Source organism: Aequorivita flava, assembly GCF_038742595.1.
Taxonomy (GTDB): domain Bacteria; phylum Bacteroidota; class Bacteroidia; order Flavobacteriales; family Flavobacteriaceae; genus Aequorivita; species Aequorivita marisscotiae.
In genome coordinates this window covers 288,358-346,028 of the sequence record NZ_JBANCF010000003.1, presented here as the reverse complement: position 1 = coordinate 346,028, position 57,671 = coordinate 288,358, and the positions used below count along the sequence as shown (strand labels likewise).

General features: G+C 37.3%; 55 protein-coding genes and 1 pseudogene (2 of these 56 only partly in view). 32 read left to right on the top strand and 24 right to left on the bottom strand.

What is annotated here, in order from left to right; all coding sequences use genetic code 11:
- Window positions 1-1,320, top strand: partial view of an acyl-CoA dehydrogenase family protein gene (locus tag VZD24_RS06425; protein ID WP_279449348.1) — the 3' portion only. The gene continues 45 nt to the left of window position 1, outside the view; the window shows 1,320 of its 1,365 coding nt (coding positions 46-1,365); its start codon lies beyond the left edge, outside the window; the stop codon is at window positions 1,318-1,320.
- 27 nt (window positions 1,321-1,347) lie between these two features.
- Here VZD24_RS06425 and VZD24_RS06420 read toward each other — a convergent pair whose 3' ends face one another.
- Window positions 1,348-2,385, bottom strand: coding sequence for an NADP(H)-dependent aldo-keto reductase (locus tag VZD24_RS06420; RefSeq protein WP_342687016.1), 1,038 nt, complete (start codon window positions 2,383-2,385; stop codon window positions 1,348-1,350).
- A 2-nt stretch (window positions 2,386-2,387) separates the two neighbouring features.
- On the bottom strand, window positions 2,388-3,152 hold the full coding sequence (locus VZD24_RS06415; protein WP_342687017.1) for an exodeoxyribonuclease III: 765 nt from the start codon (window positions 3,150-3,152) through the stop codon (window positions 2,388-2,390).
- A 285-nt stretch (window positions 3,153-3,437) separates the two neighbouring features.
- Here VZD24_RS06415 and VZD24_RS15295 point away from each other — a divergent pair.
- A pseudogene (locus VZD24_RS15295) lies at window positions 3,438-4,454 on the top strand (DUF8818 domain-containing protein); the annotation flags it as partial.
- Between the two features lie 2,547 nt (window positions 4,455-7,001).
- Complete coding sequence (locus tag VZD24_RS06405; protein WP_279449344.1) at window positions 7,002-7,373, top strand: hypothetical protein; 372 nt, start codon at window positions 7,002-7,004, stop codon at window positions 7,371-7,373.
- 47 nt (window positions 7,374-7,420) lie between these two features.
- On the opposite strand, the gene VZD24_RS06400 is transcribed toward VZD24_RS06405, so the two are convergent.
- Complete coding sequence (locus tag VZD24_RS06400; RefSeq protein ID WP_342687019.1) at window positions 7,421-8,959, bottom strand: glycine--tRNA ligase; 1,539 nt, start codon at window positions 8,957-8,959, stop codon at window positions 7,421-7,423.
- 129 nt (window positions 8,960-9,088) lie between these two features.
- Window positions 9,089-9,973 (bottom strand): DUF8428 domain-containing protein, encoded by an 885-nt coding sequence (locus VZD24_RS06395; RefSeq protein WP_342687020.1) that lies wholly within the window; start codon window positions 9,971-9,973, stop codon window positions 9,089-9,091.
- Between the two features lie 83 nt (window positions 9,974-10,056).
- Between VZD24_RS06395 and VZD24_RS06390 the strand changes: the two genes are divergently transcribed.
- Entirely contained in the window at window positions 10,057-10,719 is a 663-nt protein-coding gene (locus VZD24_RS06390; RefSeq protein ID WP_342687021.1) for a ComF family protein, read from the top strand.
- An 81-nt stretch (window positions 10,720-10,800) separates the two neighbouring features.
- Window positions 10,801-12,405, top strand: coding sequence for an Ig-like domain-containing domain (locus VZD24_RS06385; protein WP_342687022.1), 1,605 nt, complete (start codon window positions 10,801-10,803; stop codon window positions 12,403-12,405).
- Here the strand turns inward: VZD24_RS06385 and VZD24_RS06380 are convergent.
- The 4 genes from VZD24_RS06380 to ahcY form a co-directional block, all read right to left on the bottom strand.
- Window positions 12,392-13,168 (bottom strand): amidohydrolase, encoded by a 777-nt coding sequence (locus VZD24_RS06380; RefSeq protein ID WP_279449339.1) that lies wholly within the window; start codon window positions 13,166-13,168, stop codon window positions 12,392-12,394. The genes VZD24_RS06385 and VZD24_RS06380 overlap by 14 nt on opposite strands.
- A gap of 44 nt (window positions 13,169-13,212) precedes the next feature.
- Window positions 13,213-14,358, bottom strand: a complete 1,146-nt coding sequence (locus VZD24_RS06375; RefSeq protein WP_279449338.1) for a methionine aminotransferase — start codon at window positions 14,356-14,358, stop codon at window positions 13,213-13,215.
- On the bottom strand, window positions 14,351-14,821 hold the full coding sequence (locus VZD24_RS06370; RefSeq protein ID WP_342687023.1) for a very short patch repair endonuclease: 471 nt from the start codon (window positions 14,819-14,821) through the stop codon (window positions 14,351-14,353). Before VZD24_RS06370 ends, VZD24_RS06375 begins: the two co-directional genes overlap by 8 nt.
- Window positions 14,822-14,947: 126 nt before the next feature.
- Window positions 14,948-16,264 (bottom strand): adenosylhomocysteinase, encoded by a 1,317-nt coding sequence (gene ahcY, locus VZD24_RS06365; protein ID WP_342687024.1) that lies wholly within the window; start codon window positions 16,262-16,264, stop codon window positions 14,948-14,950.
- 93 nt (window positions 16,265-16,357) lie between these two features.
- Here ahcY and VZD24_RS06360 point away from each other — a divergent pair, with 93 nt between their 5' ends.
- The 9 genes from VZD24_RS06360 (at window position 16,358) to VZD24_RS06320 (ending at window position 23,266) form a co-directional block, all read left to right on the top strand.
- A complete protein-coding gene (locus VZD24_RS06360) occupies window positions 16,358-16,996 on the top strand; it encodes a 4'-phosphopantetheinyl transferase superfamily protein (RefSeq protein ID WP_342687025.1) in 639 nt (212 codons plus the stop codon).
- Window positions 16,997-17,689 carry a phosphoglycerol geranylgeranyltransferase gene (locus VZD24_RS06355; protein WP_342687026.1) on the top strand — a complete coding sequence of 231 codons (693 nt, stop codon included), beginning with the start codon at window positions 16,997-16,999 and terminating at the stop codon, window positions 17,687-17,689. It begins immediately after the preceding gene.
- An 87-nt stretch (window positions 17,690-17,776) separates the two neighbouring features.
- The gene (locus VZD24_RS06350) at window positions 17,777-18,037 is read left to right on the top strand and encodes a thiamine-binding protein (protein WP_279449333.1); all 261 of its coding nucleotides are present in this window, start codon (window positions 17,777-17,779) and stop codon (window positions 18,035-18,037) included.
- Window positions 18,021-18,656, top strand: coding sequence for a nicotinamide riboside transporter PnuC (gene pnuC / locus VZD24_RS06345; protein ID WP_279449332.1), 636 nt, complete (start codon window positions 18,021-18,023; stop codon window positions 18,654-18,656). The genes VZD24_RS06350 and pnuC overlap by 17 nt, the downstream gene beginning before the upstream one ends.
- A complete protein-coding gene (locus VZD24_RS06340; RefSeq protein WP_279449331.1) occupies window positions 18,656-19,186 on the top strand; it encodes an AAA family ATPase in 531 nt (176 codons plus the stop codon). The genes pnuC and VZD24_RS06340 overlap by 1 nt, the downstream gene beginning before the upstream one ends.
- 76 nt (window positions 19,187-19,262) lie before the next feature.
- A complete protein-coding gene (locus VZD24_RS06335; RefSeq protein ID WP_279449330.1) occupies window positions 19,263-20,786 on the top strand; it encodes a DUF4301 family protein in 1,524 nt (507 codons plus the stop codon).
- Window positions 20,783-21,187 carry an alternative ribosome rescue aminoacyl-tRNA hydrolase ArfB gene (gene arfB / locus VZD24_RS06330; RefSeq protein WP_342687027.1) on the top strand — a complete coding sequence of 135 codons (405 nt, stop codon included), beginning with the start codon at window positions 20,783-20,785 and terminating at the stop codon, window positions 21,185-21,187. The genes VZD24_RS06335 and arfB overlap by 4 nt, the downstream gene beginning before the upstream one ends.
- 211 nt (window positions 21,188-21,398) lie before the next feature.
- Window positions 21,399-21,794 (top strand): hypothetical protein, encoded by a 396-nt coding sequence (locus VZD24_RS06325; protein WP_279449328.1) that lies wholly within the window; start codon window positions 21,399-21,401, stop codon window positions 21,792-21,794.
- A 125-nt stretch (window positions 21,795-21,919) separates the two neighbouring features.
- On the top strand, window positions 21,920-23,266 hold the full coding sequence (locus VZD24_RS06320; protein WP_279449327.1) for a sigma-54-dependent transcriptional regulator: 1,347 nt from the start codon (window positions 21,920-21,922) through the stop codon (window positions 23,264-23,266).
- On the opposite strand, the gene VZD24_RS06315 is transcribed toward VZD24_RS06320, so the two are convergent.
- Window positions 23,263-25,731, bottom strand: a complete 2,469-nt coding sequence (locus VZD24_RS06315) for a hybrid sensor histidine kinase/response regulator (RefSeq protein WP_342687028.1) — start codon at window positions 25,729-25,731, stop codon at window positions 23,263-23,265. The genes VZD24_RS06320 and VZD24_RS06315 overlap by 4 nt on opposite strands.
- A gap of 374 nt (window positions 25,732-26,105) precedes the next feature.
- On the opposite strand from VZD24_RS06315, the gene VZD24_RS06310 reads away from it, so the two are divergent.
- On the top strand, window positions 26,106-28,493 hold the full coding sequence (locus tag VZD24_RS06310) for a TonB-dependent receptor (protein WP_342687029.1): 2,388 nt from the start codon (window positions 26,106-26,108) through the stop codon (window positions 28,491-28,493).
- A 39-nt stretch (window positions 28,494-28,532) separates the two neighbouring features.
- On the opposite strand, the gene VZD24_RS06305 is transcribed toward VZD24_RS06310, so the two are convergent.
- Window positions 28,533-28,967, bottom strand: a complete 435-nt coding sequence (locus tag VZD24_RS06305; protein ID WP_279449323.1) for a hypothetical protein — start codon at window positions 28,965-28,967, stop codon at window positions 28,533-28,535.
- A 265-nt stretch (window positions 28,968-29,232) separates the two neighbouring features.
- Here VZD24_RS06305 and greA point away from each other — a divergent pair, with 265 nt between their 5' ends.
- Both greA and VZD24_RS06295 read left to right on the top strand, forming a co-directional pair.
- Complete coding sequence (greA, locus tag VZD24_RS06300; protein WP_279449322.1) at window positions 29,233-29,709, top strand: transcription elongation factor GreA; 477 nt, start codon at window positions 29,233-29,235, stop codon at window positions 29,707-29,709.
- A 2-nt stretch (window positions 29,710-29,711) separates the two neighbouring features.
- Window positions 29,712-30,107, top strand: coding sequence for an HIT family protein (locus tag VZD24_RS06295; protein WP_279449321.1), 396 nt, complete (start codon window positions 29,712-29,714; stop codon window positions 30,105-30,107).
- On the opposite strand, the gene VZD24_RS06290 is transcribed toward VZD24_RS06295, so the two are convergent.
- Entirely contained in the window at window positions 30,104-30,448 is a 345-nt protein-coding gene (locus VZD24_RS06290; RefSeq protein ID WP_279449320.1) for a hypothetical protein, read from the bottom strand. The two genes, VZD24_RS06295 and VZD24_RS06290, sit on opposite strands and share 4 nt — an antisense overlap.
- 2 nt (window positions 30,449-30,450) lie before the next feature.
- Window positions 30,451-31,605 (bottom strand): sensor histidine kinase, encoded by a 1,155-nt coding sequence (locus VZD24_RS06285; RefSeq protein WP_279449319.1) that lies wholly within the window; start codon window positions 31,603-31,605, stop codon window positions 30,451-30,453.
- A 117-nt stretch (window positions 31,606-31,722) separates the two neighbouring features.
- Here VZD24_RS06285 and VZD24_RS06280 point away from each other — a divergent pair, with 117 nt between their 5' ends.
- From VZD24_RS06280 to VZD24_RS06255, 6 genes are all read left to right on the top strand, one after another.
- Window positions 31,723-32,598, top strand: a complete 876-nt coding sequence (locus VZD24_RS06280; RefSeq protein WP_279449318.1) for a flavin reductase family protein — start codon at window positions 31,723-31,725, stop codon at window positions 32,596-32,598.
- Between the two features lie 46 nt (window positions 32,599-32,644).
- The gene (locus tag VZD24_RS06275; RefSeq protein WP_279449317.1) at window positions 32,645-33,022 is read left to right on the top strand and encodes a DUF3127 domain-containing protein; all 378 of its coding nucleotides are present in this window, start codon (window positions 32,645-32,647) and stop codon (window positions 33,020-33,022) included.
- Window positions 33,023-33,117: 95 nt separating this feature from the next.
- Window positions 33,118-33,759: a leucyl/phenylalanyl-tRNA--protein transferase gene (gene aat, locus VZD24_RS06270; RefSeq protein WP_342687030.1), complete on the top strand. Its 642-nt coding sequence runs from the start codon at window positions 33,118-33,120 to the stop codon at window positions 33,757-33,759.
- A 286-nt stretch (window positions 33,760-34,045) separates the two neighbouring features.
- Window positions 34,046-34,198, top strand: a complete 153-nt coding sequence (locus tag VZD24_RS06265) for a hypothetical protein (protein ID WP_279449315.1) — start codon at window positions 34,046-34,048, stop codon at window positions 34,196-34,198.
- 99 nt (window positions 34,199-34,297) lie between these two features.
- Entirely contained in the window at window positions 34,298-36,046 is a 1,749-nt protein-coding gene (locus VZD24_RS06260; RefSeq protein ID WP_342687031.1) for an agmatine deiminase family protein, read from the top strand.
- Window positions 36,047-36,240: 194 nt separating this feature from the next.
- Entirely contained in the window at window positions 36,241-36,579 is a 339-nt protein-coding gene (locus VZD24_RS06255) for a hypothetical protein (protein WP_279449313.1), read from the top strand.
- Here the strand turns inward: VZD24_RS06255 and VZD24_RS06250 are convergent, their stop codons facing one another.
- The 6 genes from VZD24_RS06250 to VZD24_RS06225 form a co-directional block, all read right to left on the bottom strand.
- A complete protein-coding gene (locus tag VZD24_RS06250) occupies window positions 36,580-37,149 on the bottom strand; it encodes a DNA-3-methyladenine glycosylase I (RefSeq protein ID WP_279449312.1) in 570 nt (189 codons plus the stop codon).
- Window positions 37,150-37,188: 39 nt separating this feature from the next.
- Window positions 37,189-37,911 carry a hypothetical protein gene (locus VZD24_RS06245; protein ID WP_279449311.1) on the bottom strand — a complete coding sequence of 241 codons (723 nt, stop codon included), beginning with the start codon at window positions 37,909-37,911 and terminating at the stop codon, window positions 37,189-37,191.
- 71 nt (window positions 37,912-37,982) lie between these two features.
- On the bottom strand, window positions 37,983-38,672 hold the full coding sequence (gene truB / locus VZD24_RS06240; protein WP_279449310.1) for a tRNA pseudouridine(55) synthase TruB: 690 nt from the start codon (window positions 38,670-38,672) through the stop codon (window positions 37,983-37,985).
- The gene (locus tag VZD24_RS06235; protein ID WP_279449309.1) at window positions 38,673-39,467 is read right to left on the bottom strand and encodes an undecaprenyl-diphosphate phosphatase; all 795 of its coding nucleotides are present in this window, start codon (window positions 39,465-39,467) and stop codon (window positions 38,673-38,675) included.
- On the bottom strand, window positions 39,468-39,731 hold the full coding sequence (locus tag VZD24_RS06230) for a DUF3098 domain-containing protein (protein ID WP_279449308.1): 264 nt from the start codon (window positions 39,729-39,731) through the stop codon (window positions 39,468-39,470).
- A 65-nt stretch (window positions 39,732-39,796) separates the two neighbouring features.
- Window positions 39,797-40,675: a cell division protein FtsX gene (locus tag VZD24_RS06225; RefSeq protein ID WP_279449307.1), complete on the bottom strand. Its 879-nt coding sequence runs from the start codon at window positions 40,673-40,675 to the stop codon at window positions 39,797-39,799.
- 47 nt (window positions 40,676-40,722) lie between these two features.
- On the opposite strand from VZD24_RS06225, the gene VZD24_RS06220 reads away from it, so the two are divergent.
- The 3 genes from VZD24_RS06220 (at window position 40,723) to VZD24_RS06210 (ending at window position 45,872) form a co-directional block, all read left to right on the top strand.
- Window positions 40,723-41,667 carry a UbiA family prenyltransferase gene (locus VZD24_RS06220; protein ID WP_279449306.1) on the top strand — a complete coding sequence of 315 codons (945 nt, stop codon included), beginning with the start codon at window positions 40,723-40,725 and terminating at the stop codon, window positions 41,665-41,667.
- An 88-nt stretch (window positions 41,668-41,755) separates the two neighbouring features.
- Window positions 41,756-45,130, top strand: coding sequence for a leucine--tRNA ligase (locus VZD24_RS06215; RefSeq protein ID WP_342687033.1), 3,375 nt, complete (start codon window positions 41,756-41,758; stop codon window positions 45,128-45,130).
- 52 nt (window positions 45,131-45,182) lie between these two features.
- Complete coding sequence (locus VZD24_RS06210) at window positions 45,183-45,872, top strand: zinc metallopeptidase (protein WP_279449304.1); 690 nt, start codon at window positions 45,183-45,185, stop codon at window positions 45,870-45,872.
- A gap of 88 nt (window positions 45,873-45,960) precedes the next feature.
- On the opposite strand, the gene VZD24_RS06205 is transcribed toward VZD24_RS06210, so the two are convergent.
- Entirely contained in the window at window positions 45,961-47,328 is a 1,368-nt protein-coding gene (locus VZD24_RS06205) for a saccharopine dehydrogenase family protein (protein ID WP_342687034.1), read from the bottom strand.
- 72 nt (window positions 47,329-47,400) lie between these two features.
- On the opposite strand from VZD24_RS06205, the gene VZD24_RS06200 reads away from it, so the two are divergent.
- Together VZD24_RS06200 and pckA are read left to right on the top strand one after the other, a co-directional pair.
- A complete protein-coding gene (locus VZD24_RS06200) occupies window positions 47,401-47,796 on the top strand; it encodes a DUF423 domain-containing protein (protein ID WP_279449302.1) in 396 nt (131 codons plus the stop codon).
- A gap of 73 nt (window positions 47,797-47,869) precedes the next feature.
- The gene (gene pckA, locus VZD24_RS06195) at window positions 47,870-49,471 is read left to right on the top strand and encodes a phosphoenolpyruvate carboxykinase (ATP) (protein ID WP_279449301.1); all 1,602 of its coding nucleotides are present in this window, start codon (window positions 47,870-47,872) and stop codon (window positions 49,469-49,471) included.
- 72 nt (window positions 49,472-49,543) lie between these two features.
- On the opposite strand, the gene VZD24_RS06190 is transcribed toward pckA, so the two are convergent.
- Both VZD24_RS06190 and VZD24_RS06185 read right to left on the bottom strand, forming a co-directional pair.
- Window positions 49,544-50,293 carry a uroporphyrinogen-III synthase gene (locus VZD24_RS06190; RefSeq protein ID WP_279449300.1) on the bottom strand — a complete coding sequence of 250 codons (750 nt, stop codon included), beginning with the start codon at window positions 50,291-50,293 and terminating at the stop codon, window positions 49,544-49,546.
- A 32-nt stretch (window positions 50,294-50,325) separates the two neighbouring features.
- Window positions 50,326-50,985 (bottom strand): DUF4271 domain-containing protein, encoded by a 660-nt coding sequence (locus tag VZD24_RS06185; protein ID WP_342687035.1) that lies wholly within the window; start codon window positions 50,983-50,985, stop codon window positions 50,326-50,328.
- Between the two features lie 109 nt (window positions 50,986-51,094).
- On the opposite strand from VZD24_RS06185, the gene VZD24_RS06180 reads away from it, so the two are divergent.
- From VZD24_RS06180 to VZD24_RS06170, 3 genes are all read left to right on the top strand, one after another.
- The gene (locus VZD24_RS06180; RefSeq protein ID WP_279449298.1) at window positions 51,095-51,844 is read left to right on the top strand and encodes a polyprenol monophosphomannose synthase; all 750 of its coding nucleotides are present in this window, start codon (window positions 51,095-51,097) and stop codon (window positions 51,842-51,844) included.
- A 69-nt stretch (window positions 51,845-51,913) separates the two neighbouring features.
- Window positions 51,914-53,254, top strand: a complete 1,341-nt coding sequence (locus tag VZD24_RS06175) for a dihydroorotase (RefSeq protein WP_342687036.1) — start codon at window positions 51,914-51,916, stop codon at window positions 53,252-53,254.
- A 56-nt stretch (window positions 53,255-53,310) separates the two neighbouring features.
- On the top strand, window positions 53,311-53,685 hold the full coding sequence (locus tag VZD24_RS06170; protein ID WP_279449296.1) for a DUF4296 domain-containing protein: 375 nt from the start codon (window positions 53,311-53,313) through the stop codon (window positions 53,683-53,685).
- Between the two features lie 3 nt (window positions 53,686-53,688).
- On the opposite strand, the gene VZD24_RS06165 is transcribed toward VZD24_RS06170, so the two are convergent.
- Window positions 53,689-54,687, bottom strand: coding sequence for an NAD-dependent epimerase/dehydratase family protein (locus tag VZD24_RS06165; protein ID WP_342687037.1), 999 nt, complete (start codon window positions 54,685-54,687; stop codon window positions 53,689-53,691).
- A gap of 166 nt (window positions 54,688-54,853) precedes the next feature.
- Between VZD24_RS06165 and tyrS the strand changes: the two genes are divergently transcribed.
- Window positions 54,854-56,152 carry a tyrosine--tRNA ligase gene (gene tyrS, locus VZD24_RS06160; protein ID WP_342687038.1) on the top strand — a complete coding sequence of 433 codons (1,299 nt, stop codon included), beginning with the start codon at window positions 54,854-54,856 and terminating at the stop codon, window positions 56,150-56,152.
- A gap of 258 nt (window positions 56,153-56,410) precedes the next feature.
- On the opposite strand, the gene VZD24_RS06155 is transcribed toward tyrS, so the two are convergent.
- Complete coding sequence (locus VZD24_RS06155; RefSeq protein ID WP_342687039.1) at window positions 56,411-57,385, bottom strand: LuxE/PaaK family acyltransferase; 975 nt, start codon at window positions 57,383-57,385, stop codon at window positions 56,411-56,413.
- A 92-nt stretch (window positions 57,386-57,477) separates the two neighbouring features.
- On the bottom strand, window positions 57,478-57,671 hold the 3' portion of the coding sequence (locus VZD24_RS06150) for a T9SS type A sorting domain-containing protein (RefSeq protein WP_342687040.1). 784 nt of this gene lie beyond the right edge of the window; the window shows 194 of its 978 coding nt (coding positions 785-978); the start codon falls outside the window, past its right edge — the gene reads right to left on this strand; its stop codon occupies window positions 57,478-57,480.

The window sequence follows — 57,671 nt, the reverse complement described above, 5'->3', positions numbered from 1 at the left end:
GACATCGATCTGGACGCGCTGGGGAAACTTTCGCAAAAAGTAGATCTTTCCGAAATTATGAAAACTGTTGGCGAGCTTGACGATAGGCAACTTGCAGGATTAATGCGAATGCTGAAACATAAAGGTGGAAAAAAAGGACAACACAAATTGCCGCCCATTGATGGCGATTTTTACGATTTGGCGTTAAAACTCACTCCCCAACAGCGAGAATTACAAATAAAAGTGCGCAATTTTATGGAAGACGAAATAAAGCCGATAGCCAACGAATATTGGAACAAGGCCGAATTTCCGTTTCAAATTATTCCGAAAATGGCAGAATTAAACATCTGCGGACTTACCTATGAAGGTTACGGAACGCCTTATGAAACCTACGTTATGGAGGGAATTATTGCGATGGAATTGGCGCGGGTGGATGTTTCAATTTCAACATTCTTTGGCGTTCATAGCGGCTTGGCAATGGGATCTATTTATATCTGCGGAAGCGAAGAACAAAAGCAGGAATGGCTCCCAAAAATGGCTAAAATGGAACTTATTGGCGCCTTTGGCCTAACGGAACCCGAAGTTGGTTCGGCTGTTGCCGGAGGTTTGGGAACTACCTGCAGACAGGAAGGCGATGAATGGGTTTTAAACGGACAAAAAAAATGGATTGGGAATGCTACTTTCGCTGATGTTACTGTAATTTGGGCACGCGACGAAGCTTCCGATCAAGTGAAGGGATTTTTGGTTAGAAAGGGAAATCCGGGTTTTAAGGCTGAAAAAATTGAAAACAAAATGGCACTTCGAACCGTGCAAAACGCACTGATAACTATGACCGATTGTCGTATTCCCGAAAGCGACCGACTTCAAAAATGCGATTCGTTTAAAGACACTGCCAAAGTATTGCGAATGACGCGCGCAGGAGTGGCTTGGCAAGCAGTGGGTTGCGCTCGAGGCGCTTATGAAGCAGCTCTAAAATACACCAAAAAACGCGAACAGTTTGGAAAACCGATTGCTTCTTTTCAATTGGTGCAAAATCATTTAGTTGAAATGGTTGCCAATCTTACGGCAATGCAAACTATGTGTTTCCGTCTATCCGAATTGCAGGATGAAGGTTTACTTACCGATGAACACGCTTCGTTGGCAAAAGTATTTTGCAGTATGCGAACCCGCGACGTAGTGAGCCAAGCCCGCGAAGTGATGGGCGGCAACGGAATTTTACTGGAGTACGACGTTGCCCGTTTCGTAGCAGATGCCGAAGCAATTTACAGTTACGAAGGCACCAAAGAAATCAATTCGTTAATTGTGGGTCGAGCCATTACCGGTTATAGTGCGTTTGTGTAAAAAAGCTCTCTTTGAGGGTGAGGGGGACTAAGGAGCTGGATTCGGAATTTGACTGTGTACCGCATTAATTTCCTTTAAAATTTCTTTGGAAAGCGAAACATTAATACTTTCAATATTTTCCGAAAGTTGCGTGATAGCCGTCGCGCCAATAATTGGGGCGGTTACAAATTTTTTCTGAAGAATAAAAGCCAAAGCCATTTGTGCAAAGCTGAGGTTGTTATTTTTGGCAATTTCGAAATATTTTTCAGTTGCTTGAACAGCATTTGCATTGCTATAGCGACTGTATTGTTTAAATTGATTAATTCGAGAATTTTTGTCGGCGGTTCCGTTTAAATATTTTCCGGTGAGCGTACCAAACCCTAAGGGCGAATAAGGCAAATACCCAATATTTTCACGGTGAAGAATTTCACTTAAACCAATTTCATCTTTTCGGTTAACCAAGTTAAACGGATTTTGAACGGAAACCACTTTTAATTTTCCCTTTCGCGTTTCTTCCAAACAACGCATTACGCCAAAAGGAGTTTCGTTGGAGAGCCCGAAATAGCGAATTTTTCCCGCTTTTACGAATTCTTCCAAATTACTTAAAATTTCGGCAAAATTATCTCGCCATTCTTCATTCGGCTTATGGCTGTAATCCCGCTGGCCAAAGTAATTGGTGTTTCGCTCCGGCCAATGGAGTTGGTATAAATCTATATACTCTGTCTGCAGCCGTTTTAAACTATTATGCAGCGCATTTTCCAAAGAATTTTTACTGAAATCCAATGGTTGGCGAATATGGTCCATATTTCGGCTCGGGCCAGCAATCTTGGTGGCTAAAACCAAGTTTTCGCGATTCTTTTTTTTCGCAAACCAATTGCCAATATAGGTTTCGGTTCTTCCCTGCGTTTTAGGATTGGCGGGCACGGGATACATTTCGGCGCAATCAATAAAATTGATGCCTTTTTCAATGGCAAAATCCAGCTGATCGTGGGCTTCGGCTTCAATGTTTTGCTGGCCCCAGGTCATGGTGCCGAGGCAGAGTTTGCTGATTTTTAAATTTGTATTTGGGAGGATTGTGTATTTCATTTTTAAAATTCAAGTTCCACTAAATGCGGACAATGGTCGCTGTGCATTGCATCGGGCAGGATTACGGCGCGTTTTAAATTATCCAGCAACGGTTTTGAAACCAAATTGTAATCTATACGCCAACCTTTGTTATTGTTTCGGGCATTGGCGCGGTAGCTCCACCAGGTGTAATTATGCGGCTCTTTGTTAAAATGGCGAAAACTATCAATAAACCCACTTTTCATAAACCTATCTAACCATTCCCTTTCTACTGGTAAAAAGCCAGAAACGTTTTTATTGCGAACGGGATCGTGAATATCAATGGCTTCGTGACAAATATTGTAATCGCCACAAATAACCAAATTTGGTATTTCTTTTTTCAGCTTATCAACATATTTTTGAAAATCGGCCATAAATTTAAATTTATGTTCCAAACGGGCAATATTTGTTCCGCTTGGCAAATACAAACTCATCACGGAAACATCGTTAAAATCTACACGGATGTTTCTTCCTTCATAATCCATATATTCTATACCGGTGCCGTATTCAACGTGGTTTGGTTTTATTTTTGAAAAAATGGCCACCCCGCTGTAGCCTTTTTTTACCGCGCTGTGCCAATAGTGATACGGGTAACCAGCGTTTTCAATTTGTTCAATTTCAACTTGATCAAAATTTGCTTTAGTTTCCTGAAGGCAAACAACATCGGGGTTTGCGGCTTTAAGCCAATCAATAAATCCTTTGCGCATTGCGGCGCGAATTCCGTTTACGTTGTATGAGATTATTTTCATAACATTTCCCGCGGAGGCGGGAATCTCTTTTAGGTTTATTTTTTTTGTAATCGCAATATAAAAATCTAAATTTCGATTACCAACTTGTTGAGTATTTCTTTACTGGTTTGTCTATTTTTGATGAAATTCCCGCCAAAGTTTATCCCTAGCAACAGCCGAAGGATTGGAATACACAAAATAAAATCTTGTGAAATAAGTTTAACTAGAAAAGTTTGTTGTAATACCAAAAGATTCCCGGATGCGCGGAAAAGGAAATAAAAACCCAAGTGTTTAGTTTAATAGTCAATGAAGTTATTCCTGTCTGTTTTATTCTTTTTTATTGTGGCTGCTGGCTATGCGCAGGATAATTCTTCAAATTATAAAGAAAAAAAAGTTGCTTTACGGGACACTGTTGTTTTGGACAGCGCGGGTATCAATCCAAAGCGATTTGTAATTCTCGATAAAAACGGAAATTCGCCAAATCCGTTCAGTTACCGAATAGATTTTAAAAAGGGAACTATTATTTTTTCCGAAGAATTACAGCAACAGCAGGACTCGTTAACCATCCAATATTTACAGTATCCCGAATTTTTAACACGCGAATATTTCACCTTCGATTCAAAAATTATAGTTGAAAATACTGGTAAAATTGACAAGCTTTATTCGTTGGACGAAAGCACTACAAAAAATGTTTTTACGCCTTTTGACGGTCTAAATACCTCCGGTAGTATTACGCGCGGAATTACCATAGGAAATAATCAAAATGCAGTGGTTAACAGCGAGCTGGACCTTCAAATTACCGGAAAGCTGAGCGATAAAGTTTCAATTAGAGCTTCTATTCAGGATGCAAATATACCCACGCAGGAAGGTGGATATTCGCAAAGTTTAAATGAATTTGACCAAATTTTTATCGAGCTATTTGGTGAAAATTGGAACATCCGCGCCGGCGATATCGACCTTCAAAATAGCAATAGCTATTTTGGGAAATTTACGAAAAAGGTACAGGGAATTTCACTTGGTGGCATTTTCAATAATGAAGATGGCTCTAAAATTTCGGCTTATGCATCGGGTGCTTTGGTACGTGGCGTTTTTTCAAAAAGCGAATTTATTGGGCAGGAAGGAAACCAAGGACCGTATAAATTGGTGGGGCCCAATGGCGAACTTTATATTTTGGTGGTTTCAGGTAGTGAGCGGGTTTACGTTAATGGATTGCTTTTGCAACGAGGGGAAAACGAAGATTATATAATAGATTACAACGCTGGTGAAATTAAGTTTAACCCAACTTTTCCGATAACGAGTAATATGCGAATTATGGTGGAATATCAATATACCGATAGAAGTTATACGCGGTTTATTGGTTATGGTGGCGGGAATTATACAAGTGAAAATTTAGATTTGGGGGTTTATGTTTATTCAGAAAATGATGCTAAAAACCAACCTTTGCAACAAAGTCTTTCGGAAGAACAGGTAGCTATTTTACAGGCGGCAGGAGATAATCGGGAGCTGATGAACGCACCATCTGCGGTGCCCGATACATATTCGGAGAACAAAATTCTCTATAAAAAGGAAATTATTAATGGCGAAGAAATTTTTGTCTTTTCAAGCAATCCCGAAGATGAACTTTTTAGTGTGCGGTTTTCACTTGTGGGCCCCAATAATGGAAATTATGTAATAAGTGAAACCAATGCCATAAGCCGTATTTTTGAATACGTAGCTCCAGTTAATAACGTGCCTCAGGGAAATTATGCGCCGGTTATTCGGTTAAATGCACCAATAAAATTGCAGGTTGGCGGCCTAAACGGAAGTTTTCATCCTTCCGAAAAAACACAAGTAGATTTTGAAGTTGCAGGGAGTAAAAACGACCTCAATCTTTTTAGCGATATAGACGACAATAATAATGATGGTTTTGCGGGGAGACTGGCTTTTAAGCAGCGGTTAGTAACAACGGCAGATACATTGAAAATAGACGGATTTGGCTCTTTGGATTTTGTACAGAGAGATTTTAGGACCATTGAAAGGCTATATAATATTGAATTCAACAGAGATTGGAACCTGATAAACCCGATGGGAAACCAAAGCTTTGTGATTTCAGGAGTAGAGGTTTCGCATCCAAAAATTGGCGGGGGGCGGTATGAATTCCAAAACTTGAATTATTCTGAAAATTTCAACGGCACTCGGCACGTAATTGGATCCGAATTAAGGCTAAAGAAATTTCAGGTTCATACCCACGGAAGCTATTTAAACAGCAAAGCCGATTCTATAGCATCTAAATTTTTTAGGTTTAATAACCGTACAACTTATTCGTTAGAAAAAGCTTGGGTGGGTGCAAAAGTTGCCTTGGAAGACAACCAGATAAAAGATGTGGTTCGCGATAGTATTTCGCCCATAAGTCAAAAGTTTAGTGCTTTTGAGGCCTTTACCGGTATTGGCGATAGTACCAAAGTTTTTGTGGAAGCCGGCTATCAATACAGAGTAACCGATAGTGTTCGCAATAATTTACTTCAAAAGGTGAATTCTTCAAATACGTACTATTTAAAATCACGGCTCATAAATACCGAAAACACCCAACTTTCGGCTTTTGCAAATTATCGGACATTAAAATACGAGCCCAAAACAGGCACCGGTTTTAACCCGAATGATTCGCTGCCCGTAACTATTGATAATCGTGAAACTGAACGTTCGCTCAATTCGCGAATATTGTATAATCAATCGCTTTTTGATGGCGGTATTCGCTTAAATACAGCTTTGGAATCTAACAACGGAGTTATTGCGCAACAGGAATTTACCTATGTAAAAACGGAGCCGGGACAGGGCGTTTATGTTTGGATAGATTATAATAACAATGGTATTCAGGAATTGGAAGAATTTGAAGTGGCACAGTTTCAAGATCAGGCGGAATACGTTAGAGTTTTACTTCCTAACCAAGTATTTCTAAAAATAAGACAAAATAAATTTAGTCAAATTTTAACCTTAAACCCTCAAAATTGGTCGAATAAAGAGGGCTTTAAAAAGCTGCTTTCGCATTTTTACAATCAAACTTCCTATGTTTTGGATCGAAAAGTAAAACGAAAAAATGACGGATTCAATATAAATCCGTTTGAAGATGGAGGCGAAGACCAATTGGGACTTACGTTGAATTTTAGAAATGCATTGTTTTTTAATCGTGGCAAACAGCGCTATACTTCCAGTTATACTTTTATATCTACGTCGGCCGATAATTTACTGGCGGTGGGATTACAACGAAATAATTTAAAAAGCCACCAACTGAATTTCAACCATAAATTTTACGAAAGTTGGCTGCTTAATTTAAAAGGTGCTACGGGCAGTAACGAAAGTCTTTCAGAGAGTTTTGCCAGTAGAAATTACCGTTTGGATATGTATGAATTTATTCCAAAGATTTCCTATTTGCTGAGCCAACAAACACGATTCGACGTTTTTTATGAATTTGCAAATCAGGATAATCAGTTGGGCGAAATGGAGCAATTAAAACAACAAACTTTAGGTTTTTCATTCGCATACACCAATGCCGAAAAAATTTCGGTAAATGGTGAGTTAAACTACATAGACAATAATTTTACCGGAAGTCCTTTTTCACCTGTGGCATACCAAATGTTAGAAGGATTGCAACCTGGTACCAACTTTACTTGGCGGTTACTTTTTCAAAAGCGGATAACTAAATATTTAGATGCTAATCTTTCCTATTTCGGTAGAAAAAGTGAAGCCACCAAAACAGTACATACAGGCAGTGTACAGTTGCGGGCATATTTTTAGCAATAACACCAAGTAGGTTGTTTCACTATTTATTTACTTAAAACGGTAGCGCTATTTTCCTTTTTTGTATCTTCATAAAACAATTAAAAAAGGGAAAAAATGTTTTTAAAAATAGGAATAGCAATCTTTTCAACTTTAATACTTTCCTGTGGCACCACAGTGAAACAAACGGAAAGTACTTCAACGGAGGAAACAACTTCAAAAGAAGAAACCGTAGATCCTCAAAAAATGATTGCTGCTGGGTATATGTTGGGTACAATAATTTATTCGGATAAAGAAAATGATTGCCCATACACCATACAAATGCCTGGTGATAAAATGGAATTTTACTATTTGGACCCTATAAATTTAGATGAAACCTACAAAGTGGATGGGTTAAAAGTATGGGTGAAGTTTAACGGATTGCGAAGAATGAATAGGTGCGACAAAGCAACGCCCGCTGAAATAACTGATATAAAAAAAGGAGGGTAAAATATTACCCTCCAATTTCAAAATATAGAATTAACAACTTAAAAAAATTATTCGGAAAGCCAGTTTTTATATGATATGGTTTCCTTCATTTTTTCTGAAATATCTTCAATTTTAATACGTTCTTGCTCCATAGAATCTCTATAGCGAATCGTTACTGTATTGTCTTCAATTGTTTGGTGATCTACGGTAATGCAAAAAGGTGTACCCACAGCGTCCTGACGGCGATAACGTCTGCCCACGGCATCCTTTTCATCGTAAGTTACATTGTAATCCCACTGCAGGTCCTCAATTATTTTATGTGCAATCTCAGGTAGGCCATTGCGTTTAATTAAAGGAAGAACAGCTGCTTTTATAGGAGCCAAAATTGCGGGAAGTTTTAAAACAGTTCGTACGCTTCCGTCTTCCAGAGTTTCATCTTGTAACGAATTGCTCAATACGGCAAGAAACATTCTGTCTAGCCCGATAGATGTTTCCACCACATAGGGCACGTAGCTTTCATTTAATTCGTGATCAAAAAACTGTAGTTTTTTTCCAGAGAATTTTTCGTGAGCTTTTAAATCGAAATCGGTACGGGAATGAATTCCTTCCAATTCCTTAAATCCAAAAGGAAAATCAAATTCAATATCGGTTGCGGCATTTGCGTAATGCGCCATTTTTTCGTGGTCGTGGAAGCGGTAATTTTCCTCGCCCATCCCCAAAGAAAGGTGCCATTTTAAACGAGTTTCTTTCCAGTATTCGTAGTATTTAAGCTCTTCGCCGGGACGAACGAAAAATTGCATCTCCATCTGCTCAAACTCGCGCATTCTGAATATAAATTGACGCGCAACGATTTCGTTTCGGAAAGCTTTACCAATTTGGGCAATTCCGAAAGGAATTTTCATTCTTCCGCTTTTTTGGACGTTTAAAAAGTTTACAAAAATCCCCTGTGCCGTTTCTGGACGTAAGTACAAATCCATAGCACTTTCTGCCGAGGCACCTAACTTTGTGCCAAACATTAAATTAAATTGGCGTACTTCGGTCCAATTTTTCGATCCTGTATCTGGATCGGCAATACCCAATTCTTCAATTAAAGCTTTTATATCTGCTAAATCTTCATTTTCGAGAGAGCGTGCCATTCTTTCTAAAACTGTGCGCTGCTCGGTTACATATCTAACTACACGAGGATTGGTGGTAACAAATTCTTCTTCATTAAAGCTGTCGCCAAAACGCTTCTTTGCTTTTTCAATTTCTTTTTGAGCTTTTTGATTGAGCTTTTCGGCATAATCTTCTATTAGCACATCGGCGCGATACCGTTTTTTGGAATCTTTATTATCTATCAACGGATCATTAAAAGCGTCTACGTGGCCAGAAGCCTTCCACGTGGTTGGGTGCATTAAAATTGCAGAATCTATACCTACAATATTTTGGTGCATATACACCATGCTGCGCCACCAGTATTCGCGAATATTTTTCTTTAACTCTACGCCGTTTTGGGCATAGTCGTAAACAGCGCTTAATCCGTCATAAATTTCGCTTGATGCAAAAATATAACCGTACTCCTTTGCGTGGGAGACTACTTTTTTGAATTGATCTTCGTTATTTGCCATGGCGCAAAAATAGCAAAAAGCCCTCCAGTCCCCAAGTGGGGAATTGAAATTTACTGAAAAAAAATGCCTCAAAAATCATATTTGATTTTTGAGGCATTAAAATTACTTTTTATGTGTTATAAATGGTTTCTATTTAAGTGCCATTGTGGTAGTGGCAATAAGGCTTGGGCCGTCAAAAAGATTAATGGTATATCGGCCTTCAATTAGGTCTACCTCGGCAGAATTTACTAAAATACAAACATCTAGTTCATCATTTTCGTAAAATACGTTTGTGGAACTGCTGTAATTTATATTTTTTTCTTCAAATTGTTTAACCGCATCGTCGCCCATCATTTTATTTCGTGGATTAATAACTTGAACGTAGAATGTTCTATCGCCTTTTTTCGCAATAGCATTTGGGGCTAGAGTAAAGCACGCTCTTATTTTATCTGCACGACTGGCACGTTTGGTATCTACCACTTTTCCGCTATTTCTAATAATTACAGCTTCGCCGCGTAAATCTGTAGCTTTAACGATAGATCCTTTTTTAATGGTTTCGTTCATAGCCATATTTTCCTGATTTACCGAATCTACAACCATGCGTGTGTTTTCTAACTCGGTCGAGGTACTATCGCGCTCCATTGCTAATTGCTTATTTACCGCTATGAGGCTATCGGCACGTTTAAAGAATAAAATTCGTTCTTGCTTAAGTTTGCCAATTTCTCTCTTATATCTATCAATTAAAACCATGTTGGCTTCGGCATCTTTAACTGAATCTAAAAGCACAGTAATTCTTTCGCGGGCGGCAAGTAAATCTTTGTCTTTAAGTTCGTTGTCTTTTATCACTTCGTCATAGTTGGCAATAAGGCTTTCCAGTTCCTGCTCTATATCTGCTTTTTGCATCTCAAGCTTTGATACCGTACTTTTACTATCATTAAATAAAGTAACCGTATAAACAGCAAGGGCTATAAGCAAAATTGAGAGTACCCCAATGAGTATCTTAAATTTGCCACTATTATTTTCATTTGTAGTCATAATTAATAAGTTAAGTTTAGCTGGTAAATGTATGCAGCTATTTCTTTAACAAACGTTTACGAAATGATAAAAATTCTTAAAATATGTTAAATCTTCTTTTCCCGAGAGTTTGCGTGGGTTGTAAGCAACTGTTATTGAAGGGCGAAGGAGTGGTATGTTTAGAATGTGTTCATTCTCTTCCGCTAGCAGTGTTTCACAGAACGGGTAGCACACAATTAAAAGATAAATTTTACGGAAGGTTTTTACTGAAAAATGCTACCGCCCTCGTCTATTTTCAAAAAAGAGGGTTAACACAGAAATTGTTGCACAATCTTAAATATCGCGGCAAGAGCGAGATAAGTAATTTTTTTGGACAATGGTTGGGAGCTGAATTAGCCGAGATAAATTCGTACAATGACGTAGATGTTGTAATTCCAGTGCCTCTTCACAAACAAAAATTAAAGAAACGCGGCTACAATCAAGTGGAAGGATTTGGAAAAGAAATAGCCAAAGCTTTAAACATTCCTTACCGCGATGATATTTTAATAAAGATTTCGAAATCGGGCCCACAGGTTTTTAAAACACGAATCCTCCGTTTTGATGCCGAAGAAGTTTTTACAACCCAAAACCTGGAAGTTATAAATGACCACCACGTTTTGCTGGTAGACGACATAATTACCACTGGTGCAACTTTAGAAAAATGCGCCCTTCAATTATTAAAAGCTGAAAATGTTACCATCAGCATTGCCACAATTGCCACTGCATAAAAGTATATTGCAAATTGTTGCCACTTATTGTTTAATTTTGAAATCTCAATTTCGCATCCAGTAACCTTTAAAAAACTATTAGTGAAACACCGTCTACTTTACATTGCCATCGCCTTTTTATTTATGCTTTCATTTGTAGATTGCGCAAAAAAAGGATCGCCATCGGGTGGACCACGAGATACCATTCCGCCGGTTATAGTGCGAAGTATTCCTGAAAATTTCACTACTAATTTTACAGGTAGCGAAATTGAAATTAGGTTCGATGAATATATAAAGCTGAAAGATATAGCCAAAGAGCTCATCATATCACCACCGATGAAGTATGCTCCAATTATAACACCTTTAAGCACTTCAAAAACCTTAAAAATAAAAATAATTGATACCTTAAAACCAAATACAACATACTCCTTCAATTTTGGCAATAGCATTGTAGATAATAACGAAGAAAACAAATTTGAATATTACAAATACATTTTTTCTACTGGAAGTTATATAGATAGTTTAAAAGTTGCGGGAAGCGTAAAATATGCACAACTTATTACACCCGAAATTCCAACAACCGTAATGCTTTACGAGATTAATGAAACTTTTAAGGATTCGGTGGTTTATTTTGAAAAACCAACATACATAACGGTTACCAAAGATAGTACGGGAACTTTTGAGTTAAGCAACTTAAAAGAAGGGCAATATTTACTAATGGCGTTAAAGGAAAAAAATAACGATTACACGTTTCAGCCTAAAAACGATAAAATTGGTTTTGTAAAGGAACTAATTACCTTGCCTACGGATACTACTTACACTATCACCCTTTTTAAGGAAATGCCCGATTATAAATTTACACGTGGCAGTCAGATTGGTAATAATCATATAGTTTTTGGTTATGAAGGTCGCGCAGAAAATTTAAACATAAGCACACTTTCAGAAATGCCCGAAGGCTATGTTTCTACCTTTTTTAAAGATGAAACAAAAGATACACTTCACTATTGGTTTAAGCCAACGGTTCAAGTAGATTCCCTAAGGTTTAAAATTTCCAATAATTCTAACATCGATACAGCTACGGTGCGAATGCGCGAACTTTATAAGGATTCGCTAACTATTACAGCAATAAAAACAGGTACGGTAAAATTAAAGGACACCTTCCAATTACGGGCTAATACACCGCTTATTTCGTATAACGCTTCCAAATTTGAAGTAATGGCGAATGATTCAACCTTTGTTGAAACGAGTATAAAATTGAATGAAAAATACAACCGTGCCGAGGTATATTTTTCAAAAACTGAAGACGAAAGCTACACCGTAAAATTATTGCCTGGAGCGCTGACGGATTTTTTCGAAAAAACCAATGACACCCTAGAGTATAAGGTAAGTACACGTTTAAATTCCGAATACGGTACATTGAGCTTAACTTTGGTAAATGCAGCGCAATGGCCATTAATCGTCCAGTTACAAGACAGCAAATACAAACTGGTGGTAGAAGAATACCTTACGGAAGATAAAACGGTACTTTTTGAAGCGCTTTTGCCCGATAAATATTTTCTTCGAATAATTTACGACGAAAACCAAAACGGAAGATGGGACGCCGGAAGTTTCCTAAACCGAATGGAACCCGAAAAAATAATCTACTACCCCAGACAAATTGAAGTGCGCGCCAATTGGAGCTTAAACGAAACCTTTACGTTAAAGTAAACGTATCGCGATCGTTTAAAAATTGCAGATGTTGTCGGTTGGTTTTAATATGTTCCATTTCTAATGCAACAGTTTCCGTAAATTCACCAAATGCAGAGGGAGAAATCTGTTTCCCCAAAACATCAAAAACCGATGAATGCCCAATATATTCATGGTCGGCACCATCAAAACCTACCCGGTTTACCCCAATACAATACGCCATATTTTCTATGGCTCGCGCTCTAAGTAGCGTGTCCCAAGCAAGGGTGCGAACTTTTGGCCAATTGGCAATGTAAATTAAAACGTCGTAATCTTCGGTGTTTCTTGCCCAAACAGGAAATCGCAAATCGTAACAAATTAATGGGCAAATTTTCCAGCCTTTGTAATTTACAATCAGTTTCTTGTTTCCATCGGTGTAGGTTTCATTTTCCTTCGCTAGCGTAAAAGTGTGTCTCTTATCATATTTTTCGTAATTGCCATCGGGAAAAACAAAAAAGAGGCGGTTAAAAAATGTATCGTTTTCAGCAATAATAACGCTTCCAGTAATGGCGGCATTGTATTTTTTTGCCTCTTGAATCATCCATTCAAGTGTTGGGCCATAGTTCGGTTCGGCTAGCTTTGCCGCGTTCATTGAAAAGCCCGTGGTAAACATTTCAGGAAGAATTATTAAATCTGTTTCTTCGTTTATATGCTGGAATTTCTTTGAAAATTGTGCTCTATTGGCTTCGGCATTTTCCCAAACCAATTCACTTTGAACAATAGTTACTTTTAAATCAGTTTTCATTTTTCTTTTAAAATTACTGTTTCTTTTTCAATTGAAATATTAAATTATACTTTGAGCTCATTAAGAATTTTCGCTGCTTCTACGAGTGTTTCGTCTGTTTTGGCAAAACAAACACGTATCTGTTTAAAATCTTGTAGGTCTTTATTAAAAACTGAAGTTGGAATCGTTGCAATTTTACATTCTTTTGTAAGTCTTTCGGTGAATACGAGATCACTTTCGTTTGAAATGTCAGAAAAATCGAGCATTTGAAAATACGTGCCTTTGGTGGGAATAATTTTAAAATTGGAACCTTCGATTAAATGTAAAAAGAAATCGCGTTTTTGCTGGTAAAAATCTGCAAGCTTTAAATAGTGGTTTTCGTCTTTTAGATACGTGGCCAATGCTTTTTGAACGGGATGATTCACGCAAAAAACTACAAATTGATGCACCTTTTGAAACTCCCGCATTAGCTTTTCTGGAGCTGCGCAATAGCCCATTTTCCAACCGGTGTTGTGAAATGTTTTTCCGAAAGAGGCCGTTATAAAACTACGTTGGGCCAATGCTTCAAATTTTGAAGCACTTTGATGGCTGTTTCCGTCAAAAATGATGTGCTCGTACACTTCGTCGCTTAAAACTAAAAGATTGTTTTTTTCAGCTAAATCCTGCAAATGAAGCATATCATCTTCAGTAAAAAGCATTCCTGTGGGGTTGTGCGGCGAATTGATAATTATCATTTTAGTTTTTGATGAAATCCTATCGGCAACTTCTTGCCAATCGGGACTATAAAATGGGGGTTTTAATTGTACCGAGACTATTTTTCCACCGAAGAGTTTTACCGTTGGGGCATAACAATCGTAGGCCGGCGTAAAAATAATAACCTCATCGCCTTTATTAATCGTTGCAGCGATTATTGTAAAAATGGCTTGAGTAGCTCCCGCCGTAATAGTAATTTCCGTTTCGGGATTGTAAATGTGATTGTGAAGATTTTCAATTTTTTTTGAAATTTCCATCCGCAGTCCGAAATCGCCGGGCATTGGCGCATACTGATTAAAGCCATCGCTCATTGCTTGATTTACCAAAGCGTTGAGAGCGGGGTCGCTGGGAAAATTGGGAAAGCCCTGCGAAAGATTTAAAGCATTGTGTTTTGCCGCCATATTGCTCATTTTGGCAAAAATGGAGGTTTCTATGTTTGGGAGTTTAGAATTAATCATTTTGTCCGGTATTTATAAACACCAAAATATCGTTGATGCATTTGTCTAAATTATATTTTATTTCGTTGGTCCAAAATCTAAAAACGGTGAAACCCATTTCGCTTAATTGTTGATTTACTTCGCGATCGCGCTGCATGTTCCGCTCGATTTTTGGAATCCAAAAGTTTCTATTGCTTTTTAAGGTTTTTTTTCGTTCGGGCCAATTGTATCCGTGCCAAAATTCACCGTCAATAAAAATAGCGAGTTTATATTTAATAATGGAAACGTCTGGTTTTCCGGGAAGTTTTCTGTTGTTTATCCGATACCGAATTCCTTGGTTCCAAAGCGATTTTCTGAAAAGCAATTCAGGTTTCGTATTCTTCCCGCGAATCTTGCCCATTATTTTAGAGCGCTTTTTCGTAGTGTAGAAGCCGGATTCTTCGTTGAATCTTGGGACTTTTATTTTTTCCTCTTCATAAATCATTCACTTAAAGTATGAATTATCTTTGCTTTGTAAAAGTTAAATGTTTTCAAATAAAAAAACCCTCACAAAAATGCAAGGGTTTTAAAATTCAAAAATCGCAAATCTAAAATCTACAATCGTTAATCCTTAATATCTGTAATACTCAGGCTTAAATGGTCCTTCAACAGTAACGCCTATATACTCGGCTTGTTCTTCGGAAAGCTCAGTAAGCTCAACCCCAATTTTTTCAAGGTGAAGTTTGGCTACTTTTTCATCCAAATGTTTTGGAAGCATATATACTTTATTTTCATAATTTTCACCATTTTTCCAAAGCTCTATTTGTGCCAAAGTTTGGTTGGTAAAACTGTTGCTCATCACAAAACTTGGATGTCCCGTAGCGCAACCTAAATTTACCAAACGACCTTCGGCCAATAGGATAATGTCTTTACCATCAATAGTGTATTTATCAACTTGTGGCTTAATTTCAACGTGCGTATTTCCGTGGTGTTTCTTTAACCAAGCTACCGCGATCTCGTTATCAAAATGCCCAATATTACAAACAATGGTTTTATCTTTCATCGCTTCAAAATGCTCTCCGCGAACAATGTCTTTGTTTCCGGTAGTAGTAATTACAATATCTGCCTTACCAACAACGGTTTCCAATTTCTTCACTTCAAACCCATCCATTGCGGCTTGTAAAGCACAAATTGGATCAATTTCCGTAACGGTAACAATACTTCCGGCGCCTTTGAAGGAAGCAGCAGTACCTTTACCAACATCGCCATAGCCACAAACAACAACGCGTTTACCCGCCAACATTATATCGGTAGCACGGCGGATTGCATCGACAGCACTTTCGCGGCAACCGTATTTATTGTCGAATTTACTTTTAGTAACGCTATCGTTAATATTAATGGCAGGCATGGGCAAAGTACCTTTTTTCATTCGTTCGTAAAGACGGTGAACACCCGTTGTGGTTTCTTCCGAAATACCTTTTACAGCAGCGGCAAGCTCTGGATATTTGTCCAAAACCATATTGGTTAAATCGCCTCCATCATCAAGGATCATGTTTAACGGTTTACGGTCTTCGCCAAAGAAAAGCGTTTGCTCAATGCACCAGTCAAATTCCTCATCGGTCATTCCTTTCCAAGCATAAACTGGGATTCCAGCGGCGGCAATTGCAGCGGCAGCGTGATCTTGGGTGGAGAAAATATTACAAGAACTCCAAGTAACTTCGGCTCCTAAGACCACTAAAGTTTCAATAAGCACCGCGGTTTGAATGGTCATGTGCAAACATCCCGCAATGCGCGCACCTTTTAATGGTTGCTCCGCGCCATATTCTTCACGAAGCGACATAAGTCCAGGCATTTCTGCTTCAGCAAGCTCAATTTCTTTTCTTCCCCAATCTGCCAGGGAAATATCTTTTACTTTAAACGCCGTATAAGGCACAGTTTTCGTTGACATATTTGTTATATTTATACCCTCAAAAGCGGGCATTTGTTAAGATTAATTTCTTTTTTTGAGTCTGCAAAAGTACAAATTATCCTTTTATAATCTATGCCACTTTACAAAACTATAACAGTTAACGCCACAACTAAAGTCTTCATTTGGAAGATTGAAGAGTCGTTTAAAGCCCTTTCCGAAGGAATATCTTTAACCGAGAACTGTTCGAACAGAGTTTTTAATATGAAAAGCGATTTGCACAGGCGTGGCTTTATGAGTATTCGCCATTTACTGGCTCTGGAAGGGTATACAGACCACGATTTGTACTACGACGAAAATGGAAAGCCTCACCTAACGGGTAACATGCATATTTCAATTACCCATTCGTTTAATTTTTCTGCAATAATAATTAGCGATTCTGAAGTGGGAATAGACATTGAAAAACAACGAAATAAGATTCTAAAAATAGCACATAAATTTACTCCGATTGAAGAATACCGAACCATTGCAAATGACGATGCCTTGATGCGCAAACTAACAATTGTTTGGTGTGCAAAGGAGTCTCTTTATAAAAGTTTTGCTGAAAAAGGCGTGAGCTTTTTGCAAAATATATATGTGGAAGAATTCGCGTTAGAAGATTATAAAACTACAGCCACCGTTACTTTTAAAGAGAAAACTGTAAAATACAATGTGGCATATTTAGAATTTGAAGGTTTTACCTGTGCCTTTGCGCTACTTTCAGAAAATCAATAAATGGAAGATACGTTTTACAAAACGCTTCTCAACAATATTTCGGCAAAAAAGAAGCAGCTTGCTATATTAATAGATCCGGAAAAATTTACCAATGCCGAAGCGGCAGTATTTCTGAAAAAAATTCCCAATGAAACTACGCATCTCTTTGTAGGTGGAAGTACGGTAAAAAATGGCAGAACTAACGAAACCGTACAAGTTTTAAAGGCTGAAACTAATCTTCCTATATTTTTGTTTCCGGGAGATTATTCACACATAACCCCACTTGCAGACGCTCTTCTCTTTCTTACGCTACTTTCAGGAAGAAATGCCGAATATTTAGTTGGCCAACAAATAAAGGCTATCTCAAAACTAAAACAAACGGCCTTGCAAATTATTTCAACAGGTTATATTTTAATTGATGGCGGAAATAATTCGGCAGTTTCAAAAGTGACGAAAACCGAACCACTCTCCCAGCAAAATATTGAAGAAATTGTTCACACCGCCCTTGCGGGACAATATATGGGTGCAAAACTTATTTACTTAGAGGCGGGAAGTGGCGCTAAGTTTCCTGTAAATGGCGAGATAATTTCAAGAGTGAAAAGCACAATAAGTATTCCTGTAATCGTTGGGGGCGGAATTAAAACCGAAGCACAAAAACAGGCTGCCTATCGGGCCGGCGCAGATATGGTTGTGATGGGAACGGCTTTCGAATAAATTTGAAATCTTAAAAACAAAATTCCAAAAACCGAAATTGTGATTGGATAGTTATTAAAATCGTAGTTTTGAACTAAAATTGAAAAAATGAAAATTTCAGTAGAATTAACCCTTTCGCCGCTACAAGACAACTACGAACCAGCGATTATCAACTTTATTAAAAGTCTTCGAAATTCTGGACTTACCGTTTTGGAAAATCCGCTTAGCACACAAGTTTACGGCGAATATGACACGGTAATGAACCTGCTTCAAAAGGAAATGAAAACTGCATTGGAAGCTGTAGATAGAGGTCTTCTGTATATTAAAATTGTAAAATCTGATCGCAGCGATTATGAGCCCCATTTTTGATTGGTTTTTTGCACAGTACCAAAATGTACCAACGCATTTAGTAATTCTAGAAATTGTTGCTGTTGTATTTGGGTTTTTGAGTGTTTGGTATGCCAAACAGGATAATATATTGGTGTATCCCACGGGTATCATCAGCACCGCAATTTTTGTTTATATTTTAGCGGTATATGCGCTTTTGGGCGATATGATGATAAACGCCTATTACTTTTCAATGAGTATTTACGGCTGGTATATTTGGACCCGAAAAGTAGACGAAACACATTACACGCCAATAACTAAAACAACAAAAAAGGAGCATAAAACCTCAATCATAATTTTTATTGCAACCCTTATTTTTGTGTTTGCAGTGTACCAATTGTTCGATAATTGGAACAGTTGGACGGCTTATGTGGATACTTTTACTACTGCAATCTTTTTTGTGGGAATGTGGTTAATGGCCAAAAAAAAAGTGGAAAACTGGATTTATTGGATTATTGGCGACTTAATTTCAATACCACTTTACCTTTATAAGGGGCTTGTATTTAGTTCGTTTCAATATGTATTGTTCACAGTTGTGGCTATCTATGGTTATCGCGCTTGGAGAAAGAACGTCAATAAACTCGAAACCTCTTTACTATAATGATTAAAGTAGTGCTATACGGTCCAGAATCTACTGGAAAAACAACGCTGTCTAAACAATTGGCGGCGCACTACGATACTCAGTGGGTTCCAGAATATATGCGGCAATTTCTAGAAGAAAAGTGGAATTTAAAAGAAGAATTAATCTCAATAAACGATTTAATTCCTATTGCGGAAGGACAATTAAAACTTGAAAAAGCAGCAGCAAAACAGGCAGATAAGCTGCTAATTTGCGATACAAATTTACTGGAATTAAAAGTGTACTCGGAATACTATTACAACGATTACTGCCCAGAAGTAATAAAAAGTGAAGCAACCAAAAACAATTACAGCATCTATTTACTAACCTATATAGACATACCTTGGGAGCCGGATATTTTGCGGGATAAACCCAATAATCGCGAAGAAATGTTTCATATTTTCGAGGCCGAATTAAAAAAGCAGGGTTTTCCGTATAAAATTTTAAAAGGAAACAAGAATGAAAGATTTAATAAGGCGGTTGAAATAATTAATGCTCTTTTACAAAATTAAAACCCTCCGTACACGCCTAGCCTCTGTGCAGAATACAAACTACAAATACACAGAGTACATAGAAAAAAATTGAAAAATGTTTACCAAAAAAAACATACAGCAAATACAAAAACACGGCCTAACCGAAGCCGACATAGACCGGCAACTGCAAATATTTAAAAATGGAATTCCGTTTGCGCAGATAATTGCACCTGCAGCGCCAAACAACGGGATAAACATTTTTTCCGAAGCGGAACAAAGGCAATTCGCCAATCTTTTTGAAGGTCAAAAAGATAAGCTAAACCTGTTGAAATTTGTTCCCGCTTCTGGTGCGGCCACGCGCATGTTTAAGTTTCTACACGAGTTTTTGGAAGATTATACTATTTCAGAAAATATAGATGAATTTCTTCAAAAAACAGAAAATAAAAATGTACAGATATTCTTCGATGCACTTGATGACTTTGCTTTTTCACATTTGGTTTTTAAGCAACTGGATATAAAATATCCCGATTATTACAATTTCGAAAAAGGCAAGAAATACTATTTATTTGTAAAAGAAATGCTGGCGGAAACTGGTTTAAATTATAGTAATACACCCAAAGGTCTCGTTCCTTTTCACAAATACGGCGACAATTACGTTACCGCTTTCGGAGAACAATTATTTGAGGCCGCACACTACGCAACGTCTAATGGCACTGCCTATTTGCACTTTACAGTTTCGGCAGAGCATGAAGAAAAATTTAAAAAGCGCTATGCAGAAATCCAGAAAAATGTGGAGAATCGCACTGGAAAAACATTTAAAATAACGTATTCCTTTCAAAAAAATGAAACAGATACAGTCGCTGTAACGCCCGATAACGATTTGTTTTTAGACCAAAACGGCAATTTGCTTTTCCGCCCATCGGGCCACGGAGCCTTGCTGGAAAATTTAAACGATATTGATGCAGATATTGTGTTTATTAAAAATATAGACAACGTAGTTTCTGAAAATTATATTGAAACTATTGCTTTTCAGAAAAAGGTTTTAGCTGGAAAATTGATTTCACTTCAGCAGGAAATTTTTGGTTTTATTGAATTACTGCAGTCAGATAATCCATCTGAAAACGTTTTAAAATTGGCTTCTAATTTTATTTCGGAACAATTAAAAATTATTGACACACCCATAGATAAAAAGGCAATTTTGAACATTTTGGATCGGCCAATCCGAGTTTGCGGTGTAGTTGAAAATACCGGTGCACCGGGCGGTGGGCCTTTTTTAGTAAAAGATAAAAACGGGCACCTTTCGTATCAAATTGTAGAAATGTCGCAGATAGATACAATCAATGCCCAGCAGCAAAAGCTGGTGGCAAAAGCTACGCATTTTAATCCTGTTGATTTGGTTTGCGGTGTACGTAATTACAAGGGTGAAAAATTTAACCTGCTCAATTTTACAGATCCCGAAGCAGGTTTTATATCCAATAAATCGTATCTCGGTAAACCTATTAAAGCCTTAGAATTGCCGGGCCTTTGGAATGGCGCTATGGCAAATTGGAATACAGTTTTTGTTGAAGTGCCCCTTAATACCTTTAACCCAGTAAAAACGGTAAACGATCTTTTAAACAAAGCGCACCAACCCAAGTGAATGTAGAAATTTTAATATTAGAACTAAATTTTAAAGGCATTCGGAGTAGCGGTCCCGGCGGGCAGCATGTAAATAAAACTGCTTCGAAGGTTGTGCTATCTTTTAATTTGGAAAATTCGCAGGCGCTTTCAGAAGGAGAAAAGGCACGACTTAGAAATAAATTGGCTACAAAAATATCTTCCGATGGCACACTCACGTTAGAATGTGGCGAAACGCGGAGCCAGCATCGCAACAAATCTATTGTAATAGAACGGTTGCTGGCGCTTCTTCAGCAAAACTTAAAAGTTGCAAAAAAACGTAAAAAAACCAAACCTTCAAAAGGCGCTATTGAACGACGATTAAAATCTAAAAAACAACACGCGCTCAAAAAATCTAATCGCCGACCTCCCAAAATTGATTAGCCTTTATACAATAGTTGTGTAATTTTTATACAACTGTTCTTTGTTTTACACACTATTTCAATTCTTCAAAATATTTAGTAATTAGCTAAAACGCTATATCATAGAAAGTTAATGGGTATTTGCCGAACCAAATTTCTATGGCACTACTTTTTCATTATACAAGACAACAAACAAACTTAGAAACGAATAAATAAATTTTTAAAACAAAAAGATGAAAAAGTTAATTTTAAGTACAGCAATTTTATTAGGAGGGTTAACCGCAGTAACTGCACAAACCGAAAAGGAAGCAACAGCAATGACCGCACAAAAGCAATCTGCAGTTGAGGTTCAAGTAGAAAACAGATTAGATGCCGCCCAAGATGCAGCAGCCGAATCTGTAGCAGTTTCTGTAGTAGCACAAGATTACAAAGAAGTAAAGGTTACTGAATTACCTCAGAGTGTTCAAGATGCAGTAGCTGCAGATTTCAGCGATGCAACTATCTCTAAAGCTTATGTGAATGCCAAAGGTGACTATAAAATTGAACTTGCAACTGCCGATGCAAAAAGCGCAACCGTTTATGCAAACGCAAAAGGTGAGTGGATTAAAAATGAATTAAAGAAGCAGTAAGCTGCAGGTATTTTTAGATTCAATACTTCTGAGAAAGGCGTCCAAATTTTTGGACGCCTTTTTTGTGATAATTTTAAAGATTACCCGCTCAATTACTTACTATTTTTACCTACTGGAAATATATAATGGCGCAGCAAATACACATAGTTGAAGACGATGTAGCTTTTGGAAAAATGCTTACAACTTTTTTGGAACGAAAAGGGTTTGCTGTTTCGGTTTCCCTCAGTGGAGAAAACGCTCGAAAAATGCTTACCGATAAAACGTTCCATTTTTTGATTACAGATTTAAAATTACCAGACGACTCCGGCTTGGCGCTTTTGGAATTCTCCCAAAAAATAGCCCCAAATACAAAAGTTATTTTAATGACAGGTTATGCCGAAGTAGATACTGCCGTAAAGGCAATTAAAAAGGGAGCTTTAGATTATATTTCTAAACCTTTTCGGCCCGAGGAACTATTAATGATTATTGAAGAAGAAACTTCAAAATCAAAGGATGTTGATTTAAACTTCACCGAAACCAAAACCGAACCTATTTCGGCACCCGAAACAAAATTTGTAGTTGGTATTAGTGAATCTTCCAAAAAATTCAACGAATATTTGAAGCTCGTCGGACCAACAGATATGTGCGTTCTCATTCAGGGCGAGAGCGGAACTGGAAAAGAAGTAGCCGCAAAGGCAATTCATAAATATAGCTCCCGGTATAACAAAAATTTTGTAGCGGTAGATTGTGGTGCTATTCCAAAGGAAATTGCTGCAAGCGAATTTTTTGGCCACGTAAAAGGAAGTTTTACAGGTGCGGTTAACGATAAAATGGGTCATTTTGAAGCCGCCAATGGAGGGACACTTTTTTTAGATGAAGTAGGAAACCTTTCGTATGAAAATCAAATTCAATTATTGCGTGCCTTGCAGGAACGACGTATAAAACCCGTGGGCAGCAATACCGAAATAGATGTAGATGTTCGCATACTATCTGCAACAAACGAAGATTTGTTAAAAGCTGTTTCCGAAGGTAAATTTAGAGAGGATTTGTACCATCGTTTAAACGAATTTTCAGTTCATATACCCTCTTTGCACGAACGCAAAGAAGATTTATTTATGTTTACTGAATACTTTTTGGCCGAAGCCAATCAATCTTTGCAAAAAGAAGTTGTCGGGCTCTCAAAGGAAGTGGAAGAAGCGTTTAAAAACTATGCCTGGCCAGGGAATTTGCGCGAATTAAAAAACGTAATTAAGCGGTCGGTTTTATTAACCAATTCAGCCGTAATACCGCTGGAGGTTATTCCGAAAGAGGTTTTATTTTCTGAAAAAAAGCAAAAGAATTCTGTAGATTTTTCAAAGGAAAGCAACGAAAAACAACTCATTTTAAATGCCCTAAAAGAAGCCGATTTCAATAAAACGAAGGCTGCAAAAATGTTAAATATTACCCGTAAAACACTTTATAACAAGTTAGAATTATATAAAATTGAACTTTAAAACACTTCGTTTTTAAGAGCATTTTGCACTACGCCAATTGCTACAACCAATTCTTTATAATCGCTTTGCATTGTAAAGTAAAAATTTTCGGGAATACGTTGCAGGGGATAATCCTCCATTTTTTCGAGTATTAATATTACTTCCTTTGCTTTAATTTGACGAAACATCGTAAGCATTCGGTGAGCTAAATCTGAAATTGATTTGTAGTCTTTTTCTTCAATTAAATTTGTGAGCTGCTGCAAGTCTTCAGTAGTTTGAGAATTAAAAACCACGAGTACATCATTCATGGCTTGGGGCGTACTCAAAAATGACTTTAGCAGGGAAAGATCAATCACGTCATTCGTTAATGGGCTTTTTTCACTAGCTGTAGTATCGAAGCTATTCTCAAAAAATTGGTTTTGTGTCGGAAATATATTAGCCAATACGGCTACCAAATCCTGCTTCGAAAACGGCTTTGGAAGCATTTCTGCAAACCCCTGTTTTATATAATATTCACGGGCGTGCTCTCGGTTGCCTGTCATGGCAATTATGGGTTGATTTTTATATGAAAAAACGTTGCCATTTCTTAAATTTTTTAGCACTGAAAAGCCATCTGTTTGGGGCATTTGGATATCAGTTAAAATAAAATCGAAACCGTTATCGAAACTAAATGTTTTAAAATCGCTGTAATTCTGAAAGGCTTTTGAAGCAATATTCATTTGTCCAAAAATTTCCTGTAAAAGCGCACGCATGGCATCGTCATCGTCAATAATTACAACATTTAAATTTTGAAAATTAGGCTGTTCTTTAGATACTTTTTTAGGTAAAATTCGCGATGTATTTTTCAATGGGAGCGTTAAAATAAAAGTGCTCCCTTCGCCCAAAACACTTTTTACATTTAAATGGCCGCCCAGCAAAGCAGTTAGTTTTTTAGAAATTGCGAGTCCCAAGCCGCTACCGCCAAATCTGTGGGCTATCCCTGTTTCGGCTTGTGTAAATTCGTTGAAAATAAGTTGTTGTTTTTCTTCGGAAATACCAATTCCGGTATCGATTACGGAGATTTGAACAGTTGAAATTGCATTGTTTATTTCTATTTCAACCACTTTTATTTCAACGCTACCTTTTTCGGTAAATTTAAAAGCATTGCCCACCAAATTATTTATTATCTGCCGAATTCGCAACGGATCACTTTCAAAAATCCTGGCTTTTAATTTTTCTGAAATCGAAATTTTAAGGGCTACTTGTTTCGGTAAGTATTGTTGTTTTACGGCATTTCCCGTATCAATAATTATATTTTCAAGTGAAAATGGAATACTTTCAAGTGGCAGTTTTCCAGCTTCTAGTTTTGAATAATCTAACAAATCATCAACCAAATGCGAAATAAAATGCGAGCTCGTATTAATCTGCCCCAAATAATATTTTTGTTTTTCGGAAAGATTTGAATTTTCAAACAATTCGGCATAACCGCTAATTGTATTTAAAGGTGTTTTTAAATCGTGACTTACGGTCGAAATAAGCTGTTCGCGGCTTTTTAAAAGCGATTCGGCATAATTTTTAGATTCTTCCAAATTCTTTTTGTAGCGCTCTGCTTTAAAAAAATCTGAAAGAATAAAATACGAAAACAGTAAAACCAAAATCCCTCCCAAAATCCCGGCAAATTTTAGAATTTCCGATGTGCGTTTCATCGATGCACCGCGTTGTTGTTTTTCAAGCGTATTGTTTTTGGTTATTTCGCGGTCAAAACTTTCAATTATCTCGCGCAAGCGCTCCGAAATATTTAGGTCGTTTTTAATCAGTTCGTTTTCCTTTTGCATCAAAGATTGCCGAATTCGCGAATTTTCCTTTTTAGCTTCGGCTACAATATAACGTGCGGCAATTAACATAGAATCTACGGTTTTCGACTTTACAGTAGAAGTGTCGCGCCGTCTATCGCTATTGAGATAGTCTGCGTAATTTTGCCAAATTCTGCGTTCTTTGTTGCTTAAGTTCGCTGGGTTTCGGATTAATGACTCTACAGAGGTTAGCCCCACGGAAGCCTCCAGTTTTTGCACTTCGCGCATAATATCGTCCAGCGAAGCGTCTTTTTGATTTGTTAGCCGTAGAATTCGAAGTTGTTCAATATTTTCATTTTTTTCCTTTAATAGTGCATGTACGCTATCCAACTGTTTTATTTGAAATTGATTGGAAGTAAGTGATTTTATTTCTTCAATCTTTTTAAAAAGCGAATCTGTTTTGGCCATATAGGCTTGAAAATCATCATCATTTTCGGTTAAAAGGGCGAGCCTCGAAAAACCGTCGGTTTCATAAAGTAAATTAATGAGAATTCCAGTTTCAATAAACTTCTTTTCGCCTGTGGATTCATTGGTTTCAGCGCTGAATTTTTTAAATTCAGAATACAGAAAAAAGCCAACCAATACCGATAAAGCTCCCAGAATGACGTAGCTCAGAATAATCTTAAATGTAAACTTGTTTTTTGCAGTAGCCATTATCCAAATGTAAAGACTAAAGCAAAGGCGAAGTATTAAGGATATGGTAAAAATTGAATATGAAAATTAATTTGAATTGTAAAAAAGGAATGTATCTTTGCCCAACATCTCAAAGGGGTGCTAAGGGATTTTAGATTGAAGATTGAAGATTGTTGATTTTAGAAGTAGTTCTGAAATCGTTAATCGAAAATCAACAATCGTTAATCATTCTGGCTGAGATTATACCCAAAGAACCTGGGCGGGTAATGCTGCCAAGGGAACACAGTAAACCCCCTGTAATAATGCGCGACGTATTATTTTCAGGGTTTTTTATTTAACTATTTAATCAACAAAGAATAACGCCCCTTTTATTCGTATAATTTAAATTATTACGAATGAAAAAGTTATTAATTTCTACCTTTTTTACTTTATTAAGTAGTGCCGTTTTTGCTCAAGAATTTACCGTTTCGGGGGTGGTTACTGATGTTAACGGACAGCCATTGCCAGGAACAAATGTAATTTTAAAAGGGGACGGCGGAACCATTACAGATTTTAATGGCACATATAAAGTTTCTCTAAATTCGGGTATGCACAGTATTCAATTTAGCCATATAGGCTATGTTCCGGATAGCCGCTCTGTAAGTGTAAATGGTAATTTAGAGTTGAATATTACACTAGTTGAATCATCGGAAACTCTAGACGAAGTTTTGGTACAAGCGGTTCGCGTGTCTGCAGATTCACCAATTACGCATTCAAACCTAGACAAAGAAGATCTTGAAAAACGAAATCTCGGGCAAGATATTCCGTATATGCTGAGCTATATGCCATCGGTTGTTACAACAAGCGATGCGGGGGCTGGCGTAGGTTATACCTATATACGTGTTCGTGGAAGCGATGCTTCGCGCGTAAATGTAACCTTGAACGGAATTCCGTATAACGACTCTGAAAGTCAAGGTTCTTTTTGGGTAAATTTACCCGATTTCACTTCTTCGGTGCAGAGTTTGCAGTTGCAACGTGGCGTGGGAACTTCTACCAATGGTTCCGGCGCGTTTGGTGCGAGTTTAAACTTGTTGAGCGATGCAGTTTCGAATGAAGCCAATGGCGAAATTTCAAATTCATTCGGAAGTTATAATACACATAAACACAATGTTAAGTTCAGTACTGGCTTGCTTTCCGAGCATTTTGAATTAGCGGGAAGATTGTCAACAATACAATCTGATGGGTATATAGACCGAGCCAGTTCCGACTTAAAATCATATTTCCTGCAAGGTGCTTTTGTTGCCGATAACACTTTAATTAAAGCCTTGGTTTTTGGCGGACGGGAAGAAACATACCAATCGTGGAACGGTTTGGAAGACCCGGAAAAATTGCAAAACGACAGGACTTTTAACACTGCGGGAATGTACACCGATGAAGACGGAAATACACAGTTTTACGATAAGGAAGTAGATAATTATGCACAGGATCACTACCAACTACTTTGGAACCAGCGTTTCAATAACAATTGGAGCACCAATGTAGCGTTAAATTATACAAAGGGAAAGGGGTATTTTGAACAGTATAAAGAAGATGAGGATTTTGAAACATACGGTTTTGAACCTCTCGAAATTGGAGGCGATACCATAAATACAACCGATGTAATTCGCAGACGTTGGTTAGACAATAATTTTTACGCAGTAAATGCAAACGTAAATTACAAAAACAATAAAATTGATTTCACAGGTGGCGCATTTTATAGCTACTATACTGGCGATCATTTTGGAGAAGTAATTTGGGCGCGCTTTGCCAGCGATTCTGAAATTCGCGATCGCTATTATGATAGCAATGGTACAAAAACCGAATTTACCGTTTTTTCAAAAGCAACTTATACCATTAATTCGCAATGGAGCATTTTTGGAGATTTGCAAGGACGCTTTTTAAATTATAAAACTTCAGGGATTACTTCAGATTTAGTCGAAATGATATACGATGAAAACTATACTTTTTTTAATCCCAAAGCTGGATTATCGTATAAAATGAATACTGAAAACCAGTTGTATTTTTCCTACGGAAAAGCCCACCGCGAACCTTCACGAAACGATTATGAACAAGGAATTATAACTCCTGAAAAATTAGACGATTTTGAACTGGGTTGGCGTTTTGCTTCAGAAAAAATAAAGGTAAATACAAACTTGTATTATATGAATTACAAAGACCAACTAGTGCTTTCCGGCGAATTGAACGATGTGGGTGCTGCGTTAAGAACAAGTAGTGGGAAGAGTTACCGTTTAGGATTGGAGGTAGATGCCGAAATTCAGATTTTAAAGAATTTGCGCGTTCTTCCAAATATTGCCTTAAGCACAAATAAAAACGTAGATTTTGTTAGCGCTCGCGATGGCGAATTGGTAAATCTAGGAAATACAAATATTTCGTTTTCACCTTCCGTTGTTGCGGGAAATATGCTGGAATATTCACCAATCGGGAAATTACAATTGGGCTTTCTTTCAAAATTTGTAGGCGAACAATATATGGGAAATATTGACAGTGAGGCTTCAAAATTAGACAGTTATTTTATTAACGATCTAAATATTGTTTATACTTTAGACAATCTTCCGTGGATAAACGAAGTGGTTTTTTCGGCATTGATAAACAATATTTTTAATGTAAAATATATTTCCAACGGCTATTTTTATACCTACGATGATGATTTCAGTAATCCAGGAACAATTACTACGATTGAAGGCGCTGGCTACTATCCGCAGGCAACAATAAATTTTCTACTGGGTGCAACCATAAAATTTTAGCAAATTATCTAAAAATTTGTAACCGCGTTTATGGCACACTTAATTGCTAATTACAATTGTGTTTCCATTTTTCTGCGCGTTGTATTGTTGCATGGGGTATTTGGCGTCTGGTTCTGTAGTGTGCTGTCCCGAGGTTATAAAATATTCATTTTCATCAGTAGCGCAGGGGCAGCTGGCTATAACGCCCGTTAATTCCATTCGGGAACAGTTGCTCGGAGCATGATTGGGGTCTGCTAAATCAAAAGCCAAATATTGATTTTCGGTAACGCAATACACTACAATGCCTTTAATGCCCTGGCCCGTAACCACATAATTTCCTGGAAATTTTAAAGGGTTGTATTCTGGTAAATTTAGATTTAAATTCAAATTAACCACAGGATCCGTTAAATATGGGTTTCGTTCTCGTTTATCGTCGCTTTTTGAGCAAGAAAAGAAAATAGAAAGCATTAAAAGTAAAAAAATCTTAGTTTTCATCTGTATAAAGTATTTAGACAAACTTTGGTCTGGCGGTTGTTGTTCATTATAAGCGAGTTTTCAATGAGAAGGCACGCATAAAATTAAAATGAACTATTTTAAGGCCGAAATTACAACAAATTACGGAACAAGTAAATTTTTAGTATATTTGTTAAACACAATCCCGTCGCCGTATGGGATTTTTCTATTCCCGCACAGGCGGGAATCTTATTATATAGAATTTAATGAATTAAAAAAGGGTTTGTAATGCACAAACGATGAAGTTATGAGTAAAGTATCTTATTATACAGCCGAAGGATTAAAAAAATTAAGAGATGAGGTAGATCACCTACGTGATGTAGAAAGACCAAAAGCCTCCAACGCAATTGCCGAAGCACGCGACAAGGGCGATTTAAGTGAAAATGCCGAATACGATGCCGCAAAAGAAGCCCAAGGAATGCTTGAAATGCGAATTGCAAAACTGGAAGAAATTTTGGCAAATGCCCGATTAATAGACGAATCGCAATTAGATTTAAGTAAGGTTTTGGTACACTCCAATGTTAAGATTAAAAACCAAAACAATGGAATGGAAATGGCCTATAAGTTAGTGGCCCAAAGCGAAGCCGATTTAAAATCTGGAAAAATTTCCGTAGATTCCCCAATCGGAAAAGGATTGCTTGGCAAACAAAAAGGCGAAATTGCCGAAATACAAGTGCCAAATGGAATACTTAAATTCGAAATTTTAGAAATCACAAGAGACTAACTATGGCGTCTATTTTTACACAGATAATTGATGGAGAAATTCCATGTTACAAAATTGCAGAAGACGATAATTTTATTGCGTTTTTGGATATAAATCCAAATACAAAAGGGCATACACTCTGTGTTCCAAAGGAAGAAATAGACAAGATTTTTGATATGGGCGAACACCTGTACCTACAATTGATGCAATTTTCCAGAAAAATTGCCCGCGCTTTAGAAAAAACAGTTCCGTGCAAACGTGTGGGAATGGCAGTAGTTGGTTTAGAAGTGCCTCACGTGCACGTACATCTTATTCCGTTAAACGATATGGACGATATGCGTTTCTCCAAAAAAGTAAAAATGACCTCAGAAGAGTTTGAAGCCTTGGCACTCGAAATTAGAGGGAAATTAAAGTCTTAGGTCAGGAACAAAGTATAAATTCCTACGCCTGTCAATACAATTGCTACCAAAATTATAATATAAAATAGCGGTTTTACCTGTAAATACTGTTTATGGGTTTCCGCTATTTTTTTGTTGTATTCAAAAACCCGCTCAATATCTTCGGTCCAGTTTACAGGATAAATAGTGTTCTTACAAGTATGGCAATAAAGCCTTTCGGATAGTTGTGAGGTTGGTTTGGTATAAAATGGTGTTTCTTTTTCCTTCTGCGTGAACGTAAATTCCAGTCCGTCTGCGCCAAAACACGTTGGGCAATTATTTTTTAATCGCGCGGTATGTATAGTATGTATTTTAGTGCTCATGATTAAACTGTAGTCTTTAATGCAATTTCCATCGTAGTGCCTTGATTTGGAATACTCTTTATTACGCGAATTTTTCCGTTGTGGTATTCTTCAATAATTCGTTTCGCCAATGAAAGGCCTAAGCCCCACCCACGTTTTTTTGTAGTGTAGCCCGGAGTAAAAATGCGTCTGAATTCACTTTTCGTAAGTCCTTTTCCGGTATCACTTATTCGGATAAAAGCAAATTTTGAATTTGTTTCCAATGAAATTGTTATTGTACCTTTCCCTTTCATCGCATCAATTCCATTCTTCACCAAATTTTCTATCGTCCAACTAAATAGTTGCGGATTTAATTGTACGTAAATTGGTTTTTCAGGAATATTTAGTTGAAAATCTATAAGCTTAGAGGTGCGTTTTTGTAAATATTGAAAGGTGTGTTTTGTTTCTTCAATTAAATCGTGCTGTTCCAGTTTTGGCACCGAACCAATTTTCGAAAAACGATCCGTGATCATTTCTAAGCGCGAAATATCCTTTTCCATTTCAAGAACGTATTCCTGATTTACATTTTCACTTTTTAAAATCTCGGTCCAACCCACTAAGGACGAAAGTGGCGTGCCAATTTGATGTGCGGTTTCCTTGGCCATGCCCGCCCAAAGCTTGTTCTGTTCGGCAGCTTTTGAAGTTTTATAAAAAAGATAAATAGCTAAAATGAAAAGAAAAATTATTAAAATTAAAAATGCAGGATAATATTTCAGTTTATTTATAATTGGCGAGTTTCCGTAATAAATCGTGGAATATAATTTGCCTTCATTTCTTATTTCAATAGGTGTATATTCCGAAGAATATTGCTTTATTAGTTCCTGTTTTTTCTCGAGGGTATTAACTTTCAACGAATCAATATTACGCTCTGTGTACGTTTTTTCCTTTAGCGTATAAAGGATCATAGGCGTAGAGGTGTTACTTTGGATTACTGACAGAACCAATTCACCAACGGTAGGATCGTCAGTGGTGCTTTTTTGCTGAAGTTCTTGATAGGCCGCTGCCCAAATCTCCATTTTAGCTCGTTCATTTTCCTTTAATTGATTGAAGAAAATAAACGTATTCCACAAAATAAGACTAATTACAATAAGGGAAGCTAAAATAAAACCCCAACGGGATAGCGATTTGTTGCGAAACATAATGATAAGTTAATTGTAGGTCTGCCTTCCAAGCAGGTTTAAATATAAAGCAAATATGTTAATATTATTGTGCAATCATGTTTTTAGAAGCTATAATCTTTGGGTACTTTTGCCACAATGATATCTATTGAACCACACCAACTATCTACCGCAAAACTACATGGCTATTTATTGGGCGCAGTATCGCCAAGGCCTATTTGTTTCGCAAGTACAATTAACAAAAAAGGGGAGGTAAACCTTTCGCCTTTTAGTTTTTTTAATGTTTTTAGCGCAAAACCACCTATTTTGGTGTTTTCACCCGCAAGACGAGGACGCGATAATACTACAAAACACACCTACGAAAATGTGCTTGAAGTGCCCGAAGTGGTTATAAACATTGTGAGCTACGCTATGGTGCAACAAGTTTCGCTTTCTTCAACTGAATATGCCGCAGGTGTAAATGAATTTAAAAAAGCTGGTTTTACTGAATTGGCTTCTGAAAAAATAAAACCGCCACGCGTAGCCGAAGCACCGGTTCAGTTAGAGTGTAAAGTAAACGAAGTAATTAAACTCGGAACCGAAGGCGGCGCAGGCAATTTGGTAATTTGTGAAGTGGTAAAGCTTCATATAAAAGAAGAAATTCTCGATGAAAACGGCGCTATTGATCCTTTCAAAATTGACACGGTTTCGCGACTTGGAGGCAATTGGTACTGCCGTGCCAAAGAAGGCCTGTTCGAAGTGCCAAAACCACTTACATCGCTAGGGATGGGTGTAGATATGCTTCCCGAAGAAATTCGCCACAGCAAGGTGCTCACAGGTAACGATTTAGGGATGCTGGGCAACGTAGAAAATTTTCCCAATTCAGAAGAAATCAATACCTTTATTAATGCTTCGGAAGAATTGCAGAAAATAATAACATCAAGCAATTCTGAAACAATACATAAGAAAGCAAAGGATTTTCTCTCAAAAGGAAAAGTTGACGACGCTTGGAAAGTTTTGCTGGGTAGAAAATAGAATCCAAAGAATATAAAATAACAATAAAGAATAAAAAATAAAAACAATGGAACTACAAGGAAAAATTAAGATGATAGATGAAACTAAAGAATACGGCAACAATGGTTTCAGAAAAAGAGAGATGGTAATTACCACTGAAGAGCAATATCCACAACATATCATGATAGAATTTGTACAGGACAAAACAGATTTGTTGAACAGTTATAAAGTAGGGCAGGACGTAAAAGTAAGCATCAATGTTCGAGGTCGCGAATGGGTAAACCCTCAGGGCGAAACCAAATACTTTAACAGTATTCAAGGATGGCGAATTGAAAACTTATCGCAAGCGCCAGTTAGTGGCGACATGCCTCCGATGCCACCTGCGGAAGCCTTTGAGCCTGCTAATGATTTTAATGAAGAAGAACACGACGACCTTCCCTTTTAAGTAAGGCTATAATTTTATATAATTTAAATTAACCTCGAAGAAATCAAATTTTCCCAGAGGTTTTTTTATGCAATAATTTTTAGCAAATTTGAATAATGCATTATATAGCCCATAAACTTTGGTTTCCAAACCCTAACGAAGCAACTGCCGATGGCCTACTCGCCATAGGAGGCGATCTTTCGGTGCAGCGGTTGCTATTGGCATATAATTTTGGAATTTTTCCGTGGTTTGAAAAAAACCAACCTATTTTATGGTGGAGCCCGAATCCACGAATGGTTTTGTTCCCTGAAAATTTCAAGGTTTCTAAAAGCTTTCGCAAAATTTTACAAGATGAAAAGTTTAAAATTACATATAACCAAAACTTTAAGGAAGTTATAAAAAGCTGCGCTACCATTACACGCAAAAATCAAGCTGGCACTTGGATTACCGAGGAAATGCAACAAGCGTATATTGCCTTGCATAAAGCTGGACATGCAATTTCTGTCGAGGCTTGGCATGATAATAAATTAGTTGGCGGACTCTACGGCGTTGATCTTCCACAGAAAAAAGTGTTTTGTGGCGAAAGTATGTTCAGTTTGGTGAGCAATGCTTCAAAAGTTGCTTTTTATCACCTTTCGGAATACGTAAAAAGTCAGAATTATAAATTTATAGACTGTCAGATTTACAACGAACATTTGGAAAGTTTGGGGGCGGAGGAGATTGGGAGGAAGGAGTTTTTACAGATGCTAAAGCTTTAAGGAATAGTTTTTTAATGAACTATATTTTGGACTAAATGAACAAAACTTTTAAAATACTCTATAATAGTTACTTCCCATTTATTGGCTTTCCATTAGGTATGGGAATAGTTTGGCTGTTATTTGATATACCTCTAAATATTGGGCTTTTAACTGGATTTACTCTTGGGGCGATTTATGTTTTTTTTCGTTTAGGATTTCATATATAGATAAAATTTGGATAGAAGATGAAATGCTCCATATAGAATCCACAAATGCTTTTTTGCAGAACCGAAAAGTTCATTTCGAAATGGAAAAAATTTCCCACATAAAGATTTTTAATAAAAAGTGGTATAATGATTTTGGAAGAATTGAATTTAATATTGAAGGTGCGCACAAAAGATATAATTTTTTTAAAACTGAAGAACAAATGGTTCTTCAGCAACAATTGAAAGACTCCTGAAGACAAAATTATTCAATTGTTTGTATTTTCTTTTCACATAATTAATCCTTCAAAAAAAATTTAAAATCCTACCTTCGTAATCCACAATCCGTTATTCAAATGAAAAACAACTACACAAAATACCTTTTGGTATTACTTATGGCCTTGCAGACTGCTTTCGCCATTTCACAAGAAAAACAAAACCTACCGCACAATTTATCTGAAACCGAAAAAAGTTTGGTTTCTGATTATCAATTTACAAGTCCGCGATTCTCGCCACCACCATCCGGTTCAGTACGTGCAGCTGCTGAATGGGAAGAGGTTGAATATCTTTTGGTTACTTGGAATCCCAATTACCCAAATATTCTTCGGCAAATAGTAGCGGCTGGTGTACAGGAATGTAAAGTAATTATTACTACTCAAAATGAGACTTATGTTTCAAATTACCTTACAACCAATGGTGTAGATATTTCAAATGTAACATTTTTAGATGTTGATTGGGATAGCATCTGGATTCGCGATTATGCAGGAAATACAATATATTCTGACGATGTTGGAGAACTAGCATTAACCGATTGGATTTACAATCGGCCTCGTCCAAATGATGATGTTATGCCAATAGCTCATGCTGCACAAGTGGGCATTCCACTTTATACCACTAACTCTGGCACCAACGATTTGGTAAACACCGGGGGGAATTATATGAGCGATGGACTGGGCAACGCTTTTGCCTCAAAATTAATTTTGAATGAAAATGCCGCTGGCAACCCCTATGGCGTAAGCGTTAAAACAGAATCGCAAATAGACGATATTATGCAGGATTACATGGGTATAAACCGCTTTGTAAAAATGAATACACTGCCATACGACCAAATTCACCATATTGATATGCACATGAAATTGCTTGATGAAGAAACCATTCTCGTAAGCAAATATCCACCAGGAATAGCCGATGGCCCTCAAATTGAAGCAAATATTCAGTATGTTTTAGATAATTTTCAATCTCCTTTCGGAACGCCTTATGAAATTGAATGGATAGATGCGCCACCAAGTACCAACGGAAATTATCCTAACACAGGAGGCCCTTACAACACATATAGCAATGCGGTTTTTGTAAATAAAACCATTATGGTTCCTACCTATCGCCCAGAGGTTGATGCGCCGGCATTAGCACAATATCAAGAATTGATGCCGGGGTATAATATTGTAGGGATAGACGTAGATAATCCGGGTGAAAATTTAATTAATTCCCTAGGGGCAATTCACTGTATAACACATACTATTGGAGTTGCAGATCCGCTTTGGATTGTACATCAACCCATTGATGAAGCAAACTCGGGAAGTACTGTAATGATCGAAGCCATGATAAAACATATTTCTGGTGTAGCACAGGCAAAGGTTTTTTGGCGAGAAGAGGGTGCTACCACTTATAATGAGGTTGAAATGGCACCTTCCAATGGCGATAATTGGGCGGCAGATTTAACCATCCCGAATACAACCACAGACATTGAATATTATATTTGGGCAAAAGCTATTTCAGGAAAAGAATTAAACCGACCCATTGTGGCTCCAGAAGGATATTGGACTATAAATGTAGAAACGCTTTCCGTAGAAGAGTGGGCGCAGAACCATATTTCGGCGGCATTTCCCAATCCTACTACCGGTAAAGTTTCCTTTAATTTGAATTCAATTCAAGGTCCCGTTACAGTGAAAATCCATAATCTTTTGGGACAAAAATTATACGAGACCCTGATTGTAGATGGCAATGGAATAATAACCTTAAATCTGAATAAAAATTGGCAGGGCACCCTTTTAATAACGTTTGAAGGCAATTTCGGACAAATACATAAAAAGGTTATAAAATTATAATCCTTCCGAAAGGTAAAATTGGTACAGCGCTTTTATACGTATGCAGTTGGCTACAATAGAGAACAAGTGTGTTTTTGTTAAATTTTACACGGAAGACAATTTATTCATTTATTAATTGTTTTTTTGTGCAACCAAACAAATCAGTAATAGTATTCCTAGTAAAAAAAGTAGATTATAAAATCTAAATATCCCCGATGATTATAAAACAAAACCTACTTGTATTCCTTTTATTTGCCGGTATTTCTACCTTTTCATTTTCGCAATCTAAAACAAACGATAACAAACAGATAGATGTAGTACGCGTATATGAACAAGTAGTGCGCGATGGCTACGGCACTCCGTTTATTTACGAAAGATTGGCAACAGCCTATTATTTTAAAGGAGAATATGACAAAGCTGTTTCGTGGTTCCAAAAGTTTTATTCTGAAAAATCTAATACAGATCCAACGCTGGCTTACCAGTATACCCAGTCTTTAAAAGCTGTGGCGTATGCAAATTCAAATAAATCGGAAAGCGCTAATTTGCTTAAATAATTAAACTTCGCTGTATCGAAAACAAGTTTTAATGTGGTCGTTTACCATTCCTGTTGCTTGCATATGTGCATAAACCACTGTACTTCCAACAAATTTAAAACCGCGCTTTTTTAAATCTTTGCTCAAAGCATCGCTAACTAAGGTTGTGGCAGGTACTTCGGCGTGGGTTTTATAAGCATTTTTTATGGGGGTATTGTCTACAAATCCCCACATATAGTTGCTAAAACTACCAAATTCTTTTTGAACCTCCATAAAGCATTTTGCATTCGAAACTGCAGAATAAACTTTCAATTTATTGCGTATAATTCCTGCATTTTGAAGTAATTCGTCAATCTTTTTTTGATCGTATTTGGCTATTTTTTTATAGTTGAAATTGTCGAAAGCTGCTCTAAAGTTTTCTCGTTTCCGAAGAATGGTTATCCAGCTTAAGCCCGCCTGAAAAGTTTCTAATAATAGAAATTCAAAGAGGGTTTTATCGTCCTTCACAGGTACGCCCCATTCTATGTCGTGATAATTTACATAAAGCGGATCTGTTCCGCACCACTCACAACGTACTTTTTTTGAGCTCATTCGTGTATTTTATTTAAGATAAATCTTCAACCAAAATTTTTATTGCTGGCCCGGAAAGTTAAAAGTTATGGTGCCTAACTGCTTTTCTCTAACTGCATCTGTATTAAATCGGGCTTCTTTGGAATAATCCAAAGCCGCGTCTATTAAACATTCATTAGCTGTAGATGAAGCACTTTTGTTATATGAATTTTTAACCACCTTCCCGAGATTATTTACTTCAACATTTATCACTACTTTTCCCGAACCGTAGCAGGTGTAAACCGGATTGGGCAATTCAATATCCTTTCTGTTAACCAAGCGATAACTTATAGTTGTATTTCTATTACCGCTACTTACAACGGCTTCATCTGTTTTATTGCTTTCGCTATTGGAGAATTTTTTTTTGTTTTCCTTTTCGGGCTTTGTTAAAACTGTGGTTCCAACTCCATTATCGCTTTTTGAATTGGTGATAGCTTCATTTATTTCTTGAAGTTTTCCTTCGGTTGTTTCGGTAATTTCACGATTGTCGTTTTCTACGGATGAAATAAACTTTTCAGCTTGATTGTAGGCTCGATTGGTTTCAATTTTTACCTTTTCAGGTGAAAGCTTAGCAATAGCTATATCTTCGGGAAGCAACTCTTCTGGTGCCATAACAACATCGAAACTTTCCTCGTTTGGAGCAACCTGCTCTTTTGAAAGTTTTACGCTGTACAGAAATAGCACTAAACTTCCCGAAAGCAGGGAAGTGATCAAAAAGGCTCTATACGAATAATTAAAATTCATCTTTACAAGTACCGAAATTTTGTGCAAAATTCCACAAAACCGCTGAAAATTAAGACAGTATTAATGATATTTTAACTTGTCAGCGAATTTTCAAATGCTTCAATATCAATTGCGTTTTTTACTGAAAAGTCGCCAATTTTAGTTCGTCTAAGAGCCGAAAGATGTGCGCCATTGTCCAACGCCTTTCCAAAATCGTTCGCCAAAGAACGAATATAGGTGCCTTTGCTGCAAACCACTCTAAAATAAATTTTTGGCATTTCAATTTTAGTTATTTCAAACTCTGAAATGGTAACCGTTCTAAATGGAATATCAACCTTTTCGCCACTTCGCGCAAATTCGTACAAGCGTACGCCGTCTTTTTTTAATGCCGAAAAAACGGGGGGTTGTTGCTGTATTTCGCCTAAAAACTGCTTTGTGGCCTCGTATATTTTTTCCGAAGTGATTTCTGAAATATTAAAAGTTTGATCTATTTCAGTTTCTAAATCGTAACTCGGGGTGGTGGCTCCCAAGGTAAAAGTACCGGTATACTCCTTTTCCTGAGCTTGAAATGTGTCTATTCGCTTGGTGAATTTTCCAGTGCAGATAATTAAAAGTCCAGTGGCTAAAGGATCTAACGTGCCTGCATGGCCAACTTTTATTTTTTTAATGTTGAAGGATTTTCTAATTAACCAACGTACTTTGTTTACCGCTTGGAACGATGTCCATTCCAATGGTTTGTCTATTAAAATTACTTGACCCGCTTTGTAGTCTTCTGCTGTCATTTATATATAAAAGCTCGCTACTATTGCAACAATACCCACTATTACACAGTAAATTGAAAAATATCGAAGTTTGCTTTTTTTCACAAGGGAAATCATCCAGGTACAAGCTATAAGGCCGCAAATAAAGGCTGCGATAAACCCAACGCTCAATACGCCAAAGTCTGTATTATGGGTTGAAATCTGCCCACCCAATAAATCTTTTGCTATTTTACCAAAAATGAGCGGTACTACCATTAAAAATGAAAATCTTGCCGCTTTGGCTTTGTCGTTTCCTAAAAGTACAGACGTTGAAATTGTTGCGCCACTTCGGGAAATACCGGGTAACATAGCTATAGCTTGCGCTACCCCAATAATAATTGAATCTTTTAAAGTAACGGGTTTGCCGGTATTTTTAGATCTATCTGCCAGCCATAATAACACTGCGGTTATAATTAGCATAGCGCCAACAAATGCAATGCTGCCTCCAAAAAACGACTCTAATTCTTCTTCAAATAGCAAACCGATAATTACGGCTGGAAGCATGGATAGAATAATTTTTACCGAGAATTGTGTTTCTTCATTCCAATTAAATTTTAATAGTCCGCTTATAATTTCAATAATATCTTTTCTAAATACTACGATTGTACTAAGCGCGGTGGCAAAGTGAAGAATCACCGTAAAAAGCAAACTTTCTTCCGGTAATGAGGTGTCTCCTAAAATTACTTTCCCAATTTCAAGATGTCCGCTTGATGAAACGGGTAAAAATTCAGTAAAACCTTGAACAACACCAAGAATAATAGCGTCTAGATAATCCATTTAATTTTCTTCTTTACTCTCGGGTTTTAATAATATTGCATACACCTCAATGGCAAATCCTAAAAGTACCAGGGCTGGCGCTAAGCGAATGCGGCGCCAATTGTATATTTCGGGATTAAAAACGTTGGGATCGTCGCTTCCACCTCCTGTCATTAAAATAAAACCTAAAGCTATAAACGCCACGCCAATAAGCATAAATTTGTAGTTTTTTCTTTCAAATACAAATACGGGTTTATAATCTTCTTTTCGTTTTTTTTCTCCCATGGTAATAGAATTACAAGTTGTGAATTTTCGTTTTTTAAATAGGACTATTTAATAATTTATAAAATTTAATAATACAGATCATCGGTGCGTAAATTTAAAAACCGTTGTGTGGCAATAAAGGTACTAATCCAGGTTATTAAAACGCCCATTAAAAATATAAATACAAATAGTACTGCCAAAAGCACAGGGTCGCCCAATAATTGTAATTGTGGGAAGCTTTGATTTAAATAATAGAGCACCAATCCCATCCCAATCATGGCCACAATAGCTCCTATTATGCCTAGGCGAACACTTTTCCATACAAAGGGTTTGCGTATAAATTTTTTAGTAGCTCCAACCATTTGCATGGTTTTTATGGTAAATCGTTTTGCATAAATACTTAGCCGGATGCTGCTATTAATGAGCAAAACTGCAATAAATGTGAAAATTGCGCTAATTACCAATACCCAAAAACTAATGCGTTTTACGTTTTCTGTAAGTTGTGCAATTAGGGGTTTATCGTAAATAACCTCATCTACAAAATCCTTGTTTTTTAACTCGTTAGTTATGTTTTCCATTTTTTCGGGCGTAACATAATCTGCCAAAATATAAACATCGATACTATTTTGTAGCGGATTTTCACCCAAATATTCTATAAAATTTTCGCCCAAAGTTTCTTGGTGTTCTTTGGCGGCATCTTCTTTTGAAACAAAAGCTGCAGACTTCGTATATTCGGCCAATGCTAGACTTTGCTTTAATTGGGTAATTTCAACTTCTTTGGCACTGTCTTTTAAAAATACCGTTATTGCAATTTGTTCTTTAAAATAATCGGCAACTTTTTTTGAATTTAAAACTAGCAACCCTAGTAATCCCAATAGAAAGAGCACCAATGAAATACTTATAACTACAGAAAAATAGGAAGAAATCAATCTGCGTTTTTGATATTTTTCAAAAGAGGAGCTCATAGGTTTTGTTGAATTTTGGCGTAAAAATACAAGTAATTTTGCATCTTGTGTTAAACAACGTAGAAAGTTTCCAAATTGTTACATTAAGTTTAAATTTGTGTAGCCTTAAACTTTTTAAAATTATTAAACACCTGCTTAAATCGTTAAAAATTTCCCGACCGGGACTTTGGTTTCCAGTTATTTGGATTTATTTAGTTCCCTTTGACTTAGCTTCGCGTTTCTGGGAGACGCCCCTCTTTTGGGTAGGTCTGGTTTTTGTTACATTTCCGTTGAATTATTTGTTATACGGACTAAACGATTTTACAGATGGCAAAGCAGATGTTTTAAATCCACGAAAGGGCAATTATCTTTTTGGTCCTAAATTTAACAAAAAGGAACTGGAACCAGTTTTTTGGCAAATTACCGCCGTTATTTTACCCTGCGTAGCTTTCTTTTCTTATTTAAAAGGAAGAGAAATGTTTCTGTTATTGCTCTTTATGATTGTGATGAATATTATTTACAATTTTAAGCCCTTTCGAATTAAGCGTAGACCGCCACTCGAAATTTTATTTCAAGTGGGCTATCTCTTTACGGCACTTTTTAGTATTTTATTAAATGATTTGGAAATGCTGCCTTGGCAAACATTTCTATATCTATTGTTGTTTGCTTTTCACGCACAATTGGCTGGGCAAATTATGGACATTGAAACCGATGTTTTAGCCGGTAAAAAAACAACGGCCGTTTTATTGGGACGAAAAAAAACAAAACTCCTCGTGCTCATTTTAATTTTAACCGAAGTATTTATACTGTTTTACTGGTTTAATGAGTGGGTGCTGTCCGGTTTTTTAGCAGCCTTTTCACTATGGCTTGTTTTAGATATTTTTGTTTTCTTTAAAGAGAAGCCTTATACCGTTAAGCAATTAAAGTACTTCGGAATAGCAATAAATATCGTGGCGTTTTTATCTATTGCTTGGGTGCTTTATTCGGGAAACTTACTTCAACCAAACTTTTAAATTATTAAGGTTTTTACTTGTTCTAATAAACCTTAAATTTGCCGCTCTTTCCAACATTGGAAATAATTTTTCAAAAGAATAAAAGAAGATGGGCAAATATCACTTCAACGAAATAGAGGCAAAGTGGCAGAAACATTGGGCCGAAAACGAAACCTTTAAGGCTAAAAATCCAGGATCCCCTCCTTCGGAAGGGCTGGGGGAGCCCTATTACGTTTTAGATATGTTTCCCTATCCTTCCGGTGCGGGTCTGCATGTTGGGCATCCTTTAGGCTATATTGCCAGCGATGTGTATGCGCGTTTTAAACGCCACCAAGGTTTTAATGTTTTGCACCCTATGGGCTATGATTCTTTTGGATTGCCAGCAGAGCAATACGCCATACAAACGGGGCAACATCCGGCACAAACCACTAAAGTGAATATTGAAGGTGGCGTAGATAACAGTGGTAATAAAATTGATGGTTATCGCAAACAACTCGATAAAATAGGGTTTTCGTTTGACTGGAGTCGCGAAGTGCGCACCAGCGATCCCGAATATTATAAATGGACCCAGTGGATTTTTCTGCAGTTGTTTGATAGTTGGTACGATACAGATTTAAACAAGGCACGTTCAATAGAAGAGCTGCGAAGTATTTTTTCTTCTGAAGGAAATATTCATATAAATGCGGTTTGTGATGATGGAATTGCACATTTTACGGCTTCGGAATGGCTCGATTTTTCAGAAACCGAAAAACAGGAAATTCTTCTAAAATACAGATTAACATATTTAGCCGAAACGGAAGTAAACTGGTGCCCGCAACTCGGTACCGTTTTGGCGAATGACGAAATAGTAAACGGCGTTTCCGAACGCGGTGGCTATCCTGTTGTTCGAAAAAAAATGAAACAATGGAGTATGCGTATTACCGCTTACGCCCAGCGTTTGCTTGACGGACTCGAGAATATAGATTGGCCGCAACCATTGAAGGATTCCCAAACCAACTGGATTGGGCGTTCGAAGGGAGCAAGCGTAGAATTCAAAGTCCTCCCCCTAACCCCCTCCGAAGTTGGGGGGGCAAGTAGTGCTGAGTATTTAACAGGCAATTCCAAAATAATTGGCACTTTACTTTCGCGAGCTAAAGAAATGCGTAAAAATCCAACGAAAGCTGAAGCACTTTTATGGAACGAATTAAAAACAAAAAAAACGGGATATAAATTTCGTCAACAACATCCCATCGACAACTATATAGTTGATTTTGTTTGTCTTTCTAAAAGATTAATAATTGAAGTTGATGGTGAAATTCATCAATATCAATTAGAAAAGGATGGAGAGCGGGAATTGCTTTTAAAAGAAAAAAAAGGTTTTAAAATTTTACGTTTTACCAATAACGAAGTCTTTCACAATCTAGAAAAGGTGATTTCAAAAATTAATGAAACCTTAGAAATCATACCCAAACTAGAGGATTTAGAGGAGGCCTTAATCCCCCCTTTGGGGGCAAGGGGGACAATTCCCGTGTTTACAACCCGTCCCGACACAATCTTCGGTGTAAGTTTTATGGTTTTGGCGCCAGAGCACGAATTAGTTTCAAAAATCACTACCGCTGAACAAAAAGAAGCCGTAGAAAACTATGTTGAAGCCACCGCAAAACGCAGCGAACGCGAACGAATGGCCGATGTAAAAACCATAACAGGTGTGTTTACCGGCGCGTATGCAGAGCATCCGTTTACAAAAGAACCAATCCCAATTTGGATTGGCGATTATGTGTTGGCGGGCTACGGAACGGGTGCCGTTATGAGCGTTCCCTGCGGCGATCAGCGCGATTATGAATTTGCCAAGCATTTCAACATCCCTATTCCTAATATTTTTAAAGATGCCGATATTTCGGAGGAAGCCTATTCCGATAAAGAAAATACAATCATCACCAACAGCGATTTCCTAAATGGGTTAAACTATTCCGAAGCAATGGAAAAAATAATTACTGCTTTGGAAGAAAAAGGAATTGGAGAAGGAAAAATAAATTACCGTTTGCGCGATGCAGTTTTTAGCCGCCAGCGCTATTGGGGTGAGCCCTTCCCGATTTATTATAAAGACGGAATGCCATATGCAATTCCAACCAAATGTTTGCCATTACGCCTCCCCGATGTTGAAAAATATTTGCCCACCGAAGAAGGCGAGCCACCGTTGGGCCGCGCCGATGACTGGGCGTGGGATGAAAAACAGTTGTCAGTTGTCAGTTGTCAGTTGATTGACTACAAAACCGTTTTTCCTTTGGAATTGAACACCATGCCGGGTTGGGCGGGCAGCAGTTGGTACTTTTTCCGATATATGGAAAGTGAAATGCGCAACGAAGTTTTCGCCTCAAAAGAAGCATTAAATTATTGGAAAAATGTGGATTTATACATAGGCGGAAGCGAGCACGCAACTGGCCATTTGTTGTACAGCCGTTTTTGGGTAAAGTTTATGCACGACCGCGGATTGGTGCCCGTAGAGGAACCTTTTAAAAAGCTGATAAATCAAGGAATGATTTTGGGGGAGAGTGCGTTTGTGCACCGAATTGAAGGAGAAAATAAGTTTGTTTCTGCTACTTTGGCCAAAGATTATAATACGCAACCAATACACTCAGATGTTTCATTTGTAAACAATTCAAATGAATTAGACATAGAAACCTTTAAAAACTGGCGTGAAGAATATAAAGACGCTATTTTTATTTTAGAAGATGGAAGTAATTACGAACCAAACTCCTCCCCTTTGGGGAGGACGGGAGGGGACTTTAAAGTTTCCCGCGAAGTAGAAAAAATGTCCAAAAGCAAATACAACGTGGTAAACCCCGATGATATTTGCAACCAATACGGGGCTGATACTCTAAGAATGTACGAAATGTTCCTCGGACCGTTGGAACAAGCAAAACCGTGGAACACTGCGGGAATTACCGGCGTGCACGGCTTCTTAAAAAAACTTTGGAAATTGTACCATTCGGGCCCAGATGATTCATTTTACGTCGCAGACACTCCCCCTTTGGAGGGGTCGGGGGAGGCCTTAAAAACGCTTCATAAAACCATCAAAAAAGTACAGGAAGATATTGAAGACTTCAGCTTTAATACTTCGGTTTCGTCGTTTATGATTGCGGTGAATGAGCTTACTGCGCAAAAATGTAATTCGCGCGAAGTATTGGAACCTTTTATTATTCTTATTTCGCCCTATGCGCCACATATTGCGGAAGAGCTATGGCAAAAGTTGGGGCATTCAGAAAGTATTTCCACGGCGCCATTTCCAAAGTTTGAACAGAAATATTTGGTTGAAAGTACAAAGGAATACCCAATATCTTTCAACGGAAAAATGCGTTTTACGATGAAACTTCCATTAGATTTAAGCAAAGACGAAATTGAATCTGCCGTAATGGCACATGAGAAGACAGCCCAGTATTTAGAGGGAAGAACACCGAAAAAGGTAATTATCGTACCCGGAAAAATAGTGAATATCGTTGGTTAAAAATTTGCACGCTTTTTGCTTAAATTTGATGTAAGAATTAAAAACTAAAAAAATGTTTGGATACTATATAATTGCAGGAATTATTTTTTTGGTGAGTTGGTACGTGAGCCATAAACTAAAAAGTAAATTTAAGGAATACAGCAAAATCCATCTTCAGAATGGAATGAGCGGAAAGGAAATTGCTGAAAAAATGTTGGCAGATAACGGTATAACCGATGTTCAGGTAATTTCGGTGCCCGGTCAATTAACAGATCATTACGACCCTGCCAAGAAAACTGTAAACTTAAGTGAGCCGGTTTATATGCAGCGCAATGCAGCTGCGGCAGCCGTTGCTGCCCATGAATGCGGCCACGCGGTGCAGCATGCTACTGCTTATAGTTGGTTAAAGCTACGATCAACCATTGTTCCGGCGGTAAGTGTTTCCAGTAAACTGTCTAATTTTGTAATTATGGCGGGTATTATTTTATTCGCAACCGGTTCGGCGTTTGGCACTTGGATTTTTGGCGTTGGTATTATACTTTTCGCTGTAACTACGGCATTTGCATTTATTACCCTTCCGGTGGAGTTTGATGCGAGTAAGCGTGCCTTGGTTTGGTTAGAAACCAATAATATGGTTACTCCAAAAGAACACGATGGTGCAAAAGATGCCTTAAAATGGGCTGCGCGAACGTATGTAGTTGCGGCGCTTGGGTCTTTAGCAACCCTGCTTTACTTTATCTCTATTTTCATGGGAAGAAGATAATAAACGATTTTAAATAATTTATTGAAATAAAAAACCCGCGAATTTCGCGGGTTTTTTTGGTATCGTAAATGTGTAATGCGCATTATTTTTAACTTAGGTTATCTGGATTATACCCTAGGTATCTTACTTCTTCTTCGCGGAAAATAACGCCATTTTCCTCCAGTTCTTTTAAAATTGGTTCATAAACTTCTTTTGCAATTGGTCGTTGAACGCCGGGTGTATTTATTTCACCATTTAAAATTTTTACAGCAGCAATTGCAACCGGCAAACCAACTGTTTTTGCCATAGCCGTATGGGTTTGGTCTTCGCCAATTAAAGCCATATGGCTGTCAATTTGGTGTTTTTTACCATCTAATTCGTAACCGAATTTGTGATACATTACAATCATATCTTTATCTTCCGGTGCCAAGGTCCATTTTTCTTCCAATATTTTTTGAAGCGCCATGGCTGGGGTTGCATTTTCAATACCTATTGTTTTTTCCTTATTGAAAATGTCTAATTCCACTAATTTTTCCCACATTAAATCGTCTTGGTCTATTTTAAGCGCGTAACGAAGTTTCAGTTCAACTGTATCTGTTGGTGAATACGCCAGAAATAAATTTACAAATTCGCGATATGTTAAGTTTTTGGAATCCGGAATTGTATATGTATCGTCGGTCATTCCCAATTGCACAAACATATTCCAAGCCTTGCTAAAACCAACTCTTCTAATGGTTCCGCGATAAAGTGTAAGAATATTGTCGAGGCCGTAAACAGATTGGTATTGTAACGAATTTCTATTTGCCAATACTTCAAATTTTCCGTAGCCTTCAATATTTATAAATTCGGTTCTTCGGAAGAGTCTGTGGTACGGTATGTATTTATACCTTCCTTCCTGAATAAATTCCGCAGCACCGCCTTGGCCCGCTAATACTACGTTTCTAGGATTCCATGTAAATTTGTAATTCCACAAATTATTATCGCTTTCGGGAGCGATCAAACCGCCGCAAAATGATTCAAAAAGAAGCATTTTACCACCTTTTGCACGAATTCGGTCTATAACCTGCATGGCGCTCATATGATCTACTCCAGGGTCTAGACCTATTTCATTCATAAAAACCAAACCTTTTGCTTCGGCTTTGTGATTTAATGCCTGCATTTCCTTACTTACATAAGAAGCGGTAACCATGTGTTTTCCGTATTCCAAACAATCTTTGGCCACCTCAATATGGTAGCGCGCTGGCAGCATAGAAATTACCAGATCGCTATTTAAAACAGCTTCCTTGCGCTGCACTTCGTTAAATACGTCCAGCAAAATTCCGCGTGCGTTGTTATGACCTTCAGTGAACTTTTGCGCAGACTGTATGGAAATGTCCCCTATGGTAATAAAAAGGTTTTCTTTTTCGCTTTTATCTAATAAATAACGTATTAAGCTTGCGGCAGATCTTCCGGCGCCTATAATTAAAATGTTTCTCATCGGGGGAGTTTTTTTGTTAACTTTGAGGGTAGATTTTGTATGGCACGAAATTACTAATTCCAAAATTTAAAAATGACAGATTTCAATAAAAATATGGTGGTGACGGCTACTTTTCTTGCTGCTGCTACCATTGCAATTGGAGCCTTTGGGGCGCACGGTTTAAAGAATTTGGTAGCGCCCGCGGCCTTGGTAACTTTTGAAACGGGCGTACGGTACCAAATGTATCATTGTTTGGCTATTTTGGCATTGGGATTGGCACCTGCTATTCCATTAAAAATAAAAAAAACGGTATTCTGGTTTTTTATAATAGGAATACTGTTTTTTTCAGGTTCAATTTATTTGCTAGCATTAAACGAAATTTTGCCTTTTAATTCGGCTAGTATTGGTTTTGTTACGCCTCTCGGCGGATTAACGTTTATAATAGGTTGGATTTATTTGGGCTATTCGGTGCTTTCCTTAAAGAAGTAATAATTGTTTTTTTATTTTTCTTCAATCTCTATAAGATTTGCTACTTTTGTACTCTACAAAATCTAAAAAAGGTATGGTCGATAAAAACCAAGCTACGAAAACGATTTCGATTGAAAAATACGGAATCAAAAACGCAAAAGTTAAATATCAACTTTCTTCTCAAGAGCTTCACAGCGAAACATTACAAAAAGGACAGGGAACTGAAGCCGCTAGTGGCGCCCTGGCAGTAAATACGGGAGAATTTACTGGAAGGTCTCCTAAAGATAGGTTTATTGTGAAAGACGATGTTACCCGTGAGAGAGTATGGTGGGGAAATATAAATATTCCCTTTCCATCTGATATGTTTGATAAACTATATGATCGGGTTACCGATTATCTTTCTGAAAAGGAAGTATATGTGCGCGACAGTTACGCCTGCGCTGATGAAGACTACAAATTAAATATACGTGTAATTAATGAAACACCTTGGTGCAATTTATTTGCCCACAATATGTTTTTGCGTCCAAATGAAGATGAATTGGCTTCCTTTGATCCCGAATGGCTTATCGTAAATGCTCCGGGATTTATGGCAGACCCAGAAGTTGATGGCACCAGACAACACAATTTTGCAATTCTAAATTTTACTAGAAAAATTGCCTTAATTGGTGGAACAGGCTACACCGGCGAAATTAAAAAAGGAATTTTCTCTGCCCTTAACTTTATACTACCAGTAAATAAAAACACCATGCCAATGCACTGCTCGGCAAATGTGGGTGATGATGGAGAAACCGCTATTTTCTTTGGGCTTTCTGGAACTGGAAAAACCACACTATCTGCAGATCCGGAACGAAAGTTAATTGGTGATGATGAACACGGTTGGACCGCAGACAACAAAATATTTAACTTTGAAGGTGGTTGTTACGCAAAAGTAATAAACCTCTCTGAAGAGAACGAACCAGATATTTTTAACGCAATAAAGCCTGGAGCCCTCCTTGAAAATGTAATCATGGATGATAAGGGCGAGGTGGATTTTTCCAATACTTCAATTACACAAAATACACGTGTAAGCTACCCTATTTACCACATTAATAATATTCAAGTGCCGTCTATTGGTGAAAACCCAAAGAACATTTTCTTTTTAACGGCAGACGCATTTGGGGTATTGCCTCCTATTTCAAAACTAACTCCGGGACAAGCGGCCTATCATTTTATAAGTGGTTATACAGCCAAAGTGGCGGGTACCGAAGATGGAATTAACGAACCAACACCAAACTTTTCGGCTTGTTTTGGAGCGCCGTTTATGCTGCTTCACCCTACCGAATATGCCGAAATGTTAAGCAAAAAGATGAAAGATTCTGGCGTTAATGTTTGGTTGGTAAACACAGGTTGGACCGGCGGTCCCTACGGTGTAGGAAGCCGTATGAAGCTTAAATATACCCGTGCTATGATTGCAGCTGCACTAGATGGAAAACTAAAGGATGTAGAATTTGAAAAACATCCAATTTTCAACTTGATGATGCCAAAATCCTGCCCCAATGTTCCAGCCGAAATTTTAAATCCAAAAGATACTTGGAAGAATAAAAAAGCTTACGATATTCAAGCCAAAGAATTGGCAAACTCGTTTAAGGAAAACTTTGCCAAGTTTGAATCGTACGCCAATGACGAAATACTAGCAGGAGCACCAGTTTCAGAATAATTTCCTGAGATAATTATAAAACAAAGGCTTGCCAATATGGCGAGCCTTTTTTTATTTAGCAAGTAGGTAAAGTTATTTTTTGTTGTTTACCTCTTTAATGTACTTTTCTAAAGCCATGGTCATAGAAGGTGTTTCTGGTGTTGGCGCCTGTATATCTACACGTAGGCCTTGTTCGCCAGCTGCTTTTACCGTTGTGTTCCCAAATACGGCAATGCGTGTATCCTTCTGTTCAAAATCTGGGAAGTTTTCGAACAACGATTGAATTCCGCTGGGGCTAAAAAACACCAGAATATCGTAATAAACATCGCGTAAATCTGAAAGATCGCTAATAACAGTTTTGTAAAAAGTTGCTTCTTTCCAATCTACTTTCAGATCGTTGAGTATTTCTGGAACTTCCGGCTTCAATTTGTCTGAAGAAGGAAGTAAGAATTTTTCATTTTTATATTTCTTAATAAGTGGCGTAAGTTCAGAAAAAGTACGTTTTCCCACATAAATTTTTCGTTTTCTATACACTACATATTTTTGAAGATAATAAGCAACGGCTTCACTTAAACAAAAATATTTCATAGAATCAGGCACCTTAAAGCGAAGCTCTTCGGCGATTCTGAAATAATGATCTACAGAGTTTCTACTTGTAAGAATAACCGCTGTATATTTGGCAAGATCTACTTTTTGGGCTCTAACGTCTTTGCCCGAAACACCCTCCACATGAATAAAGGGCCGGAAATCTATTTTCACCTTTTGCTTTTCAATTAATTCAAAATAGGGGGAGTTTTCAATCTTAGGCTCTGGCTGGGAAACCAAAATAGTTTTCACTTTCATAGGTAGTCTTGATTTTTTTTAAATATAAAATCTTAAACAATGCTCTTGTAAAGGATGATATAAGGTGAAATTTCAAGTGCGCAAAGATACAAAATAAAATAGAAGAAATTGCGGAAAATCAATTTTCCATTTTTCTTATAGCTGTAAAGCAGTGCAGTAGCGTTTAGCAACAGGGCAAAGCCCCCAAAGATAATGAGCGACATTGGGGTAGGCGGATACATATATAAAAAGAATAGATTGCCAGCAAAAAAGAATATTCCTAAAAAATTGCGGTAACTCAACTTTTGATATAAATAATTATTGATTAGATCATCTATTGAAAAAATATTCGCGACAATTTTCTCAATGGCGAATTTAATCAAGATGAATGTGGTGTAGGCGGTGCAAATTTGTATAAACAGCCAGTCGTTATTTTTAACCAATTCTGGATTAAAAGTATTAAATAACAGAAATATAAAAAGTGAAACACATACTATCTGTGTCACAAATAAAATCATGTTAAACGGATGCGTTAATTCGTCGTTTTTACCGTGTACAAAAAAGTACTGGTTTGTTAAGGGCAACAACGAAAATTCGTGAAAGCGTCTTGGATAGTAATATTTGGCAACTGCGTAAAATACAAAGCAGCCCAGCAGCAAGTAGGTAGCCCAATCTATGGCTTCTATCAGTCTATAGCTATAATCTGCGTTCAATTTTTTTGGTAAAGGTACAGTAAAATATAATTCCTTTTTAGCCTCGGAATTAGATTTTCATTCACATTTGTTTCTTCAAAAAAGGGTACATTTGCGCAAAAATAGCAGTATGTCTAAGGCGGTAGTGGTGGTGCCAACCTACAATGAAAGTGAAAATATAGAGCGGTTGCTGCGCACAATATTTTCCTTGCAGCGCGAGTTTCACGTGTTGGTTGTAGATGATAACTCGCCGGACGGTACTGCAAAACTCGTAGAAAACTATTTTAGCAGGTATCCTGAAAAACTTTTTTTACTGAATAGAGCTGAAAAAAAGGGATTGGGAGCAGCTTATATTGCTGGATTTAAGTGGGCATTGAAAAATAACTACGACTATATTTTTGAAATGGATGCCGATTTTTCCCACAACCCAAACGATCTTATACGGTTGTTTAACGCCTGTCAAAAAAACGGAAACGATCTTGCCATTGGCTCCCGTTACGTAAAAGGTGTAAACGTTGTAAATTGGCCTATGAGCCGGGTACTGCTTTCGTGGCTTGCCTCGCGCTATGTGCAGTTTGTTATGCGAATGAACATCTATGATGCCACCGCCGGATTTATTTGCTATAGACGAAGTGTTTTAGAGAAAATAAACCTAGACAATATACGTTTTGTGGGCTATGCCTTCCAAATAGAAATGAAGTTTAAAGCCTACATAAGCAATTTCAAAATTAAGGAAGTCCCCGTTATATTTACTGACCGAACCAAGGGAGAGTCCAAAATGAGTTCAGGCATTATCTCGGAGGCTATCTTTGGGGTGATAGGAATGAAATTTAAAAGTGTATTTAACCGTAAACGATTTAATGAAAAATCATTTCATTAAACAAATAATACAGGGTAGGATTTTTTTTAAAAAAGTTTTATTGGGTAAATTAAAGTATAAAAGCTACAGATGAAATCAGTTTTAATTAAGAACGCAAACATAGTAAACGAAGGAAAAATTGTAAAGGGAGACGTTCTCGTTAAAGACGGCCGTATTGCAGAAATTTCTGAAACCATAAGTATGAAATCTGCCGAAACTAAAGTTATAGACGCAGACGGAAGTTATTTACTGCCCGGAATGATAGACGATCAAGTACATTTTCGCGAGCCAGGATTAACACATAAAGCTACTGTTGAAACGGAGTCTAAAGCAGCTGTAGCCGGTGGTATTACCTCCTTTATTGAAATGCCAAACACGAACCCGCAAGCCACAACAATTAACTTGCTGGAAGATAAGTTTGATATTGCGGCAAAAACGTCGTGGGCCAATTACTCTTTTATGTTTGGAGGCACGAACGATAATATAGACGAAATTTTAAAAGTTGATCCACAGAAAGTGGCGGGACTAAAATTATTTCTAGGCTCCTCCACGGGAAATATGCTTGTGGACGATCCTAAGATACTGGAGGAAATCTTCAGTAAAACCAAGTTGCTAATTTCTGCCCATTGCGAAGACGAAGACACTATTAAAAAGAATTTAGAAAAAGCAAAAGAGGAGTTCGGAGAGGATATTCCAATTGCACTTCACCCAAAAATCCGCAGCGAGGAAGCTTGTTATATTTCTTCTTCTAGAGCCATAAAACTTGCCGAAAAAACAGGGGCTCGCTTACATGTATTTCATCTTTCAACTGAAAAAGAAACACATCTTTTTAGCAATAAAAAACCATTGGCCGAAAAGAAAATCACAGCCGAAGTTTGTATACATCACTTGTGGTTTTCTGAAGAAGATTACAAACTAAAAGGCACAAAAATAAAGTGGAACCCCGCCGTAAAAACTCAAAAGGATAGAGATGGTTTGCTTAAGGCGTTGCTGGACGACCGTATAGACGTAATTGCAACAGACCATGCACCACATACGATAGAAGAAAAAAATAATAAATATTTAAGCGCACCTTCTGGAGGACCATTGGTGCAACACGGCTTGGTGGCCCTGTTAGAAATGTATCATAAAGGCAAAATTTCTATAGAGAAAATTGTGGAGAAATTTGCGCACAACCCTGCCATTCTGTTTCAAATAAAGGAACGCGGATTTATAAGGGAAGGCTATAAAGCCGATTTGGTTCTGGTAGATCTAAACTCACCTTGGAACGTAAAAAAGGAGAATATACTTTATAAATGCGGATGGTCTCCGTTTGAAGGTACTATCTTTAAATCGCGTATAACCCATACTTTGGTGAATGGTGTTGTTGTGTATGAAAACTTCAAATTTCCGAATAAAAGCAATGCTGAAAGATTAACCTTTGATAGATAATGAAATACTGGCTATTTATTTTTGTATGTGTTTTAAGCTTTTTTGGTTGTCAAAATGTGGAACAACCAAAAAAACCAAAAAACCTTATTTCTAAAGATAAAATGATAGATATCTTAACCGAATCGTATCTGGCCAATGCTGCGCGAAGTGTAAACAACCAAACTATTATAGATAAGGGCGTAATTCTAGATTCAATAATTTATAACAATTTTGGGGTGGATAGCCTACAATTTGCCAAAAGCAATGCCTATTACGCCGCGGATGTAAATAGCTATATGGAAATTTTTCAAAAAGTTGAAACTCGACTCAAGCAAATGCAGCATAAATTAGACAGTATTCGCGAAATGGAAAGAGATTTAAACGATAGTGTCGGGAAAAAGAAGTTTGAAAAAATAATAGAAGACGAACCCCTAAAAGATAGTTTAATCTAAAAACTATTTGTTTTCATCTGTTACGCGCTTAAGCGTGTCGTCTATATGGGTAAATTGAAAATTAATGGCGTTTTCAATTTTTGATGCATCGTATCGCGAATCTTTAAACATAGAGCGAACCATCGGTTTTACTAGGTTTCTCTTGGTATTAAACAATTTACTTGCAAGCCAATCCATCGTACTTAAAAAATACATTAATTGGCGGGATAATTTTTTAGTGGGCGGTTTTTTGCCAAATAATCGTGTTAATTTTGAAAGTAAATCTTTGTACGATATATTCTCGCCTACCAACACATATTTTTCATTGCTTATTTCAGAATTCATCAAGGCAATCATTGCGCGTACTACATCTTTTACGTCAACAATTCCCATAGTTCCCGAAGGATAATACGATATACCTCGTTTCGCTAGTGAAATAATACGGCTGCTTCCACCATCCTGTGGCGATGTACCTAAAATAATTCCGGGATTTACAACTATAGCATCGAGACCTTCCTGGGTTCCGCGCCAAACTTGCATTTCGGCAGCGTATTTTGTAATGGCATATACATTGTTTTTTTCATCGGGATTCCACAGCGTTTCTTCATTTACAGCTTGTTTGGTCACACTGCTACCCAAGGTTGCGACAGAACTAACATAACATAGCTTTTTAACAGAGTTTGATAAGCACAGATTTACGATGTTTGTTGTTCCTTCTTCATTAATCTTTTTTAAAAGTGAATACTTTGAAGCTTCAAAATTAATTGTGGCGGCACAGTGATAAACGGTGGCAACATTTTTAAATGCTTCGGTAAGCGCGGGTATATCTATTATATCTGCCGCTACCCATTCAATTTTATTAAAAAGCAAATCTACTTCCGAAGTATAGAGTCCAAATACTTTTTTTACGGCATTTATATCGCTACTCTCTCTGTATATAGCGCGTACAGGAGCATCTTCTTTTAATAGAAAATACAAAAGGTGCGAACCCACCAAGCCTGTACCACCGGTTACTAAAATCATTATGCGAAAATACTCTTTTTGAAATCTATTTCGAAATTGAAATTAAAAAGCAAGCCTTAAAAATAGATATCGTATTTAAACATTTCTTAAATATGTACGGAAGCATCGTAATTCAGGTCATATTTCTAAATTGAGAACCTTATCTTTGCACAAAATTTTTATAAAAATGAAGCTGAAAAATTTCGTAGAAGAACTACAATGGCGAGGCATGATACACGATGTAATGCCCGAAACCGAAACACACCTTATGGAATCTATGCGGTCTGCTTATGTGGGCTTTGACCCAACGGCAGATTCCCTGCACATTGGTAATTTGGTGCCTATTATGCTCTTGTCGTTTTATCAGCGCTGCGGCCATAGACCAGTTGCCTTGGTTGGTGGAGCCACTGGAATGATTGGCGATCCATCAATGAAGAATAGCGAACGAAATTTATTAGATGAAGAAACGCTAAAAAGAAATCAAGAAGGTGTTAGAAATCAATTGTCGCAATTTTTAGATTTTTCTTCGGGAGCAGAAAATCAAGCTGTACTTGTTAATAATTACGACTGGATTAAAGATTTTTCGTTCCTAGATTTTATTCGGAATGTGGGTAAACACATTACCGTTAATTATATGATGGCAAAAGATTCGGTAAAAACCAGATTGAGCGGCGAAAGTGCAGATGGACTTTCGTTTACCGAATTTACCTATCAACTAATTCAGGGATACGATTTTGTTCACCTTAATCGAAACCTAAACTGTACCCTACAAATGGGCGGCAGCGATCAATGGGGCAATATTACCACCGGGACTGAACTTTTAAGAAGAATGGACAGCACCAAAGGGTATGCCTTAACCTGCCCGTTAATTACTAAAAGCGATGGAACCAAATTTGGAAAGAGTGAGGGAGGCAACGTATGGTTAGATGCAAATAAAACGTCGCCGTATAAGTTTTACCAATACTGGCTGAATACGAGCGATGAAGATGCCGAAAAATATATTAAGGTTTTTACATTTTTAGATAAAGAAACAATTGAAAATTTAATTGTTGAACATAAAGAAGCTCCGCATTTGCGCCTGCTACAAAAGCGCTTGGCTCAAGAAGTAACTACAACGGTACACAGTGCCGAAGAATATGAAAAAGCCGTTAAAGCTTCCGAAATTTTATTTGGAAAGTCCACCTCTGCAGATTTAAAAACTTTGGATGCAAAAACCTTTCTCGATGTTTTTGAAGGTGTGCCACAAGCAGATGTTTCAAAGGAAGATTTAGCCAATGGAATTGATATTATTGGGGCACTCGCCGAAAATACGGGGTTTTTAAAATCGAACGGGGAAGCCCGCCGAGCTTTAAAGGAAAATTCAATTTCGGTAAATAAAGAAAAAGTCACAGACAATTTTACAGTATCGGAAAACGATTTAATAAACGGTCAGTTTGTATTGCTACAGCGCGGCAAAAAAAATTACTTTATTATTAGGGCCGTATAATTTTTAAAAGTATTTGTTTGTAAATCTAAGCAAGCTATTTAATCTATTTTATTGCAGCTTGGACTGCACATTCGTTTTAAACAGCTTTCAAAATTTTTTGGGCTATTTATAGTAAAAATCCCCGGCAGAACCTGCACGGGGATTTTCAATTAACTAACCAACCAAATTATGAAAAATCATCACTTTTTCACACTGGTTTGGTCGGAGTATTTACGAGTTACTTACATTGAAATTCAAGCGTTTGTGTTAAACTTTTCCCTATAAAACCATAAGATTGCATCCGCGAATATCACTGCTGTCAAAACGCCCAATAATTTCAAAAGAGCCATCGTCTGCCGTTTTTCCTAAATCTTGAGTTGCAATAAAAGCACAGGAATAAAGGTTTGCTAAATCAATAACATTAATTCCTCCAGTTTTTCCAGAAGTATAGGTAAACGCATCCTCGGTGTCGCGCGTTAAAATTTTCATCCACGGAGGACAATTAAAAACACCTTCACCTGTTGAATACGCTTGCGAAAGCAACTCGGTCATTCCATATTCACTGTGAATTGTAGAAACGCCGAAACCTTCTTTTAAAATTTCGTGTAATTCCTCTTTAATCATTTCCTTTCGGCGACCTTTCATGCCGCCGGTTTCCATAACGATAGTGTGCTCAAGCTGAAAGTTTTGCTTTTCAATTAAATCGAGCAAAGCATACGAAACCCCGATTAATAAGGTTTTTTGATGGGTTTTTTCTAAAACTTCTAATTTGTTTATCAATGCTTCCATTTCGTATAAATAAAAGCCACTCTGCGTATTGTTGGTTTTTTCTATTAAGTTTTCAACCATATAAATTAGCGAAGATCCTTCGCGTTCCAAATAGGAAGGCAGCAAGGCTAAAATTGTATAATTTTCGGGCTTGCCGTATTGTAGCTCGAACGCTTTTTGAAAGCTCTTTTCGTACACTTTTAAGTCTGAAACAAAGTGTTGGCTCGTTATACTTCCGGTAGTGCCGCTACTTGTAAAAATGGTATCTTCCGAAGTGTTTCGGGCTATTATTTTATGGCTCTTAAAAAATTGAATAGGCAGAAAGGGAATCTGCTTTAGGGTTGCTACTTCGTGAACTTTTGTATTTAACAGATCGCAGAAATTATGATATACGGGTACATTTTCATACTGAAATCGAAAAACTTCTAGGGCAAGCTGCTCAAATTCTTCGGAAGATTTTATATTGAAAATTTCTTTTTCAAACATATTTAATGTGCCCAAAATTTTATTCAAAAATAGGCAAATAAAAAAGCTTCCGCCGAAACCGAAGCTTTAAAAGTTGTATTATAATTTACCCCTTAGTTTACAACCAGTTTTTTTGTAGCCGAATGGTTGCCTTGTTCAATTTTAAAAATATAAACACCACTGTTAAGCTTTGAAATATCTAATATTTCGCCCCGTAGTGCTGTTTTTAATACAAGTTTTCCGAGTACATCATAAATAGAAATATTCTTTATCCCTTGGGTTGCCGAGCGAATGTTTACAACTCCCT

Coding starts and splice junctions, on each gene's coding strand:
- VZD24_RS06190 (WP_279449300.1), bottom strand. CDS start 50,293: ATGAAAGTGAAAACTATTTTGGTTTCCCAGCCAGAGCCTAAGATTGAA.
- VZD24_RS06215 (WP_342687033.1), top strand. CDS start 41,756: ATGGGCAAATATCACTTCAACGAAATAGAGGCAAAGTGGCAGAAACAT.
- VZD24_RS06265 (WP_279449315.1), top strand. CDS start 34,046: ATGGAAAAAATTTCCCACATAAAGATTTTTAATAAAAAGTGGTATAAT.
- aat (WP_342687030.1), top strand. CDS start 33,118: ATGCATTATATAGCCCATAAACTTTGGTTTCCAAACCCTAACGAAGCA.
- VZD24_RS06315 (WP_342687028.1), bottom strand. CDS start 25,731: ATGGCTACTGCAAAAAACAAGTTTACATTTAAGATTATTCTGAGCTAC.
- VZD24_RS06180 (WP_279449298.1), top strand. CDS start 51,095: ATGTCTAAGGCGGTAGTGGTGGTGCCAACCTACAATGAAAGTGAAAAT.
- VZD24_RS06210 (WP_279449304.1), top strand. CDS start 45,183: ATGTTTGGATACTATATAATTGCAGGAATTATTTTTTTGGTGAGTTGG.
- VZD24_RS06235 (WP_279449309.1), bottom strand. CDS start 39,467: ATGGATTATCTAGACGCTATTATTCTTGGTGTTGTTCAAGGTTTTACT.
- VZD24_RS06290 (WP_279449320.1), bottom strand. CDS start 30,448: ATGAGCACTAAAATACATACTATACATACCGCGCGATTAAAAAATAAT.
- VZD24_RS06400 (WP_342687019.1), bottom strand. CDS start 8,959: ATGGCAAATAACGAAGATCAATTCAAAAAAGTAGTCTCCCACGCAAAG.
- VZD24_RS06250 (WP_279449312.1), bottom strand. CDS start 37,149: ATGAGCTCAAAAAAAGTACGTTGTGAGTGGTGCGGAACAGATCCGCTT.
- VZD24_RS06275 (WP_279449317.1), top strand. CDS start 32,645: ATGGAACTACAAGGAAAAATTAAGATGATAGATGAAACTAAAGAATAC.
- truB (WP_279449310.1), bottom strand. CDS start 38,672: ATGACAGCAGAAGACTACAAAGCGGGTCAAGTAATTTTAATAGACAAA.
- VZD24_RS06405 (WP_279449344.1), top strand. CDS start 7,002: ATGTTTTTAAAAATAGGAATAGCAATCTTTTCAACTTTAATACTTTCC.
- VZD24_RS06260 (WP_342687031.1), top strand. CDS start 34,298: ATGAAAAACAACTACACAAAATACCTTTTGGTATTACTTATGGCCTTG.
- VZD24_RS06285 (WP_279449319.1), bottom strand. CDS start 31,605: ATGTTTCGCAACAAATCGCTATCCCGTTGGGGTTTTATTTTAGCTTCC.
- greA (WP_279449322.1), top strand. CDS start 29,233: ATGAGTAAAGTATCTTATTATACAGCCGAAGGATTAAAAAAATTAAGA.
- VZD24_RS06350 (WP_279449333.1), top strand. CDS start 17,777: ATGAAAATTTCAGTAGAATTAACCCTTTCGCCGCTACAAGACAACTAC.
- VZD24_RS06380 (WP_279449339.1), bottom strand. CDS start 13,168: ATGAAAACTGATTTAAAAGTAACTATTGTTCAAAGTGAATTGGTTTGG.
- VZD24_RS06175 (WP_342687036.1), top strand. CDS start 51,914: ATGAAATCAGTTTTAATTAAGAACGCAAACATAGTAAACGAAGGAAAA.
- VZD24_RS06165 (WP_342687037.1), bottom strand. CDS start 54,687: ATGATTTTAGTAACCGGTGGTACAGGCTTGGTGGGTTCGCACCTTTTG.
- pckA (WP_279449301.1), top strand. CDS start 47,870: ATGGTCGATAAAAACCAAGCTACGAAAACGATTTCGATTGAAAAATAC.
- VZD24_RS06325 (WP_279449328.1), top strand. CDS start 21,399: ATGAAAAAGTTAATTTTAAGTACAGCAATTTTATTAGGAGGGTTAACC.
- pnuC (WP_279449332.1), top strand. CDS start 18,021: ATGAGCCCCATTTTTGATTGGTTTTTTGCACAGTACCAAAATGTACCA.
- VZD24_RS06420 (WP_342687016.1), bottom strand. CDS start 2,385: ATGAAATACACAATCCTCCCAAATACAAATTTAAAAATCAGCAAACTC.
- VZD24_RS06155 (WP_342687039.1), bottom strand. CDS start 57,385: ATGTTTGAAAAAGAAATTTTCAATATAAAATCTTCCGAAGAATTTGAG.
- VZD24_RS06295 (WP_279449321.1), top strand. CDS start 29,712: ATGGCGTCTATTTTTACACAGATAATTGATGGAGAAATTCCATGTTAC.
- VZD24_RS06415 (WP_342687017.1), bottom strand. CDS start 3,152: ATGAAAATAATCTCATACAACGTAAACGGAATTCGCGCCGCAATGCGC.
- VZD24_RS06355 (WP_342687026.1), top strand. CDS start 16,997: ATGGAAGATACGTTTTACAAAACGCTTCTCAACAATATTTCGGCAAAA.
- VZD24_RS06390 (WP_342687021.1), top strand. CDS start 10,057: ATGTTAAATCTTCTTTTCCCGAGAGTTTGCGTGGGTTGTAAGCAACTG.
- VZD24_RS06320 (WP_279449327.1), top strand. CDS start 21,920: ATGGCGCAGCAAATACACATAGTTGAAGACGATGTAGCTTTTGGAAAA.
- VZD24_RS06205 (WP_342687034.1), bottom strand. CDS start 47,328: ATGAGAAACATTTTAATTATAGGCGCCGGAAGATCTGCCGCAAGCTTA.
- tyrS (WP_342687038.1), top strand. CDS start 54,854: ATGAAGCTGAAAAATTTCGTAGAAGAACTACAATGGCGAGGCATGATA.
- VZD24_RS06375 (WP_279449338.1), bottom strand. CDS start 14,358: ATGATTAATTCTAAACTCCCAAACATAGAAACCTCCATTTTTGCCAAA.
- VZD24_RS06370 (WP_342687023.1), bottom strand. CDS start 14,821: ATGATTTATGAAGAGGAAAAAATAAAAGTCCCAAGATTCAACGAAGAA.
- VZD24_RS06280 (WP_279449318.1), top strand. CDS start 31,723: ATGATATCTATTGAACCACACCAACTATCTACCGCAAAACTACATGGC.
- ahcY (WP_342687024.1), bottom strand. CDS start 16,264: ATGTCAACGAAAACTGTGCCTTATACGGCGTTTAAAGTAAAAGATATT.
- VZD24_RS06310 (WP_342687029.1), top strand. CDS start 26,106: ATGAAAAAGTTATTAATTTCTACCTTTTTTACTTTATTAAGTAGTGCC.
- VZD24_RS06305 (WP_279449323.1), bottom strand. CDS start 28,967: ATGAAAACTAAGATTTTTTTACTTTTAATGCTTTCTATTTTCTTTTCT.
- VZD24_RS06225 (WP_279449307.1), bottom strand. CDS start 40,675: ATGAGCTCCTCTTTTGAAAAATATCAAAAACGCAGATTGATTTCTTCC.
- VZD24_RS06255 (WP_279449313.1), top strand. CDS start 36,241: ATGATTATAAAACAAAACCTACTTGTATTCCTTTTATTTGCCGGTATT.
- VZD24_RS06245 (WP_279449311.1), bottom strand. CDS start 37,911: ATGAATTTTAATTATTCGTATAGAGCCTTTTTGATCACTTCCCTGCTT.
- VZD24_RS06200 (WP_279449302.1), top strand. CDS start 47,401: ATGACAGATTTCAATAAAAATATGGTGGTGACGGCTACTTTTCTTGCT.
- VZD24_RS06335 (WP_279449330.1), top strand. CDS start 19,263: ATGTTTACCAAAAAAAACATACAGCAAATACAAAAACACGGCCTAACC.
- VZD24_RS06395 (WP_342687020.1), bottom strand. CDS start 9,973: ATGACTACAAATGAAAATAATAGTGGCAAATTTAAGATACTCATTGGG.
- VZD24_RS06360 (WP_342687025.1), top strand. CDS start 16,358: ATGCCACTTTACAAAACTATAACAGTTAACGCCACAACTAAAGTCTTC.
- VZD24_RS06340 (WP_279449331.1), top strand. CDS start 18,656: ATGATTAAAGTAGTGCTATACGGTCCAGAATCTACTGGAAAAACAACG.
- VZD24_RS06230 (WP_279449308.1), bottom strand. CDS start 39,731: ATGGGAGAAAAAAAACGAAAAGAAGATTATAAACCCGTATTTGTATTT.